The sequence below is a fragment of the Enterococcus sp. CSURQ0835 genome (genome assembly GCF_902706605.1).
Lineage (GTDB): Bacteria > Bacillota > Bacilli > Lactobacillales > Enterococcaceae > Enterococcus_A.
This window is the reverse complement of sequence record NZ_CACSLH010000009.1, coordinates 1-57,671: the sequence shown is the minus strand read 5'-3', so window position 1 is coordinate 57,671 and position 57,671 is coordinate 1. Positions and strand designations below refer to the sequence as shown.

64 protein-coding genes (1 of these 64 running past the window's edge) are annotated in these 57,671 nt (G+C 42.3%); 55 read left to right on the top strand and 9 right to left on the bottom strand.

All coding sequences use genetic code 11. The features are described 5' to 3' along the window. Nucleotides 1-25, top strand: the final stretch of a protein-coding gene (locus GVJ38_RS05675) for a hypothetical protein (RefSeq protein WP_159722206.1). It extends 1,064 nt beyond the left edge of the window; the window shows 25 of its 1,089 coding nt (coding positions 1,065-1,089); the start codon falls outside the window, past its left edge; its stop codon occupies nt 23-25. 22 nt (nt 26-47) lie between these two features. Here GVJ38_RS05675 and GVJ38_RS05670 read toward each other — a convergent pair whose 3' ends face one another. Both GVJ38_RS05670 and GVJ38_RS05665 read right to left on the bottom strand, forming a co-directional pair. Then, nucleotides 48-371 carry a DUF960 domain-containing protein gene (locus GVJ38_RS05670; RefSeq protein ID WP_159722205.1) on the bottom strand — a complete coding sequence of 108 codons (324 nt, stop codon included), beginning with the start codon at nt 369-371 and terminating at the stop codon, nt 48-50. Between the two features lie 276 nt (nt 372-647). After that, nucleotides 648-1,274, bottom strand: coding sequence for a 50S ribosomal protein L25/general stress protein Ctc (locus GVJ38_RS05665; protein ID WP_159722204.1), 627 nt, complete (start codon nt 1,272-1,274; stop codon nt 648-650). Between the two features lie 303 nt (nt 1,275-1,577). Here GVJ38_RS05665 and GVJ38_RS05660 point away from each other — a divergent pair, with 303 nt between their 5' ends. The 4 genes from GVJ38_RS05660 (at nt 1,578) to GVJ38_RS05645 (ending at nt 8,546) form a co-directional block, all read left to right on the top strand. Beyond that, a complete protein-coding gene (locus tag GVJ38_RS05660) occupies nt 1,578-2,294 on the top strand; it encodes a 16S rRNA pseudouridine(516) synthase (protein WP_159722203.1) in 717 nt (238 codons plus the stop codon). Between the two features lie 10 nt (nt 2,295-2,304). Further along, entirely contained in the window at nt 2,305-2,994 is a 690-nt protein-coding gene (locus tag GVJ38_RS05655) for a YjjG family noncanonical pyrimidine nucleotidase (RefSeq protein WP_159722202.1), read from the top strand. Nucleotides 2,995-3,013: 19 nt separating this feature from the next. After that, nucleotides 3,014-3,640, top strand: coding sequence for a uridine kinase (gene udk, locus GVJ38_RS05650; protein ID WP_159722201.1), 627 nt, complete (start codon nt 3,014-3,016; stop codon nt 3,638-3,640). A gap of 289 nt (nt 3,641-3,929) precedes the next feature. Further along, nucleotides 3,930-8,546 (top strand): MucBP domain-containing protein, encoded by a 4,617-nt coding sequence (locus GVJ38_RS05645; protein ID WP_159722200.1) that lies wholly within the window; start codon nt 3,930-3,932, stop codon nt 8,544-8,546. 117 nt (nt 8,547-8,663) lie between these two features. Here GVJ38_RS05645 and GVJ38_RS05640 read toward each other — a convergent pair whose 3' ends face one another. Continuing rightward, nucleotides 8,664-9,350 carry a 2,3-diphosphoglycerate-dependent phosphoglycerate mutase gene (locus GVJ38_RS05640; RefSeq protein WP_159722199.1) on the bottom strand — a complete coding sequence of 229 codons (687 nt, stop codon included), beginning with the start codon at nt 9,348-9,350 and terminating at the stop codon, nt 8,664-8,666. A gap of 114 nt (nt 9,351-9,464) precedes the next feature. Then, complete coding sequence (gene rpiA, locus GVJ38_RS05635) at nt 9,465-10,145, bottom strand: ribose-5-phosphate isomerase RpiA (RefSeq protein ID WP_159722198.1); 681 nt, start codon at nt 10,143-10,145, stop codon at nt 9,465-9,467. 300 nt (nt 10,146-10,445) lie between these two features. Between rpiA and rpsL the strand changes: the two genes are divergently transcribed. The 37 genes from rpsL to truA all read left to right on the top strand — a co-directional run bounded on the left by rpsL (nt 10,446) and on the right by truA (nt 33,040). Further along, a complete protein-coding gene (gene rpsL / locus GVJ38_RS05630) occupies nt 10,446-10,859 on the top strand; it encodes a 30S ribosomal protein S12 (protein WP_137618747.1) in 414 nt (137 codons plus the stop codon). Nucleotides 10,860-10,913: 54 nt separating this feature from the next. Beyond that, nucleotides 10,914-11,384, top strand: a complete 471-nt coding sequence (gene rpsG, locus GVJ38_RS05625; protein ID WP_159722197.1) for a 30S ribosomal protein S7 — start codon at nt 10,914-10,916, stop codon at nt 11,382-11,384. A gap of 80 nt (nt 11,385-11,464) precedes the next feature. Beyond that, nucleotides 11,465-13,552, top strand: coding sequence for an elongation factor G (gene fusA, locus GVJ38_RS05620; protein WP_159722196.1), 2,088 nt, complete (start codon nt 11,465-11,467; stop codon nt 13,550-13,552). A gap of 171 nt (nt 13,553-13,723) precedes the next feature. Then, a complete protein-coding gene (tuf, locus tag GVJ38_RS05615; protein WP_159722195.1) occupies nt 13,724-14,911 on the top strand; it encodes an elongation factor Tu in 1,188 nt (395 codons plus the stop codon). 576 nt (nt 14,912-15,487) lie between these two features. Further along, the gene (rpsJ, locus tag GVJ38_RS05610) at nt 15,488-15,796 is read left to right on the top strand and encodes a 30S ribosomal protein S10 (protein ID WP_010756438.1); all 309 of its coding nucleotides are present in this window, start codon (nt 15,488-15,490) and stop codon (nt 15,794-15,796) included. A 22-nt stretch (nt 15,797-15,818) separates the two neighbouring features. After that, nucleotides 15,819-16,448: a 50S ribosomal protein L3 gene (gene rplC, locus GVJ38_RS05605; RefSeq protein WP_159722194.1), complete on the top strand. Its 630-nt coding sequence runs from the start codon at nt 15,819-15,821 to the stop codon at nt 16,446-16,448. A 27-nt stretch (nt 16,449-16,475) separates the two neighbouring features. Further along, the gene (gene rplD / locus GVJ38_RS05600) at nt 16,476-17,099 is read left to right on the top strand and encodes a 50S ribosomal protein L4 (RefSeq protein ID WP_159722193.1); all 624 of its coding nucleotides are present in this window, start codon (nt 16,476-16,478) and stop codon (nt 17,097-17,099) included. Further along, nucleotides 17,099-17,389, top strand: a complete 291-nt coding sequence (locus tag GVJ38_RS05595) for a 50S ribosomal protein L23 (RefSeq protein WP_159722192.1) — start codon at nt 17,099-17,101, stop codon at nt 17,387-17,389. Before rplD ends, GVJ38_RS05595 begins: the two co-directional genes overlap by 1 nt. A gap of 32 nt (nt 17,390-17,421) precedes the next feature. Beyond that, complete coding sequence (gene rplB, locus GVJ38_RS05590; protein ID WP_159722191.1) at nt 17,422-18,255, top strand: 50S ribosomal protein L2; 834 nt, start codon at nt 17,422-17,424, stop codon at nt 18,253-18,255. A gap of 42 nt (nt 18,256-18,297) precedes the next feature. Continuing rightward, the gene (gene rpsS / locus GVJ38_RS05585; protein ID WP_159722190.1) at nt 18,298-18,576 is read left to right on the top strand and encodes a 30S ribosomal protein S19; all 279 of its coding nucleotides are present in this window, start codon (nt 18,298-18,300) and stop codon (nt 18,574-18,576) included. Nucleotides 18,577-18,597: 21 nt separating this feature from the next. Further along, complete coding sequence (rplV, locus tag GVJ38_RS05580) at nt 18,598-18,948, top strand: 50S ribosomal protein L22 (protein WP_159722189.1); 351 nt, start codon at nt 18,598-18,600, stop codon at nt 18,946-18,948. A gap of 13 nt (nt 18,949-18,961) precedes the next feature. Continuing rightward, nucleotides 18,962-19,627: a 30S ribosomal protein S3 gene (rpsC, locus tag GVJ38_RS05575; protein ID WP_159722188.1), complete on the top strand. Its 666-nt coding sequence runs from the start codon at nt 18,962-18,964 to the stop codon at nt 19,625-19,627. 2 nt (nt 19,628-19,629) lie between these two features. Continuing rightward, on the top strand, nt 19,630-20,064 hold the full coding sequence (rplP, locus tag GVJ38_RS05570) for a 50S ribosomal protein L16 (protein ID WP_159722187.1): 435 nt from the start codon (nt 19,630-19,632) through the stop codon (nt 20,062-20,064). Continuing rightward, nucleotides 20,054-20,245 (top strand): 50S ribosomal protein L29, encoded by a 192-nt coding sequence (gene rpmC, locus GVJ38_RS05565; protein ID WP_010747210.1) that lies wholly within the window; start codon nt 20,054-20,056, stop codon nt 20,243-20,245. The genes rplP and rpmC overlap by 11 nt, the downstream gene beginning before the upstream one ends. Before the next feature lie 20 nt (nt 20,246-20,265). After that, nucleotides 20,266-20,532, top strand: a complete 267-nt coding sequence (rpsQ, locus tag GVJ38_RS05560; RefSeq protein ID WP_159722186.1) for a 30S ribosomal protein S17 — start codon at nt 20,266-20,268, stop codon at nt 20,530-20,532. 57 nt (nt 20,533-20,589) lie between these two features. Next, the gene (gene rplN / locus GVJ38_RS05555; protein WP_159722185.1) at nt 20,590-20,958 is read left to right on the top strand and encodes a 50S ribosomal protein L14; all 369 of its coding nucleotides are present in this window, start codon (nt 20,590-20,592) and stop codon (nt 20,956-20,958) included. A gap of 35 nt (nt 20,959-20,993) precedes the next feature. Continuing rightward, nucleotides 20,994-21,305 (top strand): 50S ribosomal protein L24, encoded by a 312-nt coding sequence (gene rplX / locus GVJ38_RS05550; protein WP_159722184.1) that lies wholly within the window; start codon nt 20,994-20,996, stop codon nt 21,303-21,305. A 27-nt stretch (nt 21,306-21,332) separates the two neighbouring features. Then, a complete protein-coding gene (gene rplE / locus GVJ38_RS05545) occupies nt 21,333-21,872 on the top strand; it encodes a 50S ribosomal protein L5 (protein WP_159722183.1) in 540 nt (179 codons plus the stop codon). 17 nt (nt 21,873-21,889) lie between these two features. Then, entirely contained in the window at nt 21,890-22,075 is a 186-nt protein-coding gene (locus GVJ38_RS05540; protein ID WP_003128010.1) for a type Z 30S ribosomal protein S14, read from the top strand. A gap of 33 nt (nt 22,076-22,108) precedes the next feature. Then, nucleotides 22,109-22,507 carry a 30S ribosomal protein S8 gene (gene rpsH, locus GVJ38_RS05535; RefSeq protein ID WP_159722182.1) on the top strand — a complete coding sequence of 133 codons (399 nt, stop codon included), beginning with the start codon at nt 22,109-22,111 and terminating at the stop codon, nt 22,505-22,507. Between the two features lie 31 nt (nt 22,508-22,538). After that, nucleotides 22,539-23,075 carry a 50S ribosomal protein L6 gene (gene rplF / locus GVJ38_RS05530; protein WP_159722181.1) on the top strand — a complete coding sequence of 179 codons (537 nt, stop codon included), beginning with the start codon at nt 22,539-22,541 and terminating at the stop codon, nt 23,073-23,075. Nucleotides 23,076-23,127: 52 nt separating this feature from the next. Further along, nucleotides 23,128-23,484: a 50S ribosomal protein L18 gene (rplR, locus tag GVJ38_RS05525; protein ID WP_159722180.1), complete on the top strand. Its 357-nt coding sequence runs from the start codon at nt 23,128-23,130 to the stop codon at nt 23,482-23,484. Nucleotides 23,485-23,504: 20 nt separating this feature from the next. Continuing rightward, complete coding sequence (gene rpsE / locus GVJ38_RS05520; RefSeq protein WP_159722179.1) at nt 23,505-24,005, top strand: 30S ribosomal protein S5; 501 nt, start codon at nt 23,505-23,507, stop codon at nt 24,003-24,005. Between the two features lie 13 nt (nt 24,006-24,018). Continuing rightward, nucleotides 24,019-24,198, top strand: a complete 180-nt coding sequence (gene rpmD, locus GVJ38_RS05515) for a 50S ribosomal protein L30 (protein WP_235032826.1) — start codon at nt 24,019-24,021, stop codon at nt 24,196-24,198. Between the two features lie 39 nt (nt 24,199-24,237). Continuing rightward, nucleotides 24,238-24,678 (top strand): 50S ribosomal protein L15, encoded by a 441-nt coding sequence (gene rplO, locus GVJ38_RS05510; protein ID WP_159722178.1) that lies wholly within the window; start codon nt 24,238-24,240, stop codon nt 24,676-24,678. Further along, the gene (secY, locus tag GVJ38_RS05505) at nt 24,678-25,979 is read left to right on the top strand and encodes a preprotein translocase subunit SecY (protein ID WP_159722177.1); all 1,302 of its coding nucleotides are present in this window, start codon (nt 24,678-24,680) and stop codon (nt 25,977-25,979) included. Before rplO ends, secY begins: the two co-directional genes overlap by 1 nt. Nucleotides 25,980-26,048: 69 nt before the next feature. After that, the gene (locus GVJ38_RS05500; protein ID WP_159722176.1) at nt 26,049-26,696 is read left to right on the top strand and encodes an adenylate kinase; all 648 of its coding nucleotides are present in this window, start codon (nt 26,049-26,051) and stop codon (nt 26,694-26,696) included. Between the two features lie 174 nt (nt 26,697-26,870). Next, on the top strand, nt 26,871-27,089 hold the full coding sequence (gene infA / locus GVJ38_RS05495) for a translation initiation factor IF-1 (protein WP_010767960.1): 219 nt from the start codon (nt 26,871-26,873) through the stop codon (nt 27,087-27,089). 32 nt (nt 27,090-27,121) lie between these two features. After that, nucleotides 27,122-27,238 carry a 50S ribosomal protein L36 gene (gene rpmJ / locus GVJ38_RS05490; RefSeq protein ID WP_002288710.1) on the top strand — a complete coding sequence of 39 codons (117 nt, stop codon included), beginning with the start codon at nt 27,122-27,124 and terminating at the stop codon, nt 27,236-27,238. Between the two features lie 16 nt (nt 27,239-27,254). Continuing rightward, a complete protein-coding gene (gene rpsM, locus GVJ38_RS05485) occupies nt 27,255-27,620 on the top strand; it encodes a 30S ribosomal protein S13 (protein ID WP_159722175.1) in 366 nt (121 codons plus the stop codon). A gap of 24 nt (nt 27,621-27,644) precedes the next feature. Then, a complete protein-coding gene (gene rpsK / locus GVJ38_RS05480) occupies nt 27,645-28,034 on the top strand; it encodes a 30S ribosomal protein S11 (RefSeq protein ID WP_159722174.1) in 390 nt (129 codons plus the stop codon). A gap of 81 nt (nt 28,035-28,115) precedes the next feature. Continuing rightward, nucleotides 28,116-29,054 (top strand): DNA-directed RNA polymerase subunit alpha, encoded by a 939-nt coding sequence (locus GVJ38_RS05475; protein WP_159722173.1) that lies wholly within the window; start codon nt 28,116-28,118, stop codon nt 29,052-29,054. Nucleotides 29,055-29,080: 26 nt separating this feature from the next. Next, entirely contained in the window at nt 29,081-29,461 is a 381-nt protein-coding gene (gene rplQ / locus GVJ38_RS05470; protein WP_159722172.1) for a 50S ribosomal protein L17, read from the top strand. A gap of 261 nt (nt 29,462-29,722) precedes the next feature. Then, entirely contained in the window at nt 29,723-30,559 is an 837-nt protein-coding gene (locus tag GVJ38_RS05465) for an energy-coupling factor ABC transporter ATP-binding protein (RefSeq protein WP_159722171.1), read from the top strand. After that, nucleotides 30,535-31,395 (top strand): energy-coupling factor ABC transporter ATP-binding protein, encoded by an 861-nt coding sequence (locus GVJ38_RS05460; RefSeq protein WP_159722229.1) that lies wholly within the window; start codon nt 30,535-30,537, stop codon nt 31,393-31,395. The genes GVJ38_RS05465 and GVJ38_RS05460 overlap by 25 nt, the downstream gene beginning before the upstream one ends. Next, nucleotides 31,392-32,189, top strand: coding sequence for an energy-coupling factor transporter transmembrane component T family protein (locus GVJ38_RS05455; protein WP_159722170.1), 798 nt, complete (start codon nt 31,392-31,394; stop codon nt 32,187-32,189). The genes GVJ38_RS05460 and GVJ38_RS05455 overlap by 4 nt, the downstream gene beginning before the upstream one ends. A 101-nt stretch (nt 32,190-32,290) precedes the next feature. Beyond that, nucleotides 32,291-33,040 (top strand): tRNA pseudouridine(38-40) synthase TruA, encoded by a 750-nt coding sequence (gene truA, locus GVJ38_RS05450; RefSeq protein WP_159722169.1) that lies wholly within the window; start codon nt 32,291-32,293, stop codon nt 33,038-33,040. Nucleotides 33,041-33,157: 117 nt separating this feature from the next. Here the strand turns inward: truA and GVJ38_RS05445 are convergent, their stop codons facing one another. Next, complete coding sequence (locus GVJ38_RS05445; protein ID WP_159722168.1) at nt 33,158-35,761, bottom strand: YfhO family protein; 2,604 nt, start codon at nt 35,759-35,761, stop codon at nt 33,158-33,160. Nucleotides 35,762-36,013: 252 nt separating this feature from the next. After that, nucleotides 36,014-36,202 (bottom strand): 50S ribosomal protein L28, encoded by a 189-nt coding sequence (gene rpmB / locus GVJ38_RS05440; RefSeq protein ID WP_159722167.1) that lies wholly within the window; start codon nt 36,200-36,202, stop codon nt 36,014-36,016. A 270-nt stretch (nt 36,203-36,472) separates the two neighbouring features. On the opposite strand from rpmB, the gene GVJ38_RS05435 reads away from it, so the two are divergent. From GVJ38_RS05435 to gltX, 6 genes are all read left to right on the top strand, one after another. After that, a complete protein-coding gene (locus GVJ38_RS05435) occupies nt 36,473-36,835 on the top strand; it encodes an Asp23/Gls24 family envelope stress response protein (protein WP_159722166.1) in 363 nt (120 codons plus the stop codon). 33 nt (nt 36,836-36,868) lie between these two features. Further along, entirely contained in the window at nt 36,869-38,557 is a 1,689-nt protein-coding gene (locus GVJ38_RS05430; RefSeq protein WP_159722165.1) for a DAK2 domain-containing protein, read from the top strand. Nucleotides 38,558-38,676: 119 nt separating this feature from the next. Beyond that, a complete protein-coding gene (recG, locus tag GVJ38_RS05425) occupies nt 38,677-40,704 on the top strand; it encodes an ATP-dependent DNA helicase RecG (protein WP_235032825.1) in 2,028 nt (675 codons plus the stop codon). A 50-nt stretch (nt 40,705-40,754) separates the two neighbouring features. Next, nucleotides 40,755-41,756: a phosphate acyltransferase PlsX gene (plsX, locus tag GVJ38_RS05420; RefSeq protein ID WP_159722164.1), complete on the top strand. Its 1,002-nt coding sequence runs from the start codon at nt 40,755-40,757 to the stop codon at nt 41,754-41,756. A 118-nt stretch (nt 41,757-41,874) separates the two neighbouring features. Further along, complete coding sequence (gene acpP, locus GVJ38_RS05415) at nt 41,875-42,120, top strand: acyl carrier protein (RefSeq protein WP_159722163.1); 246 nt, start codon at nt 41,875-41,877, stop codon at nt 42,118-42,120. Nucleotides 42,121-42,281: 161 nt separating this feature from the next. Further along, on the top strand, nt 42,282-43,799 hold the full coding sequence (gene gltX / locus GVJ38_RS05410; RefSeq protein ID WP_159722162.1) for a glutamate--tRNA ligase: 1,518 nt from the start codon (nt 42,282-42,284) through the stop codon (nt 43,797-43,799). Between the two features lie 124 nt (nt 43,800-43,923). Here gltX and GVJ38_RS05405 read toward each other — a convergent pair whose 3' ends face one another. Next, entirely contained in the window at nt 43,924-45,825 is a 1,902-nt protein-coding gene (locus tag GVJ38_RS05405) for a PfkB family carbohydrate kinase (RefSeq protein WP_159722161.1), read from the bottom strand. A gap of 307 nt (nt 45,826-46,132) precedes the next feature. Here GVJ38_RS05405 and rbsK point away from each other — a divergent pair, with 307 nt between their 5' ends. The 3 genes from rbsK to GVJ38_RS05390 are packed head-to-tail and all read left to right on the top strand — an operon-like array spanning nt 46,133 to nt 49,355. Then, nucleotides 46,133-47,047: a ribokinase gene (rbsK, locus tag GVJ38_RS05400; protein ID WP_159722160.1), complete on the top strand. Its 915-nt coding sequence runs from the start codon at nt 46,133-46,135 to the stop codon at nt 47,045-47,047. A gap of 5 nt (nt 47,048-47,052) precedes the next feature. Next, nucleotides 47,053-48,009: a nucleoside hydrolase gene (locus GVJ38_RS05395; protein WP_159722159.1), complete on the top strand. Its 957-nt coding sequence runs from the start codon at nt 47,053-47,055 to the stop codon at nt 48,007-48,009. Continuing rightward, nucleotides 48,006-49,355, top strand: a complete 1,350-nt coding sequence (locus tag GVJ38_RS05390) for an APC family permease (protein ID WP_159722158.1) — start codon at nt 48,006-48,008, stop codon at nt 49,353-49,355. The genes GVJ38_RS05395 and GVJ38_RS05390 overlap by 4 nt, the downstream gene beginning before the upstream one ends. Before the next feature lie 79 nt (nt 49,356-49,434). Here the strand turns inward: GVJ38_RS05390 and GVJ38_RS05385 are convergent, their stop codons facing one another. Then, nucleotides 49,435-50,211 (bottom strand): glycyl-radical enzyme activating protein, encoded by a 777-nt coding sequence (locus tag GVJ38_RS05385; RefSeq protein ID WP_159722157.1) that lies wholly within the window; start codon nt 50,209-50,211, stop codon nt 49,435-49,437. A 124-nt stretch (nt 50,212-50,335) separates the two neighbouring features. On the opposite strand from GVJ38_RS05385, the gene GVJ38_RS05380 reads away from it, so the two are divergent. Further along, complete coding sequence (locus GVJ38_RS05380; RefSeq protein WP_159722156.1) at nt 50,336-51,082, top strand: DeoR/GlpR family DNA-binding transcription regulator; 747 nt, start codon at nt 50,336-50,338, stop codon at nt 51,080-51,082. A gap of 92 nt (nt 51,083-51,174) precedes the next feature. On the opposite strand, the gene GVJ38_RS05375 is transcribed toward GVJ38_RS05380, so the two are convergent. Next, complete coding sequence (locus GVJ38_RS05375) at nt 51,175-51,996, bottom strand: hypothetical protein (RefSeq protein WP_159722155.1); 822 nt, start codon at nt 51,994-51,996, stop codon at nt 51,175-51,177. Nucleotides 51,997-52,193: 197 nt separating this feature from the next. Here GVJ38_RS05375 and GVJ38_RS05370 point away from each other — a divergent pair, with 197 nt between their 5' ends. The 3 genes from GVJ38_RS05370 to GVJ38_RS05360 all read left to right on the top strand — a co-directional run bounded on the left by GVJ38_RS05370 (nt 52,194) and on the right by GVJ38_RS05360 (nt 57,531). Beyond that, complete coding sequence (locus tag GVJ38_RS05370) at nt 52,194-54,617, top strand: glycyl radical protein (protein WP_159722154.1); 2,424 nt, start codon at nt 52,194-52,196, stop codon at nt 54,615-54,617. Nucleotides 54,618-54,838: 221 nt separating this feature from the next. Further along, a complete protein-coding gene (locus GVJ38_RS05365; RefSeq protein ID WP_159722153.1) occupies nt 54,839-55,927 on the top strand; it encodes a hypothetical protein in 1,089 nt (362 codons plus the stop codon). 155 nt (nt 55,928-56,082) lie between these two features. Beyond that, on the top strand, nt 56,083-57,531 hold the full coding sequence (locus GVJ38_RS05360; protein ID WP_235032823.1) for a L,D-transpeptidase family protein: 1,449 nt from the start codon (nt 56,083-56,085) through the stop codon (nt 57,529-57,531). Nucleotides 57,532-57,671: the final 140 nt, after the last annotated feature.

Below are 57,671 nucleotides of genomic sequence, written 5' to 3'. Positions count from 1 at the left end.
GACACTATTAAAAAACCACGATTGAGTTTTTCCAATCGTGGTTTTGATCAACGTTGTCTGATTTCATTTGGTAAAAGAATCGTCTGACGGTTCCCGTCATCATAAGCATACACTTCAGTGGGAAATTCAGAAGAATAGAGGAAAGGAAGATCGATATCCATCTCCACTTGGCTGTCTTCTTGAGAAAAATGCATCGTCACATGACCTTTTTTATTGATCAGATCAAAGGTCAGTATATTGTTTAAAGGAATCAAGCCTTTCAGGTCTAAATCAATGATGAACCAAATACTATCGATCAATTCACCTGGTAAACTAGATACCACTCCAACAGAGGCGTAACGACTGCGATTTGAATCAAATGTCTCAAACATTTTTTGGCCCTCCTTTATCGATCGATTCACAACTCAATCAATTTCATCCTGTAGTGATACATTTTATCGAATTAATCAGGAAATGACAAATGATTCTACTTGTATTTTCGTTAAAATTACAAGGGAGTCAGCGTGAGATTTACTAATGAAGGCAAGGACAGTTCAATAAAAAATGGAACCGCTCAAAGTATCTAGCTGCTAAGATTTACGTTAAGTCAAAAAAAGCGACCGCAAGCGGCCGCTTTTTTTCATCAACGAATTGATGAAAGAAGGTGATTATTCTCCTTCGTTTTCGCTTTCACCGATAACTTCTGGTTCAGCTTCGGTACCTTCAGCTGGTTCTTCTTCAGGGATCTCTTGTGCTTCTTGGATCGAAACGATTTGTTCTTCTGGATCAGTGATGACTTTGTAGTCGTCATTTTTCGCTAGATCAGAAACATACAATGCTTGACCGATCTCAAGGTTTGCAACATCGACTTCGATTGATTCAGGCAATTTGTCTGGTGTTGCAGAAACAGTTGCTTGATACAACGTTTGAGTCAAGACACCGCCAGCTTTGACACCAGCTGCTTCGCCAACTAAAACGATATCGGTTTCGACTTCAGTTTCTTCTGTCATGTTAACAGATAGGAATTCCACGTGCGTCAATTGACGAGTGAAAGTATCCGTTTGAGTTTGGTGTAATAATGTATTTACTTTTTTACCGTTCAAGCTCATTGTGAACACGGTGTTGGTTCCGTTTTCTCGTAATAGTTTTGAAAAATCACGCGCATCGATTGAGATCGGTGTGCTTTCGATTTCATAACCATAAACTACGCCAGGGATCTTTCCTTCGTGACGAAGTTTGTTTCGTAGTGCGCGGGGACGAGTTGCTCTTTCTTCAACATTCAATGTTACTGCCATAACCAAATTCCTCCTTAAAATGTGCCTATCTGTTGGTTTTCAGATAGCTTTTTTAAGTGACGGGTTATTCTCAGCACGAGGTATTTGCAGAAATACGCAAAAAGACAGCCTAAACCAGCTGTCCTTAAAAAAGTCGTCATTCAACTTTCTCTACCAGGTCATTACGCTGTGTATGAGAAATCCTATTCACTTTACCTTATAACCCTAACGCGAATTTCAACTTTCGTCAAGCAATAGCCTTTTTTGGGTTTGCATTCAGCAGTCAGTTTTGTATAATAGTGCGAGGTACATAAAGGAGTTTTTATGCGTTTAGATAAGCTGATAGAAGAAAAACTTTCCACGACCCGCAAAGAGCTGAAACGTTTGTTCCAACAGCGAAAAGTTTTAATCGATGGCCAGGTCGAGCAAAAACAAAACCGGAATGTCGATAGCCAACTACATGAGATCATCGTCGCGGGTACACGCTTGACGACTGACGCGCATTATTTTTTATTGCATAAACCAGCTGGTGTCGTCACCGCTAAAAAAGATTCGCGGTTCCAAACGGTAACGCAGTTGTTACGGCCAGCTGATTTTAATCCAGCTATTTACCCGGTAGGTCGGTTGGATCGTGATACGAGTGGCTTATTACTTTTGACCGATAACGGGCAACTAGGTTACGACTTGTTGCAACCGGATTTGAAAGTCCAAAAGACGTATTATGCTTTAGTCAATGAAAAAGTGACGATAGCTGACGTGCACGCTTTTGAACAAGGGATTTGTTTTTTAGATGGGACGCGCTGCCAACCCGCCGAATTGGTCATCTTGAGTGCGACTGAAAAAAGTTCAGCTGTTTTACTTACCATCAACGAAGGCAAGTTTCACCAAGTCAAAAAAATGTTTTTAGCTTGTGGGAAAAAAGTGACTCGCTTGACGCGCATTAAAATGGGACCACTTGAATTACCGCAAGACCTTGCTCTGGGGGATTATCGCCCATTAGAAAGATCAGAATTACGCGCGTTAAAAAAATATTTTAGATAGAAGGAAAACGATGCATTATCACACTTTATTATTTGATGTGGATGATACGCTGTTAGATTTTAAAGCAGCAGAAGATCAAGCTTTAAAACGGTTATTCCACGATATGGGCGTGCCACTGACACCTGCAATCAAACAGGCCTATCAGACGATGAATCAAAATTTTTGGCGTGAATATGAACTGGGTCAGTTGACGCGGCAAGAATTATTGGACACGCGCTTTCACAAATTTTTTAGCCAGTATGACAAAGTAGTCGACGGTCCTGCAGTTGAGGAATGTTACCGCAAGTATTTGAATGAGGGCCACGACTTGTATGAAGATAGTCTAGCGGTGATCAAACAATTAGCGCTAGACTATGATCTTTACGTGGTGACAAACGGTGTCGGTGTGACCCAGCGCCAACGCTTGCGAGAATCTGGTTTGGCACCTTATTTCAAAGCTATCTTCATCTCAGAAGAGCTAGGAGTCAACAAACCAATGAAAGAATTTTTTACTAAAGTCTTTGCGGCGATCCCGAATTTTTCCAAAAACGAAACGGTGATCATTGGCGACTCACTGACATCCGATATCAAAGGTGGCATAAATGCCGGGATCGATACGATCTGGCTCAATCCGCAACAAGCACCAGCTACTGAGATCAATCCAACTTATCAAATTCAACATTTAGCGCAGCTTCCGAAACTTTTATCCCAAACTGTATAAGAAAGAGGTCAACGTATCCATGAACGACAAACCCATCATCATCGGCGTTACCGGTGGCTCCGGTAGCGGCAAGACCAGTGTCAGCCGTGCTATTTACAATCATTTTCCCGATCATTCCATCATGATGCTCGAACAAGATTCTTATTACAAAGACCAAAGTGAGTTGAGCTTTGAAGAACGGCTGAAAACAAATTACGATCATCCGTTTGCCTTTGACACGGATCTATTGATCGAACATGTCAAACGCTTATTGAACTATGAAGAAATCGAAAAACCGGTCTATGATTATGTAGCGCATACGCGAAGTGAAGCGACGATCATTCAAGAGCCAAAAGAAGTTATCATCTTAGAAGGAATTTTGATTTTAGAAGATGAACGTTTGCGGGATCTAATGGATATCAAACTTTACGTCGACACGGATGATGACATTCGAATCATTCGTCGGATCAAACGCGATATGGAAGAACGCGGCCGCACGCTAGATTCTGTGATCGAACAATATTTGACCGTGGTCAAACCGATGTACCATCAGTTTATCGAACCGACGAAGCGTTACGCTGACATTATCGTACCCGAAGGCGGCGAGAATCATGTCGCGATTGATTTGATCGCTACAAAAGTCGCTAGTTTTTTAAATCATGAGTAAGGAGTCCTGCGGGGCTTCTTTTTTATGGAATTTTTTTATAAAAAATGCGAAAGACTTTTTAGTTTGGTCAAAGCATTTTTGAAACAGAGTATAAAAAGAACAAAATTTGAAATTAAAAACCAAAAAAACTGGCTGACCATTTATTTGAAACTCATATTCAAATAACAAACTTTTTTTGAAGAATGTAGAGGTTGAATTTGACACCTTATTTCTTTCTATCTAAATTCAACGCGTTATAATCGTTTTGTGAGAAAGAGTCAGAAGGAAATCCAGGAGAGAAGGAAATGAAATGGTTGAAAAGACAGTTCATTACAAATTGAGAAAAAAGAAAAAACAATGGGTAGCCGTTGGAATTACGGTCGTTAGTGGTGTCTTTTTTGTCACGACGTTAAACAGTCAATCAGTTCAAGCTGCTGAAGTCGATCAAACTTCAAACACAACTATAGCTGCTACATTACAAGCGGCCAGTTCGGGCACTGCAGACGCAACCAGGGAAGCTTCCACGACGGAGCAATCAACCACACTAACAACGCAAGCGACTGAAAGTTCTGCAGCTCAAACGACTACAACGACTGCCAGCCCGGCCGTTTCGGAACAAGCTACACCACAAAATGAACCAGTGACTGTCGCACCAAAAGCTCAGGTTGAACAAACTGTTTCAACCCAAGTAGTTGCGCCGACTGCCGGATCTGCCACAGCAGCTGATCCATCAGAAACAACTCAATCAACGCAACCAGCCGCAACAGTCCAACCGCAATCAACAACTGTCTCGCCAGTTGAAGTGCCAGCAAATGATACTGTAACGACTACGACAAATCCAACGCCAGCTCCAGTGACTGAACAACCAACTGTGCAAACACCAACTGCTACAAATGAAGCGCAAATGCTAGCTGTTCAAACGCCAACAGAACCAGCAGTGTCTGCTACCACTACTGAACCAACATCATCAACAGTAACGACAGCAACAACTGACAAAACTACAACTAGTTCAACTGATTTAACAGCCACTACGCCAGTTGCTCCAGTTGCTCCATCTGCTGTATCGACAACGAATGAATCGACGGCTCAAACGGTCGTACCTAATCAAAGTAATGCTGAAGTTGAACCGACGCCAACTACTCAAGGTATTCAAAATCAAAATCCAGTGACGAACGTTACGTCAAATCAAACAGCCTCAGCTCCAACTGATTCAGCGGTAGTTGCTAAGACCACTACTAGTGAAAGCGAACCAGCTGAAGCGACACCTGTTCAAAGTGACGCGTTACAATTGGCTGACTTGGAACTAGCTGCGGTTGCATCGGCTAACGAAGTACCTGGTAGTCCGCAATTTAATATTTCCAATACGGCAGCGATGCAATGGTCATATACCCATCCTGCTTTAAATCAAGTTAGTGGAGCTCACGCTTGGCAAGACAGTGATTACGCTAATCAAATCGCGATGGATGCCAAAGGTCAAGATGCGACGACCGGTCAATATTACATTGATGAATGGATGCCTGATTACGCGTTTCAATATGTACTTTGGGACTCGGCTTACGCAGATAAATATGCCACCATCAATGACTTTCGGGCCAATTTCACTAAAAATGACTTAGCACAACTGCAAAATTTATCTTCCAGTGCGGCTAAACAAATCACTGGCAGTGGCAGTTACCAACAAGTCACGACGTATTACAATGCGTTAATGGCAATGTACTCATTAGAAGGTTTACAAAATGCGACGGGTCTCAAGACACTTTCCATCGCGCCAACTTATGAAGCCAATGCTCTTCGTTGGGGAACTGCAACTAAAAATGGGAATCTGTTTGATATCTCAGCGTTGAAAAATCTAAATCAATTGCAAACGGTGAATTTACCGATGTTTTCAATCGATAATGTCTCAGCTTTAGCGGAAAAACCTGATTTGACACAGTTGAATTTAAGCTATAACCAAATTGCGGATATCTCGCCATTACAAACCAATCGCAATCCAGCTTTAAAAGCTAGTTATAAAAATCAACACTTATTGTTGCAACCTATCGTTTTAAAAGATGGTACGACGACTTTTGAAACACCTTCTTTTATCGTTAAAGATTTGAATGCTCAAAACGTTCCTGTCGCGCCTTATGATGGAGCTGGCACATATGCTTCGCCTTATCCAAGTAATGCTGATGGTAGCAGTGTCAACCAAACGACAGTCGGCTGGGAAAATATTTTAACGCCTGATGCTACACATTATGGTGCCTTTACAGTTAATTGGGTCGATCCAAGTTCTGATTTTACTGGCTGGTTCATCCAACCTTATGAATACAAACAAGGCATCGGCAACGTCAAAGTCAACTATCAATTGTTGCAAGCCGATGGTAAACAAATCACGATCGCACCCGGCTCTGTTTTAGCAGGGGGGCTAGGTAGTTCCTTTGATTTGATTGATGACCCTGTAACGGTTAAAACTTTAAATAGTTTCTTAAGTCAATCTAACTATCATTTGTTAGCCGTGACGAATGAAGGAAAGTATGTGATTTATACGGGTCAAGCTGGGAGTCAGCCAGTCATTTTAGATGGCACGGGTCAATTAAAAGATCTTGCGACGAAGCAAGCTGATTTGGTCAGTAACGTTGGAAAATTTGGTGACACGACACCGACTTACACGTTTATTTTAGTGAAAGATTGGAATGTCAATGTTAAATATGGTGTGATCGATCTTAACAGCACGCCGCAAAATCCAACTGACTTACCAAAAAATACCCCCGTCGTAGAAAATGGTACGACTGTTCCTGATCAAACGATTACTGGGAATTTAAGTAATCAAATCGTAGTAGGAGATTTAGTGAAAGACTACCCTGATTTGACGATCAAGGAAATCTTGACTTCAAATGATGGAAAAGTTTGGACGAAACTTGCAACTGGGACAACGGAGATTCCGTTCATTGATTCAAATCAAACCGTTTATGTTCTTTATACCCAAGCCGGTTATGCCCAAGTCAAAGTCGTAGATAAAACGACCAATCAAGAATTGACTTTAATCACGAATGCGACAGATCCTAGTTTGAAAGGGGAAGCGGGAACCCAAAGTACTTTTGACAAAGATGCAGCTATCAAAGATTATCTAGCTAACGGCTATCAATTTGATTCTGATGATTTTGCTCAAGGTGTGCTTCTTTCAACGGATGCCACAAAACCCAACAACTATACGATCTACTTAACGCATAAAATGCAAACGAGCACCGTTCAAAATAATTACGTTGTGAATTTCACTGGGGCTGACGACAAAACACCGCAACCAGAAACGACGACACTCACTTGGCAAGCGGTGAAAGATCTAGTCTCTGGCCAAATGACATATACACCAAGTAAGTCTAGCGTAACGTTCCAAGTGCCAACGATCGATGGCTATACGCCCGATCAAACCCAAGTCAACTTCACGCCAGCTCAAAGTAGCACGCAACCGACCGATGAACAAACAACGGTTACGTATAAAAAAGACGTACCAGTGATCCAAATCGGAACGGTCACTTATTACTATCAAGATGCTGCAGGGAATGAATTACTACAACCCGTAACTTTTAGCGGTGACGTGGGTGCTGCGTATCCTGATCGTGTCGCTCAAATTACCGGCTATCATTTACAAAGTGTAACGGGAAACCGGACAGGCCAAATCGCAAAAGATCCGATCACGGTCACTTATATTTATGCGAAAGATAGTCAACCCGAATCACAAAAAGGTCAGGTCACTGTCGCTTACCACGATGAAATGGGCCAAGCATTATTACCGAACCAAGTCATCACTGGAAATGTTGGCGATCCATATACAACAGATCAAGCAACGATCAGTGGCTATCATTTTGTACGAGTTACAGGAAACCCTAATGGTACGATCACAAAAGATCCAATCGATGTTACGTATGTGTATGCGCAAGACGCACCTGAAGCAGCGCAAGGAACAGTCGTCGTGCATTATCAAGATGAAGCGGGTCAACTGTTATTAGCTGATCGAATCTTAGATGGCCAAGTCGGCACTGCTTACTCGACTCAAGCAGCTACGATTGCAAATTATCGGTTGGCTCGGGTCAATGGCGATGCAACCGGCACGTACACGAAAGATCCAATCGAAGTAACTTATGTTTACACGCCAGATAAACGTCCTGATATTTCAAAAGGAACGGTAACAGTTCACTATCAAGATCAAAATGGAACAGCTTTGCAACCAGCAGTGGTCATCACCGGAAATGTCGGCAATGATTATACGACAGCTATGAAGACGATCGCGGGCTACCATTTGAAAAATATTCTCGGTGAAGCAAGCGGACAAATCACTACCCAACCGCTTGATGTGACGTATGTTTATCAAGCAGATGCACCAGCTACTAACCAAGGAACAGTTGTCGTCCACTACCACGACAACACAGGCAACCCGATTTTACCAGATCAAACGATCACGGGAACTGTTGGTGGAAAATACACGGTTAAAGAGCAACCAATCGCAGGTTATGTATTGACTAAAGTAACGGGTGCCTTGACGGGAACTTTAACGGATACGCCGATTGAGATCACGTTCAGTTACGCTAAAATAAATCCAGCTCAACCAGCGGTACCGGATACACCCAAAAGCAATCCAACGACTGATACGCCGCAAGTTACAACGAATGTAGCGACGCCATTAACCACGACACCTGCAACTGAAAAAGGTAATGCGCTGACTGCTCAAACACCTGTGCAATCCAACAAGACACCGGTTGAAGTAGCTCACGCAGCCACACCAGTCGACCAAGTGTTAACTGGCCAACAAGCGAAAAAACAATTGGTCGCGGGCGAAAAAACTTACCCACAAACAGGTGAAAAAACAAATCACTTCGGTTTGTTAGGTGCGATGTTGATCGGTCTTGCCGGACTGTTTGGTGTCGAACGGAAGAAAAAAGAAGAGTAACTAAAAATGTTCTGAAGACATTACCGTCTTCAGAACATTTTTTTATTGACTGAATGGTTGGCACGGATTAAAAAGCCGCATCCAATTTTTAGATGCGGCTTTTATGGACGTTAAAAATTATAAATAGTATTTTTTCGCAACAGTTAGATCATCGTTCAAGTCATAAACTAATGGTTGACCAGTTGGGATTTCAAGATTCATGATGTCATCATCTGAAATACCTTCGATGTGTTTTGCTAAAGCGCGTAGTGAATTACCGTGAGCTGCAACTAAAACTGTTTTTCCGTCTAGTAAAGCAGGTGCGATTTGATCTTGCCAGAAAGGTAATGCCCGTTCTAACGTTACTTTTAAGTTTTCACCACCAGGAACGTCGCGTGGATCTAACATTGAATAGCGACGGTCTTTTGCAGCTGAACCTTCGTCAGATGCATCCAATAGTGGAGGTAAAGTATCGTATGAACGACGCCAGATGTGAACTTGTTCGTCACCATATTTTTCAGCAGTCGCTTTTTTATCTAGGCCTTGTAACGCACCGTAATGACGTTCGTTTAAGCGCCAAGATTTGATTTGAGGAACCCAAAGTTGATCTGAGTATTCTAAAATGTAGTTACAAGTTTTGATGGCACGCGTTAAAACAGAAGTGTAAGCTACATCAAATTCGATGCCAGCTTCTTTGATTTTACGTCCGCCTTCTTTGGCTTCTTCAACACCTTCTGGCGCTAAATCAACGTCGACCCAACCAGTGAAAAGATTTTTTTGGTTCCATTCGCTAAGCCCGTGACGAGAAAAAACTAATTTTGGCATATGTGCATTCTCCTTTAAGTAAAGTTTCTGAAATTTTCAATTCCGCACTCATTGTACAATGTTTCTACAGAGATTTCCATTCTTAGACGAGAAATTTAACAAAAAGCTGAGGGGTTAAGCGTGGGTGACGGGGATTACGTTTGCGCCGGCTTCGGTTCCGACGATTACTTTAGAGATCATATCGATGAATAGACCGTGTTCAACAACTCCAACTAAATGATCCAATTCAGTTGCTAAAGCTTTTGGATTTTCGATAGCTTCGAGGTGTAAGTCGATGATGTAATGTCCGCCATCTGTGGTCAAAATTTCATCGTTGTCAGTTTTGCGCCAAGTCGGTTGGTAACCTTTTGCTTCAAATAAACGGAATAAATTATGGCTGCCATAAGGAATGACTTCAACAGGTAACGGGAATTTTCCTAGTTGATCGACCATTTTGCTTTCATCGACGATCCAGATGCAATCTTTTGAGTACGTGGCAACGATTTTTTCAAATAATAGCGCTGCACCGCCACCTTTGATCCCTTGAAAATCCGCACTAACTTCATCAGCTCCGTCAATCGTTAAGTCAACTGCTTCGACTTCATCGATTTTTTTCAATGGAATCCCAAGTTCACGAGCTTGTGCTTCTGTTTTAGAAGAGGTGACGACACCTGTGATCTGCAAGCCTTCTTCTTTGACGCGACGACCAAGTTCTTTGACTAAGTAATACGCAGTCGAACCCGTTCCGAGACCGACGATCATTCCATCTTTAACGTATTCAGCGGCTTTCAAGCCGACAACTTCTTTTAAGTTCATGTAAAAAATCCCACCTTCTACTAAGTTACACTTATTGTAAACGCTTGTTGAAAAAAAAGATAGAATAGTTCGGTGAAAATCCCGGGAAAAACTGAAAAGAATCGTGTTGACACGTTAAATGAATCATGATATGCTATCTGAGGTGCTTTGTGAACAGGTCTCTCAACATGAGACGTGCTGACTGTGTCAAGGTACGCTTGATAGAGAATGCAGATCGATGCATTATTTTTTATTGCTTAAAAAGGAACCACCAGGATGTGTGGGACTAGAAAAGCAAATCGAGGAAGGAGGAAACAAGGGATGCCTACAATTAATCAATTAGTACGTAAACCTCGTAAATCAAAGGTGGAGAAATCAAATTCACCAGCATTGAATAAAGGATATAACAGCTTTAAAAAAGCGCAAACGGATGTGAACTCACCACAAAAACGTGGGGTTTGCACACGTGTGGGTACTATGACACCGAAGAAACCGAACTCAGCTTTACGTAAATATGCCCGTGTACGTTTGTCTAACTTAATCGAAGTAACAGCTTATATCCCAGGTATTGGCCACAACTTACAAGAACACAGTGTCGTGTTATTACGTGGCGGCCGGGTAAAAGACTTACCAGGGGTACGTTACCATATCGTTCGTGGTGCGCTAGATACAGCCGGCGTTAACGATCGTAAACAAAGCCGTTCTAAATACGGTACTAAGAAACCTAAAGCATAAACATTAAGCTAGAAACACTAGATAAAGACATATTTTCGGAAGGAGGAGTTACGTATGAGTCGTAAGGGTGCTGCTGCAAAACGTGATGTTTTACCAGATCCTATGTATAACTCTAAGCTAGTAACTCGTTTGATCAACCGCGTAATGGTTGACGGCAAACGTGGTATCGCTGCGAATATCGTGTATAACGCATTTGGTACAATCAAAGAATCAACAGGTAATGATCCATTAGAAGTTTTCGAACAAGCAATGGAAAACATTATGCCTGTTTTGGAAGTTAAAGCTCGCCGAGTTGGGGGTTCTAACTATCAAGTCCCAGTTGAAGTTCGTCCTGAACGTCGTACAACTTTAGGCCTTCGTTGGGTCGTGAACTACGCTCGTTTGCGTGGCGAACACACAATGGAAGAACGCCTAGCTAAAGAAATCATGGACGCTGCTAACAACACTGGCGCTTCTGTGAAAAAACGCGAAGACACACACAAAATGGCGGAAGCCAACCGTGCATTCGCTCACTATCGTTGGTAAGATCCTCTTTTATGTGGGTCTTTTCCCACGTAAAATAGAACTAACGTGTATTTTTAATTAAGAGAGGAGAAACAGAAGAAATGCCAAGAGCTTTTTCTTTAGAAAACACTCGTAACATTGGTATCATGGCCCATATTGATGCTGGTAAAACGACTGCTACTGAACGTATCTTGTACTACACTGGCCGGATCCATAAAATTGGTGAAACTCACGAAGGTGCTTCCCAAATGGACTGGATGGAACAAGAACAAGAACGTGGTATCACGATCACATCAGCTGCGACTACCGCACAATGGAAAGGTAACCGGATCAATATCATCGACACACCAGGGCACGTAGACTTCACAGTTGAAGTTGAACGTTCATTGCGTGTGTTAGATGGTGCCGTTACTGTCTTGGATGCTCAGTCTGGGGTTGAACCGCAAACTGAAACAGTTTGGCGTCAAGCGACGACTTACGGTGTTCCACGGATCGTGTTTGCCAATAAAATGGATAAAATCGGTGCTGACTTCTTGTACTCTGTTGGGACATTGCATGATCGTTTGCAAGCTAATGCACATCCGATCCAATTACCAATCGGGGCAGAAGACGACTTTACTGGGATCATTGACCTGGTAAAAATGAAAGCCGAAGTCTATACGAACGATCTAGGTACTGAAATCGAAGAAACCGACATTCCTGAAGACTACAAAGAACTTGCAGAAGAATGGCGTGAAAAATTAGTGGAAGCTGTTGCAGAAACTGATGAAGATCTTACGATGAAATATCTAGAAGGTGAAGAAATCACTGAAGAAGAACTAAAAGCTGGTATCCGTAAAGCAACGGTTAACGTTGAATTTTACCCAGTTTTATGTGGTTCTGCTTTCAAAAACAAGGGGGTTCAATTATTGCTAGATGCAGTCATTGACTACTTGCCTTCACCATTAGATGTTGCTGCTATCCAAGGGATCGATCCTAAAACTGATGAAGAAGTTGCTCGTCCAGCTGACGACAGCCTTCCATTCTCAGCTTTAGCATTTAAAGTTATGACGGACCCTTATGTTGGTCGTCTAACATTCTTCCGTGTGTACTCTGGTGTCTTAGAATCAGGGTCATACGTTCAAAACGCAACAAAAGGCAAACGTGAACGGGTTGGTCGTATCTTACAGATGCACGCTAACTCACGTTCTGAAATCTCTGAAGTTTACGCTGGAGATATCGCCGCTGCTGTTGGTTTGAAAGATACAACAACTGGGGATACTTTATGTGACGAAAAATCACAAGTTATCCTTGAATCAATGGAATTCCCTGAACCAGTTATCCAAGTCGCGATTGAACCTAAATCAAAAGCTGACCAAGATAAAATGGGCATTGCATTACAAAAATTATCTGAAGAAGATCCAACGTTCCGTGCTGAAACGAATACTGAAACAGGCGAAACGATCATCGCTGGTATGGGTGAACTTCACTTAGATATCATCGTTGACCGGATGCGTCGTGAATTCAAAGTGGAAGCTAATGTTGGTGCGCCACAAGTATCTTACCGTGAAACATTCCGTCAAGGTACGGAAGCGGAAGGTAAGTTTGTACGTCAGTCTGGTGGTAAAGGTCAATACGGTCACGTATGGATCGAATTCACACCAAACGAAGAAGGTGCAGGCTTCGAATTTGAAAATGCAATCGTTGGTGGGGTCGTTCCTCGTGAATACATCCCAGCAGTTGAAGCTGGTTTGAAAGACGCAATGGAAAATGGTGTCTTAGCCGGTTATCCAATGGTCGACGTAAAAGCTAAACTTTACGATGGTTCATACCATGATGTCGATTCAAATGAAACTGCCTTCCGTGTGGCTGCTTCAATGGCACTACGCGCGGCAGCTAAAAAAGCTGATCCAGCGATCCTTGAACCGATCATGGCAGTCGAAGTCGTGATCCCTGAAGATTACTTAGGTGATGTTATGGGACACGTAACTGCTCGTCGCGGTCGCGTTGAAGGTATGGAGGCTCGGGCTGGCGGCCAACAAGTCGTTCGTGCGATGGTTCCACTTGCTGAAATGTTTGGTTATGCAACGACACTACGTTCAGCAACACAAGGTCGTGGTACATTTACGATGACCTTTGACCACTATGAAGCTGTACCAAAAGCAGTTCAAGAAGAAATCATTAAGAAAAATGGCGGACACGCTGGTTAATTCTTAAAAAAGTCTAACTCGACTGATTCGATTTCAAGAAAGACTTGTTTTTTCAGGTGCGATTCAGGTAAAATTAAGCAATGATGATATGGGCTCACACTGTTTTTTTAACAGTGTGGACCTATCAAATAAATTCAACTAACTCATTTATTTTAGGAGGAACATTTTTAAATGGCTAAAGAAAAATTCGACCGTTCAAAACCACACGTTAACATTGGTACAATCGGACACGTTGACCATGGTAAAACAACTTTAACAGCAGCAATCACAACTGTACTTGCTAAACAAGGTGGCGGTACAGCAATGGATTACGCTCAAATCGATGGTGCTCCTGAAGAACGCGAACGTGGGATCACGATCAACACTGCTCACGTTGAGTATGAAACAGAAAATCGTCACTACGCTCACGTTGACTGCCCAGGACACGCGGACTACGTTAAAAACATGATCACTGGTGCGGCTCAAATGGACGGCGCGATCTTAGTAGTATCTGCTGCTGACGGTCCTATGCCTCAAACACGTGAACACATTCTATTATCTCGCCAAGTTGGCGTACCTTACATCGTTGTTTTCTTAAACAAAGTTGATATGGTCGACGACGAAGAATTATTAGAATTAGTAGAAATGGAAGTTCGTGACTTATTAACAGAATACGAATTCCCTGGCGACGATGTTCCTGTAATTGCTGGTTCTGCTTTGAAAGCTTTAGAAGGCGACGCTTCATACGAAGAAAAAATCTTAGAATTAATGGCTGCAGTTGACGAATATATCCCAACTCCAGTTCGTGACACTGACAAACCATTCATGATGCCAGTCGAAGACGTATTCTCAATCACTGGACGTGGTACTGTTGCTACAGGCCGTGTTGAACGTGGACAATTACGTGTTGGTGATGAAGTTGAAGTTGTCGGTATCGCTGAAGAAACTTCTAAAACTACTGTTACGGGTGTTGAAATGTTCCGTAAATTATTAGACTACGCTGAAGCAGGCGATAACATCGGTGCTTTACTACGTGGTGTAGCTCGTGAAGATATCGAACGTGGCCAAGTATTAGCTAAACCAGGTACGATCACTCCTCATACAAAATTTAAAGCGGAAGTTTATGTTTTAACTAAAGAAGAAGGCGGACGTCATACTCCATTCTTCACAAACTACCGTCCACAATTCTACTTCCGTACGACTGACGTTACAGGTGTCGTTGATTTACCAGAAGGTACTGAAATGGTAATGCCTGGTGATAACGTAGCGATGGAAGTTGAATTAATCCACCCAATCGCTATCGAAAACGGTACGAAATTCTCAATCCGTGAAGGCGGACGTACAGTTGGTGCCGGTGTCGTTAGTGAAATCTTAGCTTAATTGCTTTTAATTTAACATTATGCTCGGACGTAAAGAGTCGCTGAATTTCAGCGGCTCTTTTTTTGATTGAATCAGTTGTGCCGTTAGTTATACTGTTGAGTAACATGAGCAAATCGAAAATTTCGAGCTTGGCGCCGCTATTTATAGAAATCTTTTTCTGATCAGTAAATAGCTTAGAATTGATTTTCAATCGTTGCGTAAATCGAAGCGATCGCAATTTGATTAGCTACATCAGGTGAGTGTGGATCGGATTTATCAGCTATATAATAGAAGGAAAGTTTTTCCATCGGCTTACGTTTGCAAAATAGTTCAGCCACTTCGAAAAAAATGAAATGAAAAAAAGTTGAAAGTCATCGAAATTTCCAACAGAAAGGTCTTGCAATCGCTGTTCTAATATACTATAATCATAAAGGTGCTGTTTACAAAGAATAAACGCACAGGTGGGTCTCACTTAGATCCATCGGCTATGAAACGAGAGGTTGCGACACGCCCGGACGCTTTGCCATGGACGAGCGTGACGGAAAATTTTCGTGGAGCTATGTCTACTTTCTAAAATAGGCGAAGGAGGGAACAAAGATGGCAAAACAAAAAATTCGTATCCGTTTAAAAGCGTATGAACATGGTATTTTAGATCAATCAGCGGATAAAATCGTCGAAACTGCAAAAAGAACTGGAGCTTCTGTGTCAGGTCCAATTCCATTACCAACCGAACGCAGTCTGTACACTGTAATCCGTGCGACGCATAAATACAAAGATTCACGCGAACAATTCGAAATGCGTACTCACAAACGTCTAATCGACATTGTGAACCCAACACCAAAAACAGTTGATGCTTTAATGAAGCTAGACTTACCATCAGGTGTAAACATTGAAATCAAACTATAATAATTAAACTGGAGGTGTAATCATGACCAAAGGAATCTTAGGGAAAAAAGTGGGAATGACTCAAATCTTCACTGAATCTGGCGAATTAATTCCAGTAACAGTCGTTGAAGCAACACCAAACGTTGTTTTACAAGTGAAAACAATGGAAACAGACGGCTATGAAGCTGTGCAATTAGGTTACCAAGATATGCGTGAAGTTTTGTCTAACAAACCTGCGAAAGGTCATGTTGCAAAAGCAAACACGACTCCTAAGCGCTTCATTCGAGAATTCAGAGATGTTGAGCTAGGAGAATATGAAGTAGGACAAGAAGTGAAAGTTGATACTTTCCAAGCTGGAGACATCATTGATGTAACCGGAACGACTAAAGGTAAAGGTTTCCAAGGCGTTATCAAACGTCATGGCCAAAGCCGCGGCCCAATGGCTCACGGTTCTCGTTACCATCGTCGTCCTGGATCTATGGGTCCTGTTGCACCTAACCGTGTATTTAAAAATAAACATTTAGCTGGTCGGATGGGCGGCAATCGCGTAACGATCCAAAACTTGGAAGTCGTTCGTGTGGATGCTGAACGTAACGTTATCTTAGTTAAAGGTAATGTCCCCGGCGCTAAAAAATCATTGATCACAATCAAATCGGCTGTTAAAGCTAAATAATTGTTAAAGGAAAGGAGGAACTAAGGAATGCCAAATGTAGCATTATTCAAACAAGATGGAACTAAAAATGGTGAAATCACATTAAATGAAGAAATCTTCGGAATCGAACCTAATGAAAGTGTTGTCTATGATGCCATCATCATGCAACGTGCTTCATTAAGACAAGGAACACACGCGGTGAAAAACCGTAGCGCTGTATCAGGCGGTGGTCGTAAACCATGGCGCCAAAAAGGTACTGGTCGTGCCCGTCAAGGTTCAATCCGTTCACCACAATGGCGTGGAGGTGGTACTGTCTTCGGACCAACACCACGTTCTTACAGCTACAAACTTCCTAAAAAAGTTCGTCGCTTAGCAATTAAATCTGTTTTATCAGATAAAGTTGCTGAAAATAACTTGGTTGCCGTTGATGCATTAAGCTTCGATGCACCTAAAACAAAAGAATTCAAACAAGTACTTACTAACTTGTCAATTGATTCAAAAGTATTGGTTGTTTTGGAAACAGAAAACGAAGTCGCAGCTCTTTCAGCTCGCAACTTACCAAACGTGACTGTTACAACTTCAAACAACGTAACTGTACTTGATGTAGTCGCTAATGAAAAAATCTTAGCAACGCAAACTGCTCTTACTCAAATTGAGGAGGTGCTTGCATAATGAATTTACTAGACGTAATTAAACGCCCGGTGATCACTGAAAAATCGATGTTAGACATGGATGAAAAGAAATATACTTTCGAAGTGGACACTCGTGCGAATAAAACTTTAGTTAAACAAGCCGTTGAAGCTGCGTTTGGCGTTAAAGTTAAAAACGTAAACATTCTAAATGCGAAACCAAAAGCGAAACGCATGGGTAAATACCAAGGCTTTACTAAAAAACGTCGCAAAGCAATCGTGACGTTAACAGAAGATTCAAAAACCATCGAAATTTTCGAAGCTGCCGAATAAGGCAAGATCTGAATAAATAGGAGGGAATAGACGTGGCGATTAGAAAGTACAAACCTACCACAAATGGTCGTCGTAACATGACGAGTTCTGATTTTGCTGAAATCACAACTTCAACGCCTGAAAAGACATTGTTACAACCATTGAAAAATAACGCAGGTCGTAACAACAACGGTCGTATCACTGTCCGTCATCAAGGTGGCGGTCATAAACGTCAATACCGGGTCATCGATTTCAAACGAAATAAAGATGATGTGGTAGCTACGGTACAAACGATCGAATACGATCCAAACCGTTCAGCAAATATTGCATTAGTTCATTATACCGACGGAGTGAAAGCTTACATTTTAGCCCCTAAAGGCTTACAAGTAGGCATGACCGTTGTTTCTGGACCAAATGCAGATATCAAAGTTGGGAACACATTACCACTAGCAAACATCCCAGTTGGTACAGTGGTTCACAACATCGAAATGAAACCAGGTAAAGGCGGACAATTGATCCGTTCAGCAGGCGCTAGCGCTCAAGTACTTGGTAAAGAAGGCAAATACGTTTTAGTACGTTTAAACTCAGGCGAAGTTCGCATGATCTTAGCTGCATGCCGTGCAACAATCGGTTCTGTTGGGAATGAACAACACGAATTGATCAACATCGGTAAAGCTGGTCGTTCTCGCTGGATGCGTAAACGTCCAACTGTTCGTGGTAGCGTAATGAACCCTAACGATCACCCACATGGTGGTGGTGAAGGTAAAGCACCAGTCGGACGGAAATCACCAATGTCTCCTTGGGGCAAACCTACATTGGGTTACAAAACTCGGAGCAAAAAAGCGGCATCAGACAAACTTATCGTGCGTCGTCGTAAAATTAAATAGTTTCATTGACCATGTGTCGTACATTTTGAGAGGAGGTTCACCATGGGTCGTAGTTTGAAAAAAGGACCTTTCGCTGATGATCACTTGATGAAGAAGATCGAAGCACAACAAGGTGTTGAAAAGAAGAAAGTTATTAAAACTTGGTCTCGTCGCTCAACTGTTTTTCCTAGTTTCGTAGGATTTACAATTGCAGTATATGACGGACGTAAACATGTACCTGTTTACATCCAAGAAGACATGGTAGGACATAAATTAGGTGAATTTGCACCAACAAGAACTTATCGTGGCCATGCTAGCGATGATAAGAAAACAAAACGCTAATTTTGAGGGGAGGATATTACAATGGCAGAACAACAAATCACATCAGCTAAAGCAACTGCAAAAACAGTTCGCACTTCTCCTCGTAAAGCCCGTTTAGTAATCGATCTTATCAGAGGGAAAAGCGTAGCCGAAGCAATTTCAATTTTGAAATTCACACCGAATAAATCTGCTGGAATTATTGAGAAAGTTTTAATGTCAGCAGTTGCTAACGCAGAAAACAACTTTGACTTAGACGTTGAAACATTGGTTGTTTCTGAAGCTTTCGTTAACGAAGGACCAACTATGAAACGGTTCCGTCCACGTGCTAAAGGTTCAGCTTCACCAATCAACAAACGTACAAGTCACATCACTGTAGTGGTATCAGAAAAATAAGGAGGGATAATCTGTGGGTCAAAAAGTAAATCCAATTGGAATGCGTGTTGGCATCATCCGAGATTGGGATGCTAAATGGTATGCTGAAAAAGAGTATGCTGAATTCTTACACGAAGATTTGAAAATCCGTAAGTTCATCGCAACTAAACTTGCTGATGCCGCTGTATCAAAAGTTGAAATCGAACGCGCTGCAAATCGCGTCAACATTTCAATTCACACGGCTAAACCTGGCATGGTTATCGGTAAAGGTGGTTCCGAGGTCGAAGCCTTACGTAAAGAATTAAACAATTTAACTGGTAAACGAGTTCACATTAACATTGTGGAAATCAAAAAACCAGATTTAGATGCAAAATTAGTTGGTGAAGGAATCGCACGTCAATTAGAAAACCGTGTTGCTTTCCGTCGTGCGCAAAAACAAGCGATCCAACGGACAATGCGTTCTGGCGCTAAAGGGATCAAAACACAAGTTTCTGGTCGTTTAAATGGTGCTGATATCGCGCGTTCTGAAGGCTATTCAGAAGGTACCGTTCCGCTTCATACATTGCGTGCTGATATTGACTACGCTTGGGAAGAAGCAAACACAACATACGGAAAACTAGGAGTTAAAGTGTGGATCTATCGTGGCGAAGTTCTTCCTACTAAGAAAAACGCACAAAACACTGAGAAAGGAGGGAAATAATCATGTTAGTACCTAAACGTGTAAAACACCGTCGTGAGTTCCGTGGTAAAATGCGCGGAGAAGCTAAAGGCGGCAAAGAAGTAGCTTTCGGTGAATATGGTTTACAAGCAGTGGATTCTCACTGGATCACAAACCGTCAAATCGAAGCGGCTCGTATTGCAATGACTCGTTATATGAAACGTGGCGGGAAAGTATGGATTAAAATCTTCCCTCACAAATCTTATACAGCCAAAGCTATTGGTGTTCGTATGGGATCTGGTAAAGGTGCTCCTGAAGGCTGGGTAAGCCCAGTTAAACGCGGCAAGATCATGTTTGAAGTTGCCGGTGTTCCTGAAGAAGTTGCACGCGAAGCATTACGTCTTGCGTCTCACAAATTACCAATGAAAACTAAGATCGTAAAACGTGAGGAAATGGGTGGTGAATCGAATGAAGGTTAAAGAAATCAGAGAATTAACCACTGCCGAAATGCTTGATCAAGAAAAACAATTAAAAGAAGAATTGTTCAATCTTAGATTCCAATTAGCAACAGGTCAATTAGAAAACACTGCACGTATTAAAGAAGTACGTAAATCGATTGCACGCATCAAAACTGTATTGCGTGAACAAGCTGACAAATAGGAAAGGAGACCATTTTTCGTATGTCTGAAGAAAGAAATCAACGTAAAGTTTACCAAGGTCGTGTGGTATCAGACAAGATGGATAAAACCATCACAGTTGTCGTTGAAACCAAGAAAAACCACCCTATCTATGGGAAACGTTTGAAATATTCTAAAAAATACAAAGCACACGACGAAAACAACGAAGCAAAAGTTGGCGACGTCGTGAAAATCATGGAAACTCGTCCATTATCAGCTACCAAACGGTTCCGTCTGATTGAAATCGTTGAAAAAGCAGTAGTTATTTAATCACACGAGACTTTCCTATATAGATTATCTTTTAAAATCTGAAAGGAGGATACACAAGTGATCCAAGCAGAAAGCCGTTTAAAAATTGCGGATAACTCAGGCGCTCGTGAAATCTTGACCATCAAAGTCCTTGGTGGATCTGGTCGCAAAACTGCTAACATCGGTGATGTGATCGTTGCTACGGTTAAACAAGCAACGCCAGGTGGGGTTGTCAAAAAAGGTGACGTCGTAAAAGCCGTTATCGTTCGCACAAAATCAGGCGCACGTCGTACTGATGGTTCATATATTAAATTTGATGAAAATGCAGCAGTTATCATTCGTGATGACAAGAGCCCAAGAGGAACACGTATCTTCGGACCTGTTGCACGTGAATTACGTGAAAACAACTTCATGAAGATCGTTTCATTGGCACCGGAAGTATTATAATCGGAAGTTTCAACCAAAGGAGGTGCGCAACAGTAATGTTCGTTAAAAAAGGCGATAAAGTAAAAGTTATCTCTGGTAAAGATAAGAATAAAGAAGGCGTTGTTTTAGAAGCCCTTCCTAAGAAAGATAAAGTCGTTGTTGAAGGCGTCAATATCGTGAAAAAACACCAAAAACCTTCTCAAGCTGCCCCTCAAGGCGGAATCGTTGAGTTAGAAGCGCCGATCCATGCTTCAAATGTCATGGTGATCGATCCTTCAAACGGAGAAGCAACTCGCGTTGGCTATAAAGTAGTTGACGGTAAAAAAGTCCGCGTTTCGAAAAAAACCGGCGAAGTTCTAGATAAATAAAACATTAGGAAAGGAGGATCTTAACAGATGAACCGCCTTAAAGAAAAATACTTAAATGAAGTAACGCCATCATTAATGGAAAAATTTAACTATAGTTCAATTATGGAAGTCCCTAAAGTTGAAAAGATCGTCATCAACATGGGTGTCGGTGATGCGGTATCAAACGCTAAAAACTTAGACAAAGCAGTTGAAGAATTGACTTTGATCTCAGGACAAAAACCAATCATCACAAAAGCGAAGAAATCAATTGCTGGTTTCCGTTTGCGTGAAGGAATGCCGATCGGTGCGAAAGTTACCCTACGTGGAGAAAGAATGTATGAATTCTTAGACAAACTAGTTACAGTTTCCCTTCCACGGGTTCGTGACTTCCACGGAATCAGTAAAAAAGCCTTTGACGGCCGTGGTAACTATACTTTAGGTATCAAAGAACAATTGATCTTCCCTGAAGTTGACTATGATTTAGTTGATAAAGTTCGTGGGATGGATATCGTCGTGGTTACAACTGCACAATCTGACGAAGAATCTCGCGAATTATTGACACAACTTGGAATGCCATTCCAAAAATAATCAAGGAGGCGAAAAAATTGGCTAAAAAATCAATGATTGCTAAAAACAAACGCCCTGCAAAATTCTCAACGCAAGAATACACTCGTTGCGAACGTTGCGGACGTCCACATTCAGTCTATCGTAAATTTCATCTTTGCCGTATTTGCTTCCGCGAACTTGCCTACAAAGGTCAAATTCCCGGCGTGAAGAAAGCTAGCTGGTAAAATAAAACTCGCATAAAGGAGGTAAATAGTTCAATGGTCATGACAGATCCAATCGCAGATTTTTTAACTCGTATTCGGAATGCCAACATGGTAAAACACGATACAGTTGAAGTGCCTGCTTCAAAAATCAAACGTGACATCGCTGAGATCCTTAAAAAAGAAGGATTCGTCCGTGATGTTGAATATATCGAAGATGACAAACAAGGCGTGATCCGTGTTTTCCTTAAATACGGTAAAAACGACGAGCGTGTTATCACGAACTTGAAACGTATCTCTAAACCAGGTTTGCGGGCTTATGTCAAAGCTGACGAAGTACCAAAAGTTTTAAACGGTTTAGGTATCGCGATCATCTCTACTTCTGAAGGTTTAGTAACTGACAAAGAAGCTAGAGCGAAAAACGTCGGCGGCGAAGTGCTAGCTTACGTTTGGTAATTTTAAGCAAACTACAAGGAGGTGTCTTTAAGTGAGCCGTATTGGTAATAAAGTAGTCGTTTTACCTGCTGGAGTTGAAGTAACTCAAAAGGGAAACGAAGTAACTGTTAAAGGTCCAAAGGGTGAATTGACCCGTACATTATCTTCTGATATCGAAATGAATATCGAAGGTAACGAAGTAACATTCACTCGTCCAGATGACAGCAAAGAAATGAAAACAATCCACGGAACTACCCGGGCCAACTTCAACAACATGGTTGTCGGTGTGTCTGAAGGATTCCAAAAATCTTTAGAATTAATCGGGGTTGGGTACCGTGCGCAATTACAAGGTAAAAAACTTGTCTTGAACGTTGGTTACTCACATCCAGTCGAAATCGTTGCCCCAGAAGGCGTCGAAATCGAAGTACCTGCGAATACGCAAGTAATCGTTAAAGGTGCAAATAAAGAACATGTCGGCGAATTAGCTGCGAACATTCGTGGAACTCGTCCTCCAGAACCTTATAAAGGCAAAGGTATCCGTTATACTGGCGAATACGTACGTCGTAAAGAAGGTAAAACTGGTAAATAGTAGGTTGATCCTACTTGCGGCTTAGGCTAGCAAATTCAAAGAGGTGACAATTGTGATTACAAAACCAGATAAAAATAAAACACGTCAAAAGCGTCATATGCGTGTTCGTAACAAAATCTCTGGTACTGCTGAGTGCCCACGCTTGAACGTTTTTCGTTCTAACAAAAATATCTACGCGCAAGTAATTGATGACGTAGCGGGTGTGACGCTAGCAAGTGCCTCTGCCTTAGACAAAGAAGTTTCAGGTGGAACTAAAACTGAACAAGCACAAGCTGTCGGTAAATTAGTGGCAGAACGTGCTGTTAAAAAAGGTATTAAAGAAGTAGTCTTTGACCGTGGTGGATACCTTTACCATGGCCGTGTAGCAGCTTTAGCTGAAGCAGCTCGCGAAAATGGACTAGAATTTTAGGAGAAGGAGGAACACCATTCATGGTTTATATCGATCCAAAACACTTGGAATTAGAAGACCGCGTCGTTGCGATCAACCGTGTTACAAAAGTTGTTAAAGGTGGACGTCGTTTACGTTTCGCAGCGCTTGTAGTAGTTGGCGACCGTAATGGCCACGTAGGCTTTGGTACTGGTAAAGCACAAGAAGTACCAGAAGCAATTCGTAAAGCGATTGAAGATGCTAAGAAAAACTTAGTTGAAGTACCAATGGTCGGCACTACACTTCCACATGAAGTTATTGGTGTCTTTGGCGGCGGCCGCATCTTGATGAAGCCTGCTGTTGAAGGTTCTGGGGTAGCTGCTGGTGGACCAGTTCGTGCCGTCTTGGAATTAGCTGGTGTAGCTGATGTTACTTCTAAATCATTAGGTTCAAACACACCGATCAACGTTGTACGCGCAACAGTTGATGGCTTGAAACAATTGAAAAAAGCAGAAGACGTTGCGCAATTACGCGGCGTATCTGTTGAAAATTTCGCAAACTAAGGAGGACGCAATAATGGCTGAATTAAAAATTACTTTAAAACGCAGTATTATCGGACGTCCTCAAAACCAACGTGATACTGTTAAAGCGTTGGGTCTAAGAAAAGTGAACAGCACTGTAGTTAAACCTGCTAATGAAGCAATCAAAGGTATGGTTAACACAATCTCTCACTTAGTGGACGTTGAAGAAATTTAATTGTACTAATACTATCTAACTAAGGAGGTGCCGATAATAATGAAACTTCATGAATTACAACCTGCTGAAGGCTCACGGAAAGTACGCAATCGTGTCGGTCGTGGTACTTCATCTGGTAACGGAAAAACATCAGGACGTGGACAAAAAGGACAAAAAGCTCGTTCAGGTGGTGGCGTACGTTTAGGATTCGAAGGTGGACAAACTCCATTGTTCCGTCGTTTACCAAAACGTGGTTTCACAAACGTTAACCGTAAAGAATATGCTGTTGTTAATTTAGATGCTTTAAACCGTTTTGAAGATGGAACCGAAGTAACACCGGTTGTTTTGGTTGAAGCTGGAATCGTGAAAAACGAAAAAGGTGGAATCAAAATCTTAGGAAATGGTTCTTTAGATAAAAAATTAACTGTGAAGGCTGCAAAATTCTCAAAAGCTGCGCAAGAAGCTATTGAAGCTGCGGGTGGATCAATCGAGGTGATTTAATGTTTAAACTTTTAAAGGATTCTTTTAAAGTCAAGAACATCCGATCACGTATTCTATTTACCGTTGGGATGCTGTTAGTGTTTCGAATTGGAGCACAAATCACTGTCCCCGGTGTTGATGCTAAAGGTTTGCAAGGCCTAAGCGAAATGCCTTTCTTCAGAATGTTGAATATGGTTTCAGGTTCGGCAATGCAAAACTTCTCCATCTTTTCGATGGGGGTTTCGCCTTATATCACTGCTTCAATTGTTATTCAGTTGTTGCAGATGGATATTGTGCCTAAGTTTGTAGAATGGTCTAAACAAGGGGAAGTTGGACGGAAAAAGTTAAATCAAGCGACTCGCTATTTAACTTTAGTCTTAGCTTTCATCCAATCAGTCAGTATTACGGCTGGTTTTGATTATTTTGCTCAATTTGGTTTCGTACCAAACAGAAATGCTCAGACCTTTATCACGATTGGTGTGATCCTGACTGCCGGTACGATGTTTGTAACGTGGTTAGGGGAACAAATTACGGAAAAAGGAATCGGAAACGGGGTTTCAATGATTATCTTTGCAGGGATTATTTCTCGTTTACCACAAAGTGTCATTGATATCTACAACGATTATTTTGTCAATATCGAACAAAGTGATCTGTGGAAATCGATTGTTTTTGTAGTGATTTTATTGATCGCTATTTTGCTAATCGTCGTCTTCGTGACGTACTTCCAACAAGCGGAACGAAAGATTCCCATTCAATATACAAAACAAATCGTCGGCGCTCCAACAAGCAGTTATCTACCCTTAAAAGTAAATGCTGCCGGAGTTATCCCAGTTATTTTTGCAAGTTCATTCATTGCAACTCCGAATGCGGTCTTGCAAGCTCTTGCTAAAAATTATGGTGCTGAAGGCTGGTACGAAGTGTTAACGAAATTATTCAGTTACAATACAGTGCCAGGCGCGGCAATCTATACGGTCTTGATCGTTGCCTTTACTTTCTTCTATGCGTTTGTCCAAGTTAATCCGGAGAAATTAGCGGAGAACTTACAAAAACAAGGAAGCTACATTCCGAGTGTACGACCTGGTAAAGGGACTGAAGAATATGTTTCTTCGATCTTGATGCGATTGAGTGTCGTAGGGTCAGTTTTCTTAGGTTTGATCGCATTGATCCCAATCATTGCTCAAATGATTTGGAACTTGCCACAATCGATCGGATTAGGTGGTACTAGTCTTTTGATCGTAGTCGGGGTTGCGTTAGAAACTGCCAAACAGCTAGAAGGACTTATGTTGAAGCGACGTTATGTTGGCTTTATGGATGAAGCGTAGACAAGTGTGTTGAGGATTTCCCTCAGCACCTTTCTCACACTTCCCAGTAACTAAGGAGGGAAACGTACAATGAACCTCATCTTAATGGGGCTGCCTGGCGCAGGTAAAGGAACACAAGCAGAAAGAATCGTTGAAACGTATCAAATCCCGCATATCAGTACGGGGGATATGTTCCGCGAAGCAATCAAAAACGAGACCGAACTCGGCTTGAAAGCAAAATCTTTCATGGATGCAGGGGATTTGGTCCCGGATGAAGTTACCAACGGCATCGTCAAAGAACGTTTAGCACAGCCAGATACTGACAAGGGTTTCTTGTTAGATGGTTTTCCGCGGACGTTAGATCAAGCGGAAGCATTGTCTGAAATGTTGCAAGACTTGAACAAAAAAATTGACGCCGTGATTGAGATCCAAGTAGCAGAAGACGTATTGGTAGAAAGATTAGCTGGTCGTTTTATCTGTCGAAATTGTGGGGCGACGTATCATAAGATCTTTAACCCGACAAAAGTTGAAGGAACGTGTGATCGTTGCGGCGGACATGAGTTCTATCAACGTGAAGATGATAAACCTGAAACAGTTAAAAATCGTTTAGCTGTCAATGTGAAAGCTAGTCAACCAATCTTAGCTTATTACAAAGATGCTGGAGTGTTATATCCAATCGATGGAGATCGTGATATCGATGATGTTTTTACAGATGTAAAAGCGATCATTACTAAATAATCTATGCCTACCAACTTGAAAAGCAGTACGTCTTGCTAAAGAGGATGAATTGTGATAGAATATATCAGTCCGACTTCTAAGGTTAGAAGTTAACGTTTGAAAGTAAGGTGGGAACTGCAGTTTCCGCCATTTTATCGTGTGAAAATGCGAAACAAGTACAAGGAGGTACTGTGCGTGGCAAAAGAAGATATGATCGAAGTCGAAGGGACAGTCGTCGAAACTTTGCCGAATGCAATGTTTAAAGTCGAGTTGGAAAACGGACACCAAGTTCTTGCAACTGTTTCTGGCAAGATCCGGATGCACTACATTCGTATTTTACCAGGAGACAAAGTTACGGTCGAATTATCACCGTATGACTTGAGCCGTGGCCGTATCACTTATCGCTTTAAGTAGTTGTACTCCGTAAAACTACAGGAGGTATTATCATGAAAGTAAGACCATCAGTAAAACCAATGTGTGAACATTGTAAAGTAATTCGCCGTAAAGGGCGCGTTATGGTGATTTGCCCAGCAAATCCAAAACATAAACAACGTCAAGGATAATGGAGGTGTAATAAGTATGGCTCGTATTGCAGGAGTAGATATTCCTCGTGATAAACGCGTAGTGATTTCTCTAACTTATATTTTTGGGATCGGAAACACTACCGCTAAAAAAGTTTTAGCAGATGCTGGCGTATCTGAAGACATTCGTGTACGTGATTTAACCAACGAACAAACAGACGCTATCCGTGCTGAAGTTGATAAATTAAAAGTTGAAGGCGATCTTCGTCGTGAAACCAACTTGAACATCAAACGTTTGATGGAAATCGGTTCATACCGTGGTATCCGTCATCGTCGTGGTTTGCCTGTACGTGGACAAAACACTAAAAACAATGCTCGTACGCGTAAAGGTCCAGCTCGGACAATCGCAGGTAAGAAAAAATAATTAGTGAAGGAGGTTTAAATCTTCATGGTAGCAAAGAAAGTCAATCGTAAACGTCGTGTGAAAAAGAATATTGAGACAGGAATCGCTCACATTCATTCGACTTTTAATAACACAATCGTCATGATCACTGACACCAATGGTAACGCCATTGCTTGGTCTTCTGCCGGTGCATTAGGTTTCAAAGGTAGTAAAAAATCAACACCTTTCGCGGCACAAATGGCTGCTGAAACAGCGACAAAAGTTGCAATGGAACATGGATTGAAAAGTGTTGAAGTAACTGTTAAAGGCCCTGGTTCTGGTCGTGAAGCAGCGATTCGTTCATTGCAAGCAACTGGTTTGGAAGTAACCGCAATCCGTGACGTGACTCCAGTACCTCATAATGGTGCCCGCCCTCCAAAACGCCGTCGTGTTTAATGAGTGCCCTGCTCACTATGAGTTTTACCGGAACGTCATTGAACAAGACACTTTTCGTTTTGAAAGGGGTAAAAGATAAGAATGATTGAATTCGAAAAACCAAGAATCACCAAAATTGATGAAGACAGAGACTATGGCAAGTTCATTGTTGAACCTTTGGAAAGAGGTTATGGGACTACTTTAGGTAATTCTCTACGTCGTATTCTACTTTCTTCTTTACCTGGGGCTGCTATTACAAATATTCAAATCGATGGCGTGTTGCACGAGTTCTCAACCATCAAAGGTGTGCGAGAAGATGTGGTACAAATCATCTTGAATATCAAAGGTTTAGCATTGAAGCTTTACAGCGAAGAAGAAAAAACCCTTGAGATCGATATTACTGGACCAGCTACGGTTACTGCCGGCGATATTATCGTGGATAGTGACGTAGAAATCTTGAATAAAGATTTATACATTTGTACGGTGTCAGAAGGCGCGACTTTTCATGCGCGTTTGACAGTCAGACCTGGTCGAGGCTATGTTCAAGCAGACGAAAACAAAAAAGAAGATATGCCGATTGGTGTTCTTCCTGTCGATTCTATCTACACACCAGTTCGTAAAGTCAATTATCAAGTTGAAAATACACGGGTTGGACATCGTGATGATTTTGATAAATTAACGATGGAAATTTGGACTGATGGGTCAATTATTGCCCAAGAAGCGTTAAGCTTAGCGGCTAAGATCTTGACTGAGCATTTGGATATCTTCGTTAATTTAACGGATGAAGCGAAAAATGCTGAGATCATGGTTGAAAAAGAAGAGACTCAAAAAGAAAAAATGTTAGAAATGACCATCGAAGAACTAGACTTATCTGTACGTTCTTACAACTGTTTGAAACGTGCTGGAATCAATACGGTTCAAGAATTAACGAATAAATCCGAACCTGAAATGATCAAAGTCCGTAATTTAGGTCGTAAATCACTTGAAGAAGTGAAAGCTAAATTGCATGATCTTGGGTTAGGCTTACGTAAAGACGATTAATATTACTATAAAGGAGGGAATCCCACGTGAGTTATCGTAAATTAGGACGCACATCTAGCCAACGTAAAGCGATGTTGCGAGATTTAACGACTGATCTACTTATCAACGAACGCATCGTAACGACTGAAGCTCGTGCGAAAGAAGTTCGTTCAACAACTGAAAAGATGATTACTTTAGGTAAACGCGGTGATCTTCATGCACGTCGTCAAGCTGCTAGCTTTGTACGTAATGAAGTCGCTGATGTACGTGAAGAAAACGAAGAAATCGTAATTGAAACAGCTTTACAAAAACTGTTCAATGACATCGCTCCTCGTTATGCTGAACGTCAAGGCGGATACACTCGAATCCTTAAAACAGAACCTCGTCGCGGCGACAACGCCCCTATGGTTGTTTTAGAACTTGTTTAATAATCACTCTTCACTTTATAGATGATTCTTTTAGAGTGTTATGATGTTGGAAGGCGACTTCCGAGTCTAGCTCAGCGCTACTCCTCAGGTTTTACCTGGGGAGTCAGCACTCATCATAAAGTGTTTTTTTATACCTAAAATTCCTGTCAAGACATTTACGTATACAAAAGGATTTTATGAAGTAAGAGTAATTGAAAAAAAGCGTTTTTTTTGCTAGTCTTAGAACAGATTTGCAAAATAATGAATGTGAAGGGTGCAGTTATGGATCCAATGATTGAGATAAATAAAATCGCATTTAGTTATCAAGAAGATGAGCAGCCAGCGTTAAAAGATGTGAGCTTCTCGATTGAAAAAGGCGAATGGGTTGCCATCGTCGGCCGCAATGGTTCTGGAAAATCAACGTTAGCTAAAACCATCAATGGCTTGTTGTTGCCTGAAACAGGTTCAGTCGCAGTTGGCGGCAAAGTACTGTCTGAAGAGACGGTCTGGGAGATACGTAAAATGGTCGGGATGGTCTTTCAAAATCCTGACAATCAGTTCGTCGGTGCGACGGTAGAAGATGATGTAGCTTTTGGACTAGAAAATCAAGGTATCCCACGTTCTGAGATGGTTAAACGCGTGACCGATGCATTGACGCAAGTGAAGATGAATGAATTTGCGACTCGGGAGCCGGCCCGACTTTCAGGAGGACAAAAACAACGGGTCGCGATCGCCGGTGTCGTTGCCTTGCGCCCGGATATTATTATTTTGGATGAAGCGACTAGTATGCTGGATCCAGAAGGGCGAGCAGATGTGATCGAGACGATCCGCAAGATCAAAGAGGAAAATGATTTGACCGTGATCTCGATCACTCATGATATTGATGAAGCGGCTAGTGCTCATCGGATCTTAGTGATGCGTGATGGACAGTTGGTAGATGAAGGTACACCGCAAGATATTTTTTCGCAAGGGACCGAATTGATTTCGTTAGGGTTAGATTTGCCATTTGCGGAAAAATTGAAAGCGGCCTTAAGTGCGCGGGGCATCCCGGTCCCGTCAGAATATTTAGATGAAGAAGGGATGATGGATTGGCTATGGACATCCGTTTTGAAAAAGTAAGTTACGTATATCAAGCCAATACGCCCTTTGAGCAGCGAGCACTTTATGAGGTCGACTTAGCGATCAAAGATGGATCTTACACCGCTTTAGTGGGGCATACCGGCAGTGGTAAATCGACGCTCTTACAGCATTTGAATGCATTGTTGAAACCGACTGCGGGAAAAGTTGAGATTGGTGACCGGATCATTACACCGGAAACCAATAATAAAAATTTGAAGCCAATTCGTAAAAAAGTCGGGATCGTCTTTCAGTTTCCAGAGGCCCAGCTATTTGAAGAGACCGTTGCGAAAGATATCGCGTTTGGGCCACAAAATTTTGGGGTCAGTGAAGCTGACAGTTTAGTGTTAGCTGAAGAAATGTTGCATTTAGTAGGATTAGATGATAGTTACTTAGAACGCTCGCCATTCGAATTGTCTGGTGGTCAGATGCGGCGGGTGGCGATCGCTGGTGTATTAGCGATGGAGCCAGAAGTTTTAGTGTTGGATGAACCGACAGCCGGTCTTGACCCGCAAGGCCGTAAAGAGATGATGGAGATCTTTTTAAAACTCCATCGCGAAAAAAAGCTGACCATCGTCTTAGTTACACATTTGATGGACGATGTAGCGAATTTTGCTGATTACGTCTACGCTTTAGAAAAAGGTCAAGTAGTCAAAGCCGGAACACCACAAGAATTTTTCCAAGATGTCGCTTGGTTAAAAGAAAAACAATTAGGTGTTCCACAAGCGAGTGCCTTTGCGGAAAAGATGCAAGCACGCGGCGCACAACTTACCACGTTGCCGTTGACTGAAGCCGAGCTGGCTGATTGGATCGTCCATGAGGCAGGTGAACGTCCATGATGAACAAGTTGATCTTTGGTCGCTTTATTCCAGGTGATTCCTTGATTCATCGGATGGACCCCCGAGCTAAGTTAGTGGCTAGTTTTTATTTTATCGGGATCATTTTTTTAGCGAACAACTGGCAAAGTTATTTGCTACTCGGAGCTTTCACTTTGTTTGCAGTGTTTTTATCAAAAGTCGATTTTCGTTTCTTCTTACGAGGTGTCCGGCCATTGATCTGGTTGATCTTGTTTACGGTCATTTTGCAGATGCTCTTCACCCGCGGCGGCGAATTATATTGGTCGTGGGGGATCTTTAGCTTGTCGGAGTTTGGGATCAAAAATGGGTTGTTTATTTTTTGCCGGTTCATTTTGATCATCTTTATGTCGACGCTTTTAACTTTGACGACTCCGCCGCTTTCAATGTCAGATGCGATTGAATCTTTGTTGCGACCGTTGCGCGTGATTCACGTGCCAGTCCATGAGATCGCTTTGATGCTTTCGATTGCTTTGCGCTTTGTGCCGACGTTGATGGATGAGACGGAAAAGATCATGAATGCTCAGCGTGCGCGCGGAGTTGATTTCAATGAAGGTGGTTTGATCCAAAAGATGAAAGCAATCGTTCCGTTGTTGATTCCGCTGTTTGTCTCAAGCTTTAATCGCGCAGAAGATTTAGCAACGGCGATGGAAGCCCGCGGGTATCGGGGCGGAGAAGGCCGCAGTAAGTTTCGGATATTGAGCTGGGGCAAACTTGATACCGGGGTCGTGATCATCTTTGGACTATTGACGATTGCTTTGGTGATCGTGAGAACATAAGAAAGTAAAATGGCGGCCAAAATTTTTTGGTACGCCTTGAAAAAACGGACGAGGACGGCGCTTACGTCCTCGTCTTTTTTGATTTAGGAGGAATTTATAAGATGGTAAGATACAAAGCTATCATTGCCTATGATGGAACGAACTTTAATGGTTTTCAAAAACAGCCGAATGGGCGCACGGTTCAAGGAGAGCTGGAGAAGACTTTACAAAAAATGAATAATGGCGAGGCGATAACCGTTTTTGGTTCCGGGCGGACCGATGCAGGCGTCCATGCGTTAGGCCAAGTGATCCATTTTGATTATCCGCAAGAACGGCCATTAGAACGGATGCGCTTTGCGTTGGATACTCAAAGTCCAGCTGATATCGCAGTTGCTAAAGTAGAGATCGTACCAGGTGATTTTCATGCGCGCTATTTAGTTACGGAAAAAACGTATCATTTCAAAGTCCAGATTCAAAAACCGCGGAGTCCGTTTCGCCGATTTTACGCGGCGTACTATCCTTATCCGTTAGAGCTAGAAAAGATTCGGCAAGCGTTGCCAGATCTGTTAGGAACCCATGATTTTACTTCTTTTTGTGCATCAGGGAGTTCGATTGAAGATAAAGTGCGGACGATCTATCAAGCTGAGCTCAGTGTGAACGAAGACGAGACGGAATTGACCTTTATTTTTCGCGGGAACGGTTTTTTATATAAGATGATCCGGATCTTAGTCGGTACACTGTTAAAAATCGGGAATGGTCGGTTAGCACCTGATAGTATCCCGAAAATTTTAGCCGCAAAAGATCGGAATGCTGCGGGACCCACGGCTCATCCGGAAGGGCTGTATTTAGCTGAGGTCAAGTATGCTGAATAAGGAGTCAATAAAAAAGATTAGTCGCTCAGTGGCGGCTAATCTTTTTTTGTAATCCTAAGTCTGATCGGAAACAAAGGGAAACTGACTTATGATCAAAAAATGTCTTACTTCTTCCCTTTATTTTTTGAAAGCTTGTTTATCATGAGTTCGGGTTTTACGATCGTATAGATAAAACAAACTCAGGCAAATGACAAAGAGCACGGCTCCTGGTAAGAAACCTTTTGGCAAGTAACTAAACGTAACTTGGTGTTTGCCTTTTGGAACTTTAATACTGACTAGCGCATCTTGAAAGGCTTTGATCGGAACTTTTTTCCCATCGACTTTAGCTGTCCAACCTTCGTCATAAGGGATGGTCGTGATCAAAGCTTTTGTTTCGCTTTCGTTAACGACACCGCTAGCGGAACGTTTGCCGGTCTTCAACTCGACTTGATTCGTTTGGATCTGCCGCGTGGCTAAATGAAAGGCATTTGTATCTAACGCTAGAACTTGCGGGCTTTGTAAACTAATCGATTTGGTACCGTAAAGACTGACTTTAAATGTCACCAGGGTTGGGTTTTGATAATAGCCCAAATCATAATATTGTCCGTTGATCCCGATCTGTGCTTGGCGAACTTGGTTATTGGTCGTCACCGTCGCACTGGAGCTTTCCAATTCATTGAAGTCATATGGATAGAGACTAAAGTAAGCTTGGGTCTCAGCTGGAACTTGGACTTGATAGGTCACTTCTTTTGCGGTGTTGTGTTCTTTTTCGCTGATGGTAGTCAAATTGCCCGCTTGCGTCACGTTAGCATTATTCGTCTCTGTTTGGGTAATCGGCAATAATTTGTAATAGGCTAGCTGTTCATCGGCTAACGTATTATACAATTGGGTCTGAGTACCGAGGTTGTCATTTTTTAACGGTTTTAATTGCAAACTAGTTGTCGGTGCGGTAAAGGCTAGCGGCAGTGCATTTTCATTTTCGAAAAGATGATAGTCGCCGCTCGTACCGACTTTTTTAAAGCCATATTTATTTAGCGGATCAGCTTTAGCGATGTTGTACTTGATCCCGGTGAAGCTGTCCATCAAAAGCGTATTATTTTGGTAACGGATATTTAAATTGGTTCCTCGTGAACGGAAACCTAACTGATCAAGGTAACTAGATGAGTGACGATTGCGGATGGAAGAAAACATACTGACCCCGCTGTAACCATAGTTAAAGCCATCATTAGCTGAGACCGGATCGAGATTTTCCAGCCGATAAAAATCCGAATTAGCTTTTTTTGTTTGGTCGACTAATTTTTTGATATCTGGATACGGTTTTGTATATAAACTGCGAGAAGCGTAGTTCCAATCTTTCAAAATGCCGTGGACCATCGCGTTACTGTTGGCGAACGCTTCGCCGGCCATAAAGAGCAAGAGCAAGACGCTTAAATAAGTTCCGCCGATCTTTTTGAATTTGAAGCTGGTAAATAAAAGGAGATAGGCCGCTAAAAAGGCGACCGTTATAATGAGGGAAAAGATCTTGATATAGTGATAGTCTTTTCCACGCAAGCCCCAAAAAAGCGCGACTGCGGCCATCAGTAACAATAAGATCGCCAACAGAACGGTAACGTTTTTTTCATCTAATTCTTGCCAAGCTAAACCGGCTAATGTGATTACTAAGAACGAAAACAAGTAGGCATAGCGGAATAAAAACATATTTGGCGCATGCATCCCATGCCAAAATAAATTCAACGGCATGAGGTAGAAACTAGCGATCAAAATGGCAGCAACACTACCGTAAGCTAGTTTATCTTTCCAGTTGATCTTCCGACAGAAAAAATAAAAAAGAGCTAGCGCAAGTGGCAATAAGCCGATGTAAATAAATGGGATCGAACCATATTTCGTATTATCATAAACGCCAACGAGATTTTTCGCTAAAAGATCCCACCAACCAGTTGCTTCAGTTTTTAACGCGGTGATCTTTGTCAGTTCTTCACCGTTTGTTCGCAGGTCGATGACAGCAGGCAAGATCATGATCATAGAAGCTCCACCTGCTAATAAAGATGTGATCCCGTATGGTAAGATCATGCGACGGTAAGTTTTGAAATGAGCGAAGACGCGCGCGGCAAAATATAAGACTGAAAAGATCCCGATCATGAAGCCCATATAAAAGCTAGTCAAAAACAACATTAAATAGGAAACAAATAAAAAGCGCGGCTTCTTTTGTTCCAGCAACCGATTGATGCCTAAAATCACTAGTGGTAAGTAAACATACGCATCGATCCACATGATAAGCTCTGAGTGAGCGATCGCAAACGACATCAACGCATACGTGATACTCAAGGCGACTTGCGACCAGCGAGCCAGCTTTTTGAAACTGCCATTGGCGTAAAACCAAAAGGCCAGTCCGCTAGAGGCGATTTTGAGTAACGTCAAAAAGTATAACGCATCTGGCATGTAACGGTTGGGGAAAAAGATCACGAGTGGCGTGAAAAAGCCGCCGAGGTAATAAGAAACTAGCGAAAGGTAATTCAACCCCAAAGAAGCGTTCCAAGTATAAAAAAGACCTTGTTTACCCAGCAATAAATTGCGAAAGCTGGCATGAAAATTCGAAAATTGGGAGAAGGCATCACTTGCTAAGACACTGCGATCGGAACCAGGATAGATGCCGATGATCAAATAGACGGCGATCATGATCACAAACGGTCCGAAAAAACTCGCGGCAAGATAAGGCCGATTGGTTTTTAAAAAGTTCTTCATCTCATTCACCTAATTCTATTAAACTAAACGGACGAACCGTTTCTTATTCTAGTGTACCATAGAACGTTTTGGAGAAATAAGAAGAACCTGTGAAAGGAAAGTGAAACCCGTAAGCAAGAGGGGCTGATTTGTGATTTAACGCAAAAAAACGAGATCCACAATGTTAGCGATCGCTAATATTGCGGATCTCGTCTGTTGAATGAGTGCCAAATAAAAAAACCGTTTCGAGTCGAAACGGTTTGAAAAACGAATTTACGCACGTTCAACTTTGCCAGATTTCAAAGCGCGAGCTGAGACCCAAACTTTTTTAGGTTTGCCGTCGATTAAGACGCGAACTTTTTGTAGGTTAGGTTTTACAGTACGTTTTGTTTTATTCATCGCATGGGAACGATTATTAGCACTTGATGTTTTACGACCAGTGAAATAGCAAACTTTTGCCATCTTCATTTCCTCCTTTGGCTTTCGTGTTGGAGCTAATCTAGGCTCATACTAAAATAATTTAGCATAAACAGGCAAGTTTTGCAAGCTGATTTAGTAAGAAAGATTGACAAGCAAGCGAGAAGAGGGTAAATTAAACACTGTTAGCTAGTGAGCGTTTTTTTAAGAAAGAATTGGGCTTACAGGAACTTTCTTTTATTTGAAGTAGGGCTATGATAAAATGTTATAGTAGAAAAAATGGGTCATTAGGCTTATTTAAGGAGGCTAACTAGCATGGCTGTGAAAATCAATACCCAGACCGGTATGATCGAGATCTCAAATGAAGTAATCGCAACGGTTGTCGGTGGCGCGGTCACTGATGTTTTTGGGATCGTCGGGATGGCAAGTAAAAATCAAATCAGAGACAATATTACGGATATTTTAAGAAAAGAAAACTTTTCCCGCGGCGTTGTCGTGCGGCAAGAAGAAAATGGGATCGCGGTCGATGTTTATACGATCGTCAGCTATGGAACGAAAATTTCTGAAGTATCCCGCAACGTACAAGAAAAAGTCAAATACAGTTTGGACGCACAGTTAGGTGTCAAAGCTAATTCCGTCAATGTATTTGTCCAAGGTGTACGTGTTCTGCCGGATTAATGATCGGCAGTGATCTTAAGGAGGATTATCTAGGTGAAGGTAACAGAAATCAGCGCTAGCCAATTCCAAGAAATGGTCGAAGCCGGCGCGAAACGTTTACAAGCAAACGCAGAATATGTCAATTCATTGAACGTATTCCCAGTTCCTGATGGTGATACAGGAACCAATATGAATCTCTCAATGTCCAGCGGGGCCAAAGCGGTCGTGAATTCACCAGCGGAAAAAGTTGGGGAGTTAGCAAATGTCTTAGCCAAAGGATTGTTGATGGGCGCGCGCGGAAACTCAGGCGTGATCTTGTCACAATTATTCCGCGGCTTTTCAAAACAGATTTTAGAAGTCACAACGTTGAATGCGACAGACTTAGCGCAAGCGTTAGTCCATGGTGTTGAAACGGCTTATAAAGCGGTCATGAAACCAGTCGAAGGTACGATTTTGACTGTTTCGCGGGAAGCAGCTCGGGCGGCTGAACGTAAAGCCAAAGAGAGCGATGACACGATCGAGGTCATGGAAGCGGCCGTTAAAGGAGCCAAACGCGCTTTAGCGAAAACGCCAGAATTGTTACCGGTCTTAAAAGAAGTCGGCGTCGTGGATAGTGGCGGTCAAGGCCTGCTCTTTATTTATGAAGGCTTTTTGAGTGCCTTAAATGGCAACTTTGAAGCCAATGATGAAACTTATGAGCCAAGTCCAGCTGAAATGGATGAGATGGTCAATGCCGAACATCATCGCAGTGTGCAAGGGCAGATCTCGACGGACGATATCAAATTCGGTTATTGTACGGAAATCATGGTCCAGTTAGGTGATGGGCCAACTGTTGATAGTAAATTTGATTACGAGACTTTCCGTAATTATTTGAACGACTTAGGAGATTCACTGTTAGTGGTCAACGATGATGAGATCGTCAAAGTCCACGTCCATACGGAACATCCCGGAGAAGTCATGAATTACGGGCAAAAATTTGGTTCACTAGTCAAAGTCAAAGTCGACAACATGCGTTTGCAACATGAGACGATCGTCGAACATGATCAAGAAGTCGCGGCATTTGAAGGCACGACATCAAAAGAAAAAATCCCGTATGCAGTGATCGCGATCGCCGCAGGTAGCGGGGTCCAAGAATTATTCAAGAGTTTAGGTGTCTCATATGTGATCAGCGGGGGGCAAACGATGAACCCGAGCACAGAAGATATCTTAAAAGCGATCAAAGAAGTCAATGCAGAACAAGTGATCGTCTTACCGAACAATAAAAATATTTTCATGGCGGCTGATCAAGCAGCAGAAGTCGCAGAGGTTCCCGTAGCTGTCGTACCAAGTAAAACGATCTCACAAGGCATGACGGCGATGTTAGCCTTCAATCCTGAACAAGATCTGAAAGCCAATCAAGCCGCGATGAAAGCGACCCTTGAGACGGTTGTTAGCGGACAGATCACCAATGCGATCCGTGATACAGCGATCGATGGGATCGAGATCCATGAAGGTGATTATTTAGGCATGGTTGATGGGAAGATCGTCTTAGCAGAATCTGATCTGACACAAGCAGCCATCGACACGTTAAAAAAAATGATCACACCAGATATTGAAATCATCACGATCATCGTGGGTGAAGGTGGCAGTCAAAAAGGCGCTGAAAAAATCAGTGATGCCTTACAAGCTGAGGATGCTGATTTAGAAATCGAGATCCATGAAGGAAATCAACCAGTGTATCCTTACTTGTTATCAGCTGAATAATCGTGTGAAGGGAGTGGGACATGCAACATGTTCTACTCCCTTTTTTCCGAATGAACGGTGTAACAGAAATAATTTTTGTGACCGTCACTTGTTGCTATTTTGTTAAAGGAGTTGACAGTGTGCTGTCTGAAAGTATCGAAGTGCTGCCAGGTGTCGGGCCAAAGCGCGCGCAAAATCTACAAGCATTAGGCATCGTAACGATTGAAGATTTGTTGCGCTATTACCCGTTTCGCTATGAAGACATTCAAGAAAAAAATCTGCTGGAGATCAATGATCAGGAAAAAGTGACTTTAAAAGGGGTAGTCACATCACCGGCAGTTTTGAACCGTTATGGCTATAAAAAAAGCCGCTTACAATTTCGCATGATGCAAGATCATGCGGTGTTTGCTGTTTCTTTTTTTAATCAGCCTTATTTAAAGGACAAAGTCGAAGTGGGCGAGGAACTAGCCGTTTATGGTAAATGGGATGCTAAACGTAAAGCGTTAAATGGGATGAAGATCCTAGGCAGTAAGCAGACTGAAGAATTTGCGCCGATCTATCATGTCTCAAAGGCGGTGCGACAAAGTACGTTAGTCGAGTTGATCAAAGTCGCGTTTGAAAAGTACGGCGATCAGATCGAAGAGAATTTGCCTAATTATTTGATTGAAAAATATCGCTTGTTGCCGCGAGCTGAGGCGATGGTCGCGATGCATTTTCCGAAAGATCCAGAAGCGAGCCACCAAGCAAAACGCCGAGTCGTTTTTGAAGAATTTTTCTTGTTTCAAATGCGGATGCAAGGGTTGAAAGAAAAAGATCAAAGTGAGAAAAATGGGTTAGCGATCTTATATGATGTCGACCGATTGAAAGAGTTTACGAATCGGTTGCCCTTTGAATTGACGGCGGCCCAAAAGCGGGTGACGAATGAGATCTGTTACGACTTGCGGAGTCCGCGACATATGCAGCGGCTGCTCCAAGGCGATGTCGGAAGCGGAAAAACGGTCGTTGCAGCAATCGCGTTATATGCCACGATGACTGCGGGATTTCAAGGAGCGTTGATGGTGCCGACGGAGATTCTGGCGCAACAGCATTTAGAAAGTTTGCTTCAATTGTTTGATCCATTAGAAGTTTCAGTGGCGCTTCTGACCGGTTCGACGAAAACCAAAGCCCGTAAAGCGATCTTAGCCGGCTTAGCCAATGGCGAGATCGATGTGGTGATTGGGACCCACGCATTGATCCAAGATGATGTGACCTTTCAACAGTTAGGTCTTGTGATCACGGATGAACAGCATCGCTTCGGGGTCAATCAACGAAAAATTTTACGGGAAAAAGGATTGAAACCGGATGTGTTGTTCATGACGGCGACCCCGATCCCACGGACGCTGGCGATCACGGCTTACGGTGAGATGGATGTTTCAATCATCGACCAAATGCCGGCGGGCCGAATCCCAGTCAAAACTAGTTGGATCAAACCAAATCAATTAGAAACTACATTAGATTGGGCGCGGCAAGAATTAGCGCAGGGCCACCAGATGTATGTTATCTGCCCTTTGATCGAAGAATCAGAAGCGTTAGATGTCAAAAATGCGACGGAGATCTATCAACACTTGCAAACCGTTTTTGCCCCGGATTATGAAGTTGCTCTCTTACACGGTAAAATGAAAAACCAAGCAAAAGAAGCGATCATGGAAGAGTTCAAAGAAAATAAAAGCCAGATTTTAGTTTCCACTACGGTGATCGAAGTCGGGGTCAATGTGCCCAATGCGACTGTGATGTTCATTATGGACGCAGATCGGTTTGGTTTGGCTCAGTTGCACCAGTTACGGGGCCGAGTCGGACGCGGTTCTGAAGCGTCGTATTGTATTTTAGTGGCTAGTCCGAAAAATGAGATGGGCAAAGAGCGAATGAAGATCATGACGGAGACGAACAATGGCTTTTTACTCAGTGAAAAAGATCTAGAGTTGCGGGGTCCGGGAGAAGTTTTTGGTTTCCGTCAATCTGGTTTGCCGCAATTTGTGATCGGGGATCTCGTCAACGATGCGACGATTTTAGAAGTGGCCCGTGAAGAAGCGAAAAAAGTTTGGCAGATTCACGATTGGCCTATGTTGCCGGAATTTCAAGCACTAGCAAAAGTGGTGGGCGTGACGGATGAAGAAACGTATTTTGATTAAATGTGCTATACTACTAACAGAATTTTAAGTGTGAAGGAGCGAATAAAAAAATGAAAATTGCGGTAGATGCAATGGGTGGCGACAATGCCCCTCAAGCAATCGTCGAAGGGGTGATGCTTGCTAAAAAAAATCATCCCGAGATCGAATTTCAATTATATGGTAACGAAGCGGCCATTAAACAATATGTGACCGATGAAAAAAATCTTACGATCATCCATACTGATGAAAAAATCGCCAGTGATGACGAGCCAGTCAAAGCGATCCGCCGAAAAAAACAAGCTTCGATGGTCTTAGCGGCTCAAGCGGTCAAAGAAGGCCGGGCGGATGCGATCTTTTCAGCCGGCAATACGGGCGCATTACTGGCAGCCGGTTTATTTATCGTGGGTCGGATCAAAGGGATCGAACGTCCCGGTTTGATGTCGACGTTGCCGGTTTTAGATTCTGATGCGGGCTTTGACATGTTGGACCTAGGTGCCAATGCTGAAAATAAAGCGGAGCATTTACACCAATACGCGATCTTAGGCTCCTTTTATGCCAAACACGTTCGGGGGATTGCAAATCCACGCGTGGGGCTCCTCAATAATGGGACCGAAGAAACTAAAGGCAGTGAGCTGACGAAAGAAGCTTTCCAATTATTGAAAGCTGAAACGAGTATCAATTTTGTCGGTAATGTCGAAGCGCGAGAATTATTGAATGGTGTCGCAGATGTCGTTGTCACTGATGGCTTCACCGGTAATGCGGTCTTAAAGACGATCGAAGGCACAGCGATGGGTTTGATGCAATTATTGAAGACTAGTATCAATGATGCCGGGACTAAAGGAAAATTTGGGGCGTTGATGTTAAAAGATACATTGTACAGTCTCAAAGGGAAATTGGATTACTCGGCTCACGGCGGGGCAGTTTTATTTGGTTTAAAAGCGCCCGTCATCAAAACGCATGGAGCAACAGGTCCAGAAGCTGTTGCAAATACGATTTCTCAGATCCATACGATGTTAGAGACGGATGTCGTGGGGCAATTGGTCCACTTCTTCGAGCCGGAAAGCGAGCAGTAAGCTTTCTGGCATTTTCTTAAAAAGGCTAGACAAACGGGTTAAACACCAGTAAAATGAACAATGACCTTCAGGTAAACGTATCTGCTGTAATTTTATTAACCCGACGGAGGTGAATGTGTTGACTCGTGAAGAAGTTTTTGGGAAAGTTGCGGAGATTATTTCGAACCACTTTGAGATTGAACAAGACAAAGTAACACCCGAATTATCCATCAAAGATGATTTAAACGCTGACTCGATCAGTATCATGGAATTTGTCTTGGAACTAGAAGATGAATTTGGAACTGAGATTTCTGATGAAGACGCTGAAAAAATTGAAACAGTCCAAGCTGCCGTAGATTATATCATGGAACATCACGCTGCTTAAGCCTTTCAAATCCTAAAAAAGCATCCTGACCGAAAGCGGTGAGGATGTTTTTTTGCATTCAGCTTGCTTAGAAGTTTGAAACTCACAAGCAGAAGGATTATAATACAACTGTTATAGTTGGGAGGATAACTTTCAACTAGTATTCTAGGAGGTCGTAAACAGTGAAAAAAGAAAAAGTCGAGATCAAAGGGGACGTTCGCGTTCGCTACGCGCCAAGTCCCACCGGTTTTTTACATATCGGGAATGCGCAATCCGCGCTGTTCAACTATTTATTTGCTCGCCACTACAATGGCACTTGGGTCTTACGAATTGAAGATACAGACACAAAGCGCAATGTCGAAAACGGGGAACAAAGCCAAATGGAAAACTTACATTGGCTAGGACTTGATTGGGATGAAGGTCCAGATAAACCAAATGTCGAATATGCGCCTTATCATCAAAGTAAACGAGTCGATCTTTACCATCATTATGTGCAAGAGTTACTAGCTAAAGGGTTAGCCTACAAAGATTACGCGACAGAAGCTGAACTGAAGGCCTTACATGATGAACAAGTCGAAAATAAAATCGCGCCGCATTATGATGGTCGCTGGTACAATGCCTCTGAAGAAGCGATCCAACAAGCTGAAGCAGAAGGTCGGAGCTATACGATTCGATTGCATTTACCGCAAGATCATGTCTACGCTTGGAACGATATGATCAAAGGGCACGTTGAATTTAATTCCGATAATATCGGCGGTGATTTCATCATTGAAAAAAGTGATGGCATGGCTACGTATAATTTTGCGGTGGTGATCGATGATTACTTGATGAAGATCACGCATGTTTTACGGGGCGATGATCATATTGCCAATACGCCAAAACAAATCGCAGTCTATGAAGCACTTGGTTTTTCACAACCGACGTTTGGTCATATCACGTTGATCTATAGCATGGCGACCCACAAAAAATTGAGTAAACGAGATCAAGATACACTCCAATTTATCAGCCAATACCGGAAGTATGGTTATTTGAGTGAAGCGCTGCTGAACTTTATCGCCTTTTTAGGATGGTCACCAGTCGGCGAAAAAGAAATTTTTTCAAAAGAAGAATTGATCGACGCTTACGATATCAATCGTATGTCGGCTTCACCGGCTTACTTTGATCAAAAGAAACTTGATTGGACTAACGGCGAATATATCAAAAAACTCGACAGTGCAGAACTAGCCCGCCGAATCGCTGAATTGATTACCGCAGCAGAAACCGAAGAAGCAGCGCAGTTGAAAGAATTAGCTGTTCAAAATGATTTAGCTTTGATCGAAAAAGTCGGTCACATTTATCGTTCAGAAGCTAAGACTCTGTTAGATATCATGAAAAAAATCATTTTTATCAAACAGATCGCGACGTATGAATTCAGTTACGCTGACTTTGCCGCTTTTGATCGCGAGAAAATGTTAACGGTCTTTGACTATTTAGCAAATGAAGTAAACGATTTGCCAACGGATGCAACGCCTGATTACAGTGCTTTGATCAAAGCAACGCAAAAAGCAACCGGGATCAAGGGCCGCGATTTGTATATGCCGCTGAATATCGTATTCACGGACAGTCAATCCGCACCGCAAATCAATGAATTTATGGGGGTGTTGGACCCTCAACTTGTCTTACGATTGCTCCAACAAGCTGCGGCTTATTTGCGAAACTAAAAAAGTGCGGCTGCTCCAAACAGGCAACACTTTTGAAATAGAACAAATCCGCAGGCGAAAGTCTGCGGATTTTGTTTAAAACAGATGAGCTAGCTCCAGCTTAAAATACTGAAGCAGCAAAAGGTTAATCGATCGATCTGTTGATGATCTCATTTTCTTTTAAGTTCACGATTGCCTCTAATGTATTTCGATCGACTAACGCTGCAGCTACCCCTTGTCTTGAGACACAAAAACTAGCAGCATGAAGCGCGATTTTGACCGAAGCTTCTAGTGGGTAGCCTTTCAATAAATAAGCAGCTAACGCCGAGATAAACGCATCGGCACCACCTGTCGTATCCACTACGACAGTCTCTGGCGCTTTAAAATAACCTCGCAAGTCATCACTTAACACGTAACAACCATTTTTCCCCATCGTAATGATCACACATGGAAAACCTAATGTTCGAAAATACTGCGCTTGCTCTTCGATCGAAGGCAGTTGATTTGACAATAGGTACGCTTCTCGTTCATTTGGTAAAAAGACATCGATCACGGGTACCAATTCTTTTGGCAAAGCAGCTAGTGTGGCCGGTTTCAAAAAGTTTAAGATCTGATTTTTTTTAGCAAGTGTCGCAGCTTCCATGATCGTCTCTAACGGAACTTCAGTTGAAAGTAAACAGTAACTTCCTTTTTTGAAAAGCTGCGCATTGGCTTTAAGGGAAGCGACATCAAAAATACTATTTGCGCCTGGAAAAATCGTGACGATACTCTCGCCGGTCTGATCGATATAAATATAAGCTTTCCCCACACTACTTCCATCAGCTCGAACCACACCTGATAGCTGGACATGTTCTTTAGCTAATTCATCCAATAAAATTTTAGAATCGATATCTTTTCCCACGCTCCCGATTAAAGTCGCTGTGACCCCTAAGCGAGCGACGCCGACTGCCTGATTGGCGCCTTTGCCACCTAAAGTCGAAGAGACATTACTGATTTTGACTGTTTCTCCTGATTGCGGTAGTGCAGGGACGTTGAAGGTGAAATCGTTATTGATACTGCCGATGACAATAATTTTTTTGGACTGTAAATCGGTAGGTGAAAATAACGTTTCTAAATGATTGATCGTAAAATCTGGGCGGACGTTGACCGTTTCATTTGGATTTTTTTCGCACAAATCGATCAATCGGCGAGTGACTAATTCCCCAAACTTTTTATTGTCGATCGCGACAGAAGAAATCGCAGAAGAATCGATTTCATTGTACAGTTCATTGCGCAAACTCAACAAAGCAAAGTTGTCTGAGATCAATTCATTATATTTACACAATTCATTTTGAACGGTTAAAGCAAGTGAATAGTCCGAACAAATAATCGCAGTCGGCTCTTGGATTTTTAAGGCGTCATACGAAAAATTTTGCTCAAGGTAAATAAATTCTTCTTTAAAGGGCAGCTGATGATCAAAGAGACATTGTTTGTAGCCTTCTAAAAAGAGCTCTGAATACCACGTGTCTTCTTTTAAAAAGCACGCGATCTCAGTATGTTTATAAGCGAGTAAAGTCTCCGTCATTTTGTAAGCTAGAAAATCATAATCGATTTGATACGCTTCACTATTTTGGGCGTCATTGATACACAGATATGTAATATTTTTTTCCGTGAATAACGAACTATACGCAGTACTTGTTGAATTGACACGTTCCCAGATGACACCGTCTACATTGTTATTGCAAATAGCGGTGATATTTTTGAGCTCAATTTCATTTGAACCTTCGCTTTCGAATAGTAAGACATCGTAACCATTTTCTTTTGCGGCTGATAAAACCCCGCCAATAAAACTTGAACTAATATTTTTTCGAAGCAACACAGCCAAAGTGAAGCGCTTCGTGATCGTTGAATCGATCGTCGAACCATAGGGGGTGTAGTTATATTCTTTGACGATTCTTAAAACTTTTTCTCTCGTTTTTGGACTAATATTATCATCTTTTTTGTTGATGATCTTTGAGACAGTTGAAGGAGAAACATTAGCCAACTTAGCGATTTCCGTTATCTTCATAGGAGCCTCCATAACTTTTGAACTAATTCTTTTCACCCATTCTAGATGAAGTATTCGTAAATGTCTATTTAGAAAAAATAAAAAAACCTTGACTATCCGATCGGATGATGGTAACTTACAGTCAAGGAAAACGTTTTACGAAAATATTTTCCTAAGTTGTTTTTTCTTTGATAGTAATAGTGAGTGTTGCGTTTGTTGCTTTTATTTATTTTGAAAACGCATTCTGGAGTTTTGCTAGGAGACTAACTTTTCCAATTACGTAGCGAGCAGCTGTTCAGGTAGAAAAAATCTATGGGAGGAACCTTATTTGAAAAAAATTTTAGTTGTCGGAAGTTTAAACATGGACTGTGTAGTGAGTGTCCCAACTATGCCGGCTCCTGGTGAGACGATCATGGGAAGCGGTGTTGATTTTATCCCTGGTGGTAAAGGTGCTAACCAAGCTTACGCGATTGGAAAACTGGGTGGACAGGTCCAAATGTTAGGTTCAGTAGGTCCAGATGCACTAGGCGAAACACTGAAAGCAAATTTAGCCGCTGTGAATGTTGACACGACTGGCATAGTGGTCAATCAAGCTGAACAGACCGGTCAAGCGTTCATTACATTAGATGGACAAGGTCGAAATTCGATCATAGTTATTGGCGGTGCGAATCAATCGCTGACGACCGAGATGATCGATCAGTTCAAACAAGCGATCGCTGATTCCGATATCATCGTGATGCAGCTGGAGATTCCATTAGAAGTCGTGATGTATGTCAAAGAGTACGCATTGTCATTAGGTAAAACGATCATCGTGGATCCAGCACCGGCTACCAAAGATATTCCAACAGAGTTTTGGAATGGAATCGATTACATTAAACCGAATGAGACGGAATTAGCACTATTGACGAATCGAGAGGGCACATCAAAAGCGGATGTTTTAGCGGGTGCCCGTGAATTGATCGCTAAAAGTGTTAAAAATGTCATCGTAACATTAGGTGAAGCCGGTTGCTTATTAGTAACCAAAGATCAGGAATTGACTTTTGAACCTTATAAAGTAGAAGCAGTGGATACGACGGCTGCAGGTGACTGCTTTATCGCGGGACTTGCCCTTAGCTTGAGTAAATCAGAAAAAATCGAAGATGCGATTCGGTTTGGCCAACAAGTATCTGCTTTGTCCGTTATGAAAAAAGGCGCTCAAACTTCGGTTCCTTCAATCGCTGAAATGCAAGAAAAGTGGGGTTAGATAGTATGGCAAAAGAAAAACTTATCATTGATGTCGATACCGGAACGGACGATGCGATCGCATTGATCTGTGCACTTCAAAATCGTGCTATTTTTGAGATTTGTGCCGTTACGACAACATCTGGAAATGTGACGTTGGAAAATACGTCTAAAAATACGATCAATCTGTTAGACCAGTTAGGGCAAAACGATATTGAAGTTTGTTTAGGAGCAGATAAGCCTCTGAAAAAAGCACCTAGCTTTGCTTCATCTCATGGTCAGACAGGGCTGGGCGATGTGACATTGCAGGCAACGGATCGTCCATTCAGTCAAAAAAATGCGGTCGAAGCGATCCATGATTACGCGGCAGCATATCCGGGAGAGTTAGTTATTTTAGCAACGGGTCCGCAAACGAATCTAGCTGCTGCCATCTTGAAATATCCAGACATTACACAAAAAATCAAGCATGTCTATATTATGGGCGGCGCACTTTTTGGCGGGAATGTCAGTGCGGCATTCGGTTCAGAATTCAATGCGTATGTCGATCCAGAAGCGCTGCAAGTCGTTTTAAAAGCAGGTCTACCTATCACGATGATCGGCTTAGATGTAACGACGCGGTTGTCATGGTCTGACGATGTGACGCGCCAGTTAGCTGAAATCGATAGTGAAGCCGGTAAAATCGTTTCAGCGATCATGGATTTCACGAAAAGAAATAGCTTAGCAGAAGGTTCTGAAGAAGCGAATATGCATGACGTGGCAGCATTTTGTTCGATGGTCGCGCCTGAGATCTTTACCTTTGAAGACTACTATATGGATGTCGAAACGGAAGGTACGATCACACGAGGCTTGACGGTGGTGGATTATCATCATAATTTGAAGCGACCTGCAAATGTACGCTATGCCACAGATATTAAGTTAGATAAATTTTGGGAATGGTTTTTAGCAACAATTAAATTATCTGAGAAGGGGAGTTATAGTAAATGAGTGAGAAAAAAGAGTTATCGAAAAAGCAAAAGTACGGAGCTTTTGCGGCAATAATCTTTGGAGTGAACTCCATGATCGGTTCAGGGATCTTCCTATTGCCAGAACAGTTGTATGTCAATCTTGGTCCAGCTTCGATCGTAACGATCTTTATTGATGTCATCGTCGTTTTGTTGTTTGCCTTTTGTTTTGCCGATGTTGCCGGATATGTCGATAAAAATGGTGGTGCTTATCAATATGCAAAATTAGCATTTGGTAAATTTGTTGGATTTGACGTTGGGTTTTTAGGTTGGGTCAGCTGTGTGATCGGTTGGTCAGCAATGGCGATGGGTTTTTCAGAACTTGCGATCGCGTTGTTCCCTAATTTAGAATCAGTTGCCAATGTTCGGGTGATCATTGCGATTACGTTGATCATCAGTTTGTCAATCTTAAACAACTTCGGGAACAATATTTCGAAATACATCGGAACGACTGTTACCCTTGCAAAATTGATCCCATTGATTTCATTTAGTGTCGCTGCTTTGTTCTTTATCAAATATGGTCTGGATCATGGTAGTTTCACACCGTTTGTCCAAGCACCAAAAGGAACGAGCTTTATTAGCGGCTTGAATTCAAATGCTTTAATCTTATTTTATGGTTTTATCGGCTTTGAAACATTACCAATTATTGCTGGTGAAGTAAAAGATCCAAAGAAAAATGTTCCAAAAGCTGTTATTTTGTCAACTTTGATCGTTTCTGCTATTTATTTCTTGATTATTTTTGGAACAATCGCCATGTTAGGAAACAAAACAGTCGGTGGTGCACCAGTCCAACGAGCATTTACTATGATGGTCGGACCAATCGGCGGCTTGATCGTTTCAGTTGGTGCAATCATTTCAGTTGGTGGTTTAAACAATGTCTCCGCAGTTTCAATTCCTCGTATGATCCAAACCCTCTCAAACGATTCATTGATGCCTAAACAAATCGCAAAAGAAAATCGTTGGGGCAGCCCCTATATCGCTTCGATTATCACCGCTGTTTTTGCTTGCCTGTTAGTTTTATCTGGAACGTTTGAAACTTTAGTCGGACTTAGTGTCTTGATGTTCTTTGTTCAATATATCCCGACTGCGTTAGCTTCAATCTATTTAAGAAAAAGCGGACGCTTAGAAAAAGCCGCTGGTAGTTTCAGCTTGCCATTTGGTAATGTGATCCCAGTCTTGGCGATCTTGACGAGCTTCTGGATTCTTAGCTCAACGACGTTACCAAACATCTTGTTCTTAGTTAGCTCGATCATCGTAGCGAGTGTGATTTACTACTTTATTCATCAACATTCAAAATCAGACAGTGAACCGACCAAAGTAAAACTGTAACAGTTAACTGAATGATCCAAACGAAAAATGGGACGACACACTTGTTGTAGTCGTCCCATTTTTTTATTTTTATAAATACTCAACGTACTACACAGTCCAACTGTTGAGCTTGAAAGATTTTTTGATACTCGCTCGACTCTTCTGAATGAAGCTGCGGGTAGTCGTGGTAGGCATAGTCACGGTTTAAAGAAACGTATTTTTCTTCACCAAATTGATGGAAGGGTAAAAGTTCCACTTTTTTAGCTCCAAGTGTGTGCAGTAACTGAGCAAATTGCTGTGCATCAGCTAAGCGATCATTGAAAGTCGGGATCACGGGGATGCGCACAATTGTTTCGACTGAGCTATTTAAGGCTTGCTGTAAATTGGTTAAGATCAACTCGTTTTTTACACCAGTACCGACTTGGTGAGCGGCGGGATCGTAGTGTTTGACATCAAAATAAAGTAAGTCGACGTAAGCGAGAAATTCACGAAAGAGCGGGGCCCTACAAAAGCCAGTCGTTTCGCAGGCAGTGTGGATCTGATGGTATTTCAAGGCTTTTAATAATTGGATCGCAAAGTCGGCTTGAAAGAGTACTTCACCGCCAGAAAGCGTCACGCCACCGCCAGATTCGCGGTAAAAGGCTTGATCTTGCAAAACGACGGTCATGATCTCAGCGATCGTTTTTTCTTCGCCGATGGGAACTATTCTTTCTTTTTGCCGGTCCCACATTGCTTCTGGATACGCGTGTTGTGATTCGGGATTAGCACACCAAGCGCAACGTAACGGGCAACCTTTAAAAAAGACGACGGTCCGAATGCCAGGACCATCATGTAAACTAAATTTTTGAAGATTGAAGATACAAGCTGTTTTTGTCACTTTCGCCACCTCATTTCAAAAATAGTTTAACACGCGAATTATCAAACGTAAATATTTTTAATTTCAAACGAAACTTGTTCGCGAGTGAAGAATATGATATCCTGTCAAAAAAAGGAGGTGCCGGATGTCTCGCGAAGAAACGATTATCGCCTTAGTCAGTGAAGAGAAAAAAATTGAAGTCAACGAGTTGGCCAAACAGTTGAACGTTTCAAAAGTTACGATTCGTAAAGATCTGGATAAGCTGGAGCAACGGGGAATCTTGCACCGTCAACACGGCTTTGCTTTGATCAACAATGAAGCAGATATCAATTACCGGCTGGCAAAACATTATGATTTGAAACGAAAGATCGCTAAAAAAGCCGCCAGCACAATCCGCGATGGCGAAACAGTTTTGATCGAGTCGGGCTCGACTTGTACATTATTAGCAGAAGAATTGGCATTTCATAAAAAAGAAGTCACGATCATCACCAATTCGTGTTTCATCGCTTCTTACATTCGAAAAAGTGAAACGGCTCGGATCATTTTACTTGGTGGTGAATATCAAAAAGATTCCCAAGTCAATGTGGGACCACTAGTCAAGCAAGTGATCGATAATTTTTACGTGGATCATCTTTTTATCGGCATCGATGGATTTGATGAAAAGCGCGGCTTTACTGGCAGCGACCTTACTCGGTGTGAAACGACCCGGATCTTAGCCGACTCAGCGAAAGAGACGATCATTTTGACTGACGCCAGCAAGTTCCAACAAAAAGGACTGGTGACGGAATTTCATTTTGATGAGATCCAGCGTATTTTTACGGACGAAAAAATAGCTAGTGAGACGGCTGCGTTTTTACGTCAGCAACAAATCGAAGTCACGATCGTAAATTAAAAAAGCAGAAGTTGAAAAAGTTACTGCTGGCAGACTGTTTAAAATGAAAAAGAAAGGCGGACCTGATTGGAGTCCGACTTTCTTTTTTTAGTTTATTTCACACCGTACCAACTGATACCTTCAGCTTGCCAGCCAGCTTTCAAAAGGAAATTTTGTTCCGCTTGGTTTGTTGTATAGTTGTGAGTGCCTGTTTGGGCGTTTGGATTGTAAGCGCGGTAAAGTGGAATGGCTTTTTGCGGATCAGAAGCCCAACCGACGCCTTCATCAGACCAACCCGCTTTTTTCAGTTGATCTCGTTCACCCGCACTTTTAGTGTAATGGTGGTCACCAGCATTGGGATTGTACATCCGATAAACTGGCTCACCAGTTTGCGGTGCTTTCCAGCCGATTCCTTCGTAGTCCCAACCAATCGCGACGAGATTTTTTCGTTCAGCTAATTCAGCTGTATAAAAATGTTCCCCTGAGTTGGGATTGTATAAACGATACATGGCTTTAAAATTCACTGGGTCTTTAGTGGCGAGTGTTTCACCGCGCGCTGTTTGAGTCAAATAGGGTGAAGTAGTGACTTCAAAATTATTTTGGCTAAGGTCGACTGTTTCCTTGTAATTTGGACTTACAAATTGTTCTAAGACTTCTGCTTGACCGAAAAGGCGATTTTTGTCAGCAAATAAATAAAGAAAATACGAGCCGCTGTTTTGTTGCGCGTTTTGGAGCGGACGAACGGCGTGGGTACCCGCGGGATAGATCTGTCCACTGGAGTCTTTCATGGCCAAGGTCGTCTTACCATATTGCAACATGAGGGTTTGTTGTTGGGCAGCATGAACTGTTTGCGGCATGCTCGTGACAAGGGGGGTGGCAATTCCTAAAGTACCAAGTGCGGCGATCGCTACGAACCATTTAGCTGAATGCTTCATTGAGTTCCTCCTGAAGTTTTTCTGTTTGTTTTAGTGTACGAGAAACTAGCGCTGATATACGCTCAAAAATAAATAGACTCGGTTTTTTTCTGATAAGATTTATTGGAATTTCGATTGCCCCAACTTAAAAATCCATGTTACAATTATTTCGAAAGAAAGTTGAATTAGTTTCGAATGAATAAAACGGAGGCGAGAAAATGATTACCACAGAAAATAAACGACCGCATTTTGGCCAGTTGACGGATCGGATTGCACGTTACCGAGAAGAAGTTCTGCAAGCAAAACCGTATGTCTGCGCTGAACGAGCGGTGCTGACGACCGAAGCCTATCGTATGCATCAAGACCAACCGATAAATTTAAAACGTGCTTACATGTTACAAAATATTTTGGAGCACATGACGATCTATATTGAAGACGACACTTTATTAGCTGGTAACCAAGCGACTGGCAATCGTTTTGCACCGGTTTTCCCCGAGTATGCGATGGATTGGGTGATCGCGGAACTAGATGACTTTGAAAAGCGGGATGGCGATGTTTTTTACATCACGGAAGAAACGAAAGCACAGTTACGAGCGATTGCGCCATTTTGGGAACACAATACGACAAAAGAACGTGGATTAGCAGCAATTCCAACCAAAAGCCGACTCTTTTATGATCTAGGAATCATTAAAGCAGAAGGGAATCTTACTTCCGGTGATGCGCATATCGCGGTCAGTTATGAAAACGTTATCAACCTTGGCTTAGAAGAATATGAACGGCGAGTCACAGCGGAACTGGAAAAATTAGATCTGACCGATCTTAGCCAACAGAAAAAATATTATTTTTATGAAGCATCATTGATCACGATCACTGCGGTCAAAGAGTTTGCGGAACGTTATGCGCGCTTAGCTGAAAAGAAAGCTCAGCAAGTTGAACCAAAACGCGCGGCTGAGTTACGGGAATTGGCTCGGATCTTACACAAAGTTCCGTATCACAAAGCGGACACTTTTCATGAAGCCTTACAAGCGATCTGGTTGATCCAGTTGGTGTTGCAAATCGAATCCAATGGACACTCATTATCTTATGGCCGCTTGGATCAATACTTATATCCGTTTTTGAAACGCGATTTGCAAAGAAAAATTTTAACGCCGGATCAAGCGACCGAACTTTTGACGAATCTGTGGGTCAAAACGGTGACGATCAATAAAGTTCGTAGTTGGAGCCACACGCAATTTTCGGCTGGCAGTCCATTGTATCAAAACGTGACGATCGGCGGTCAGACAAAAGATCAACAAGATGCTGTCAATGAATTGTCTTACTTGATTTTAAAAAGTGTCGCGCAAACGAAATTGCCGCAGCCTAATTTGACGGTCCGTTACCATGCCGGCATTTCTGATGCGTTTATGCGTGAGTGTATCGAAGTGATCAAGTTAGGTTTTGGGATGCCAGCGTTTAATAATGATGAGATCATCATTCCGTCTTTTATTGAAAAAGGAGTGGCTGAAGCCGATGCGTATAATTATAGTGCGATCGGTTGTGTTGAGACGGCCGTACCAGGAAAGTGGGGTTACCGCTGTACTGGGATGAGTTTTATCAATTTTCCGAAAACCTTGTTGATCGCGTTAAATGATGGCGTCGATCCCAAGTCTGGAATCCAATTAGTCGAAGGTGTCGGGCATTTTACCGAAATGAAAAGCTATGCGGAAGTTGAACGAGCCTGGGACCACGTGATCCGTGATTTCACTCGTCACAGTGTCATCATTGAAAATAGTTGTGACTTAATCTTAGAAGAAACAGTACCTGATATTTTGTGCTCGACCTTGACTGAGGATTGTATCGGCCGCGGAAAAACGATCAAAGAAGGTGGCGCAGTCTATGATTACATCAGTGGCTTACAAGTCGGCATCGCAAATCTCGCGGATTCTTTAGCGGCAATCAAAAAACTAGTGTTTGAAGAACAAAAGATCACACCGCAAGCATTATGGGAGGCACTATTAAATGATTTTGCCGGAGAACGCGGCCAACAGATCCAAACTATGCTAGTAGAAGACGCGCCGAAATACGGGAATGATGATGATTACGTGGATCAATTGATCGTAAAAGCTTATGATAGCTATATCGATGAAGTCAAAAAATATCCGAATACGCGTTTTGGTCGAGGGCCGATCGGAGGGATTCGTTATGCTGGGACTTCTTCGATCTCAGCAAATGTAGGACAAGGAAAAGGGACACTAGCTACACCAGATGGCCGGCATGCTTTTACTCCACTAGCAGAAGGTTGTTCACCAGCTCATTCAATGGATACGAATGGACCGACTGCGGTGATGAAGACGGTAGCAAAGTTACCGACGAAAGAAATCACCGGCGGAGTCTTATTGAATCAAAAAGTTTCACCACAAGTTTTAGCGAAACAAGAAGATAGTCAAAAATTGATCTATCTGTTGCGAGCTTTTTTCAATCGTCTACATGGTTATCACATCCAATACAATGTTGTTTCCAAAGCTATTTTATTGGACGCGCAACGTCATCCAGAAAGACATCGTGATTTGATCGTTCGAGTAGCCGGCTATTCGGCTTTCTTTAACGTTTTATCAAAAGCGACGCAAGATGATATCATCGAACGAACTGAACATGTCATTTAAGCTTCGATCCGCTGTTAACGATTAGCAGCGGATCTTTTTTAATGAGCAATCTGCAAGCAATCAGTTTTTTTCAAAATAGTGAAAGAGAGAAAAACTTTTTTTACAAAATGAGCAAAAACTGTTGCATAATAATTTCTTTAAGATTACAATTATGTTACAAAAGCAAAACGAAATATTTCAACTTGATTTGATCTGAAGGGGCAGAAAGAAGAGGTGTAACGATGATGAAAAAGACAATGACGATGGTTGGATTGCTGAGTGGTTTAGTTTTATTCAGTGCGTGTAGCGGGCTGAATCAACAAGCTGCAACTTCCGTACCAGCTAAACAAGAAAGCAAAGTACCAGTGACTCGTAAAATTGAAAAAACAGCAACGACCCCGTCTACTTCCCAGTCAGCTTCTAGTCTTACACCGAATCGGGAAGCAGCACCACAAAACGGAGTTGAAGTAACCGCTGTGAGAGCCACTCAGTCAAGTGCGACAGCTAAAACGCCGACTGCTACTCCAGTGACAACGACTGCCGCTGCAACAGCGAGTCAAGTAGAGACAACGACCGTTCAAAATCATGAAGGCGGCCCTGTCGGCGAAGAAGCGACTTATCCAAATGATCGGAATGATCTGCCTGCGACTGTAACACCAGAAAATCATGAAGGCGGTCCCGCCGGTGAAGAGGCGACTTATCCAAATGGCCGGAGCGATCTACCTGCGACTGTAACGCCAGAAAATCATGAAGGCGGCCCCGCCGGTGAAGAAGCGACTTATCCAAATGGCCGAAGCGATCTGCCTGCGACTGTAACACCAGAAAATCACGAAGGTGGGCCAGCTGGTGAAGAAGCGACTTACCCCAATGATCGAAGTGACTTGAATCAACCAGTCCCAGCTGATTTATTGACTGCTTATCGGACAACGATCTCACAAGCAGGCCAAGACAGCGCGAGTTTTTCAGATGAACAATTGACCCAGTACTTTAATGAAGGTGTACAATATGGTGATTTTGGGACGTTGCTGCAATTAGTAGCACGCGATCGCGGTATTCCGTTCCAAGAATTATTGAATAATTATTACCGTTACAATGGTCAAAATAGTGATGGAAGCGACGCAGTTTTAGCTGAAAGTCAACTGCAAGCCTATCGCAATGTGCTCTCACTTGCGGGGCTTGATAGCGCTAGTTTTTCGGATGCCCAGTTAAACGGTTATTTTCATGAAGCACATCTGTCGGGTGATTTTGGCACACTTTTGCAATTAGTGGCCCGTGACAGAGGTCTTGTGGCGGATCAATTAGTCGCGACTTATTTAGCAAATAGCAAGTAACTGAACGACTGCAGGCGAGAAGCTCGAGCTGCTTGATTCGAGCTTCTTTTTTGCTGATAAAAAATAGTAAAAAAAACTTAAACTTCTAAACATTGCTTTGTTGTTTTTGATGTGAGAATATCAGATAAAAGTCTATCTAGGTGAGGGAAAATTCGTTGAAAAGTAGAAGTAAAGCGCGTGTCCGGCGTAAAGATCTGCCTGTTTTGATCGGTGGCGGACTAGGCGTTATCATTATTAGTTTAGTCGTGTTGTATAGTTATTTCGGAACGCATTTTTTTCCAGGTACGACGATCAATCAAATCGCAGTTGGCGGACTTTCCACGAAAGCGGCCCAACAAAAATTGGCTAAAAATTTTCATACACTGCACGTGACGCTTAACAGTCCGCAAGGCAAGACTAGCTTGACTTTAAACGAACCGTATGAATTATCGGGCGATTATTTGAAGCAGCAAGTTCGCAAGCAAAAGATCCAGTTACCGTTAAAAGACACTGCGTCTCAAATGATTGAACAAGCAGTTACTGCCGCTGCTTTGCCTAAAGAAGTGGCAGGCAAAAACGCACGTGTCGTCTATCGCAAACAAAAATTTATGATCGTCCCGGAAAAGATCGGAACTCAAGTCAATCGCAAAGCGTTAGCCGAGCGTTTGTCGCAAGATTTAGCGACGGGGAATTTAAAAGCTGAGTATGCGTTAGCTGATTTTTATCAAGCGCCTCCGGTAACTAAAAAAAGTTTGACCCAGCAGCAAGTGATCCCAAAATTAAATCAATTAGCAGCTCGCAAAGTCAGCGTCAAAGTAGCTGCTAAAAAGATCCCGTTGACGAAAAAGCAATTAGCTGCTTTGCTCAATGAAGAAGGCAAGTTTGATCAAACGAAAGTCGAAGCTTGGTTTGCGCAGTTGAATCAAAAATATGCGACGATCAATCAGCCAGTCAGATTTACGAATATCCATGGTCAGACATTGCAGTATAAAAATGTCGGCAATTATGGCTGGTATATCGACAGTGCACAATCGGCGGCCCAACTCGTAAAAAAATTAGCGAATCGACCGCCGCAACAGATTACCGCGGTCTTACATGGTGATCCGAAAAAACAACCGCTAAATGTAAAAAAAGATTATGTTGAAGTCGACTTAGATCAGCAAAAAATGTATTGCTTCCATAATGGTAAAAAGGTCGTTTCTACTCCGGTGATCACGGGGCGTTACACAAAAGGGACCGCCACAGTGCCGGGCTTTCACACGATCATGGACAAAAAGCGCAATGTCGCTTTGAGTGGCCGCTTGATTGATGGTGACGGCTCTTATAGCGTGCCGGTGAAATATTGGATGCCGTTGTTGAGTTATGGGCAGACGATCACAGAGATCGGGTTGCATGATACTGATTATAAGTTGAAATATTTTGGTGAGAAAAATGCGTACAAGACCAATCTAGGCAGTTATGGTTGTGTGAATACGCCGGGGAAAAAGGTGGCACAGATCTATCACTATGCTTACATCGGGATGCCGGTCTTTATTTATGGCCAGACTTATGATGACGCACCAGGCGAATTTGATAAGCCAATGGAACATGGCGTGTTGCTGAATAAAAATAAAACGAATCACTGATCAGTGATTCGTTTCAGACTGTAGACAAAGTCATGAAAATGACTTAAGTTTACAGTCTTTTTTTGGTATAATATAAGTAACAAATACAGTAATATCAAGGGGTTGATCTTATGATGAGCAGACGTACGAAGGACTCTAGA

Excerpts from the sequence above, each read along its gene's own strand:
- rpmD (WP_235032826.1), top strand. The coding sequence starts at position 24,019 with ATGGCTGAATTAAAAATTACTTTAAAACGCAGTATTATCGGACGTCCT.
- GVJ38_RS05395 (WP_159722159.1), top strand. The coding sequence starts at position 47,053 with ATGGCAAAAGAAAAACTTATCATTGATGTCGATACCGGAACGGACGAT.
- rpsL (WP_137618747.1), top strand. The coding sequence starts at position 10,446 with ATGCCTACAATTAATCAATTAGTACGTAAACCTCGTAAATCAAAGGTG.
- GVJ38_RS05665 (WP_159722204.1), bottom strand. The coding sequence starts at position 1,274 with ATGGCAGTAACATTGAATGTTGAAGAAAGAGCAACTCGTCCCCGCGCA.
- GVJ38_RS05655 (WP_159722202.1), top strand. The coding sequence starts at position 2,305 with ATGCATTATCACACTTTATTATTTGATGTGGATGATACGCTGTTAGAT.
- GVJ38_RS05660 (WP_159722203.1), top strand. The coding sequence starts at position 1,578 with ATGCGTTTAGATAAGCTGATAGAAGAAAAACTTTCCACGACCCGCAAA.
- rpsQ (WP_159722186.1), top strand. The coding sequence starts at position 20,266 with ATGTCTGAAGAAAGAAATCAACGTAAAGTTTACCAAGGTCGTGTGGTA.
- rpsM (WP_159722175.1), top strand. The coding sequence starts at position 27,255 with ATGGCTCGTATTGCAGGAGTAGATATTCCTCGTGATAAACGCGTAGTG.
- rpsG (WP_159722197.1), top strand. The coding sequence starts at position 10,914 with ATGAGTCGTAAGGGTGCTGCTGCAAAACGTGATGTTTTACCAGATCCT.
- GVJ38_RS05640 (WP_159722199.1), bottom strand. The coding sequence starts at position 9,350 with ATGCCAAAATTAGTTTTTTCTCGTCACGGGCTTAGCGAATGGAACCAA.
- tuf (WP_159722195.1), top strand. The coding sequence starts at position 13,724 with ATGGCTAAAGAAAAATTCGACCGTTCAAAACCACACGTTAACATTGGT.
- GVJ38_RS05670 (WP_159722205.1), bottom strand. The coding sequence starts at position 371 with ATGTTTGAGACATTTGATTCAAATCGCAGTCGTTACGCCTCTGTTGGA.
- GVJ38_RS05375 (WP_159722155.1), bottom strand. The coding sequence starts at position 51,996 with ATGAAGCATTCAGCTAAATGGTTCGTAGCGATCGCCGCACTTGGTACT.
- rplV (WP_159722189.1), top strand. The coding sequence starts at position 18,598 with ATGGCAGAACAACAAATCACATCAGCTAAAGCAACTGCAAAAACAGTT.
- GVJ38_RS05370 (WP_159722154.1), top strand. The coding sequence starts at position 52,194 with ATGATTACCACAGAAAATAAACGACCGCATTTTGGCCAGTTGACGGAT.
- GVJ38_RS05500 (WP_159722176.1), top strand. The coding sequence starts at position 26,049 with ATGAACCTCATCTTAATGGGGCTGCCTGGCGCAGGTAAAGGAACACAA.
- rplO (WP_159722178.1), top strand. The coding sequence starts at position 24,238 with ATGAAACTTCATGAATTACAACCTGCTGAAGGCTCACGGAAAGTACGC.
- rplD (WP_159722193.1), top strand. The coding sequence starts at position 16,476 with ATGCCAAATGTAGCATTATTCAAACAAGATGGAACTAAAAATGGTGAA.
- rpiA (WP_159722198.1), bottom strand. The coding sequence starts at position 10,145 with ATGAACTTAAAAGAAGTTGTCGGCTTGAAAGCCGCTGAATACGTTAAA.
- GVJ38_RS05380 (WP_159722156.1), top strand. The coding sequence starts at position 50,336 with ATGTCTCGCGAAGAAACGATTATCGCCTTAGTCAGTGAAGAGAAAAAA.
- plsX (WP_159722164.1), top strand. The coding sequence starts at position 40,755 with ATGAAAATTGCGGTAGATGCAATGGGTGGCGACAATGCCCCTCAAGCA.
- truA (WP_159722169.1), top strand. The coding sequence starts at position 32,291 with ATGGTAAGATACAAAGCTATCATTGCCTATGATGGAACGAACTTTAAT.
- udk (WP_159722201.1), top strand. The coding sequence starts at position 3,014 with ATGAACGACAAACCCATCATCATCGGCGTTACCGGTGGCTCCGGTAGC.
- rpsE (WP_159722179.1), top strand. The coding sequence starts at position 23,505 with ATGGTTTATATCGATCCAAAACACTTGGAATTAGAAGACCGCGTCGTT.
- GVJ38_RS05365 (WP_159722153.1), top strand. The coding sequence starts at position 54,839 with ATGATGAAAAAGACAATGACGATGGTTGGATTGCTGAGTGGTTTAGTT.
- secY (WP_159722177.1), top strand. The coding sequence starts at position 24,678 with ATGTTTAAACTTTTAAAGGATTCTTTTAAAGTCAAGAACATCCGATCA.
- rpmJ (WP_002288710.1), top strand. The coding sequence starts at position 27,122 with ATGAAAGTAAGACCATCAGTAAAACCAATGTGTGAACATTGTAAAGTA.
- GVJ38_RS05405 (WP_159722161.1), bottom strand. The coding sequence starts at position 45,825 with ATGAAGATAACGGAAATCGCTAAGTTGGCTAATGTTTCTCCTTCAACT.
- rpmB (WP_159722167.1), bottom strand. The coding sequence starts at position 36,202 with ATGGCAAAAGTTTGCTATTTCACTGGTCGTAAAACATCAAGTGCTAAT.
- rpsS (WP_159722190.1), top strand. The coding sequence starts at position 18,298 with ATGGGTCGTAGTTTGAAAAAAGGACCTTTCGCTGATGATCACTTGATG.
- GVJ38_RS05460 (WP_159722229.1), top strand. The coding sequence starts at position 30,535 with ATGGACATCCGTTTTGAAAAAGTAAGTTACGTATATCAAGCCAATACG.
- GVJ38_RS05435 (WP_159722166.1), top strand. The coding sequence starts at position 36,473 with ATGGCTGTGAAAATCAATACCCAGACCGGTATGATCGAGATCTCAAAT.
- GVJ38_RS05455 (WP_159722170.1), top strand. The coding sequence starts at position 31,392 with ATGATGAACAAGTTGATCTTTGGTCGCTTTATTCCAGGTGATTCCTTG.
- fusA (WP_159722196.1), top strand. The coding sequence starts at position 11,465 with ATGCCAAGAGCTTTTTCTTTAGAAAACACTCGTAACATTGGTATCATG.
- GVJ38_RS05645 (WP_159722200.1), top strand. The coding sequence starts at position 3,930 with ATGGTTGAAAAGACAGTTCATTACAAATTGAGAAAAAAGAAAAAACAA.
- rpsH (WP_159722182.1), top strand. The coding sequence starts at position 22,109 with ATGGTCATGACAGATCCAATCGCAGATTTTTTAACTCGTATTCGGAAT.
- GVJ38_RS05390 (WP_159722158.1), top strand. The coding sequence starts at position 48,006 with ATGAGTGAGAAAAAAGAGTTATCGAAAAAGCAAAAGTACGGAGCTTTT.
- GVJ38_RS05475 (WP_159722173.1), top strand. The coding sequence starts at position 28,116 with ATGATTGAATTCGAAAAACCAAGAATCACCAAAATTGATGAAGACAGA.
- rplC (WP_159722194.1), top strand. The coding sequence starts at position 15,819 with ATGACCAAAGGAATCTTAGGGAAAAAAGTGGGAATGACTCAAATCTTC.
- rpmC (WP_010747210.1), top strand. The coding sequence starts at position 20,054 with ATGAAGGTTAAAGAAATCAGAGAATTAACCACTGCCGAAATGCTTGAT.
- rplE (WP_159722183.1), top strand. The coding sequence starts at position 21,333 with ATGAACCGCCTTAAAGAAAAATACTTAAATGAAGTAACGCCATCATTA.
- GVJ38_RS05595 (WP_159722192.1), top strand. The coding sequence starts at position 17,099 with ATGAATTTACTAGACGTAATTAAACGCCCGGTGATCACTGAAAAATCG.
- rplX (WP_159722184.1), top strand. The coding sequence starts at position 20,994 with ATGTTCGTTAAAAAAGGCGATAAAGTAAAAGTTATCTCTGGTAAAGAT.
- rplP (WP_159722187.1), top strand. The coding sequence starts at position 19,630 with ATGTTAGTACCTAAACGTGTAAAACACCGTCGTGAGTTCCGTGGTAAA.
- rpsK (WP_159722174.1), top strand. The coding sequence starts at position 27,645 with ATGGTAGCAAAGAAAGTCAATCGTAAACGTCGTGTGAAAAAGAATATT.
- GVJ38_RS05445 (WP_159722168.1), bottom strand. The coding sequence starts at position 35,761 with ATGAAGAACTTTTTAAAAACCAATCGGCCTTATCTTGCCGCGAGTTTT.
- rpsJ (WP_010756438.1), top strand. The coding sequence starts at position 15,488 with ATGGCAAAACAAAAAATTCGTATCCGTTTAAAAGCGTATGAACATGGT.
- GVJ38_RS05465 (WP_159722171.1), top strand. The coding sequence starts at position 29,723 with ATGGATCCAATGATTGAGATAAATAAAATCGCATTTAGTTATCAAGAA.